This is a genomic window from Phenylobacterium sp., from assembly GCF_013911965.1.
In the GTDB taxonomy this organism is placed as follows: domain Bacteria; phylum Pseudomonadota; class Alphaproteobacteria; order Caulobacterales; family Caulobacteraceae; genus Phenylobacterium.
In genome coordinates this window covers 54,675-110,815 of sequence record NZ_JACESE010000012.1, presented here as the reverse complement: position 1 = coordinate 110,815, position 56,141 = coordinate 54,675, and the positions used below count along the sequence as shown (strand labels likewise).

Here is a 56,141-nt window from a genome sequence, read left to right as displayed (position 1 = left end):
CCACCACCGTGAAGGGCCGGCTGGGATCGTGGGCCACGTCGAAGAAGGCGCGTCCGCCCAACAACCTCACTCGCCTTGCGTCGTCCGTCAGCTTCACACGAACCCGGCTGGCGGTGTCGAGCCGCAGTTGCGATCCATCCTTCAGGCGCAGGATGCGCTGCTCTCCCACGCCGCTGGCGTAGGTCTCGCCAAAGAGGCGCGGCCAGCTCAGGGTCAGCGCCGCCACCAGAAGTAGTGCGAAGAAGGCCGCCGCCAGACTCTTGCCGCCCGGACGCCCCAGCGGCCCCGTCTTCGGCGCTTCGGCCGGACGTTCCAGCGCCGCACCCGCCGCGCGCTGGATCTCCTGATCGTTTTCGAGTTGGGCGACCCGCTTCCAAAACGCCTCGATCTCCAGATAGGCCTCGTCGTGGCGCTCGTCCGTGCGGCGCCACTCGCGGAAGGCCCGCAGAGTGTCGGTGGAGATGGTCGTATTGTTCAGCCGCGCGTACCAGCTCGCCGCCTGATCGCGGATCTGCTTCAGCTCAAAGGCCGCATCGGCCATCGCGCCGTCCCGTGATTAGTCGCGCAGCGCATCCTGGCACAGGGCGAGCGCACGCGACATGCGATACTCAATCGCTTTCGGGGTCACGCCCTGGCGAGCAGCGATCTGCTCGTAGGTGAGACCAACGAAGCGGTTCAATATAAACACGTCACGGTAGAGTGGCGGAAGTCCCAAGATCACCTGTTTGAGCAGAAGGGTGGTTTCCTGGTCCGGCGCTACGCTGGGCAGCCGGTCTTCGACCTCCTCGAGCGCCAGCGCGGCCCCGCCGCTCGCCCGCACCCGGCGGGCTTCGTCGACGGCGAGGTTGCGCAGGGTCTGAGCGAGATAGGCCCGAGGATGGCGGATCGTCGCCCCGGACCGCAGCGCCCTCTCCAACGCTGTTTGGACGGCGTCCTGGGCCTCAGGGCCAGGTTTAAAGAATTGGGCCGCTCGCTGCAGCCAAGCGACGAAAGGCTCAAGCCCCAACGGTGGGGTGGTGGTTGATGCGCCTGCGGATCGTCTTCGCTTTCTGTTGGTCACCGGATCCTCCCACCGGGTTGTGTGAAGAGGTGAATTATACACCGCAAAAGGTTCATAACAAACCTTATGGTGGTAACGGGCGCTGAGTTCTCGCGTGTTGGTCGGGATGGTCACTCCCGCCCAAATACGAGCTGCCCGCGCCCTGCTTGGCTGGTCTCAACAGGACTTGGCTGATCGCGCGATTGTCTCGCTCAACGCGGTGAACCGACTGGAGCGGGGTGCCGTCGACACCCGGCACAGCACGCTCATCGCGGTTGAGAAGGCGTTTTTCCGCGCCGGCGTCGAGTTCATTCCCGCGGGCGAACGCGGGGAAGGTGTGCGGTTTCTGCGTCCAAGCGGCGAGCAGCATCAGCGAACGTCCTAACTAAACGGCCTCCATCGGCTGCCGAGCCAGCAGACGGTCAGAATACATGGAAAATCGGCATATGGAATAGCGACATATAAATGTGTTGCCCGCTGAAGGCGAGCGGGCATGCCGAAGACCATCTTCACTGGCGCAAACAAGATTGTCGTTGACCACCTTCGTGAGGCGCGGATTGCGGCTGGCCTGACCCAGGCTGAGCTCGGCCGGCGGATTGGGCACGATCAGAGCCACATCTCTCTGATCGAAGGCTCACAGCGCAGGATCGACATCGTCGAGTTCCGGGAGATTGCGCTGGCGCTCGGGCGGCGGCCGGAAGAGCTGTTCGCCGAAATATGTCGACTCTTGAGCTGACGGATTGGACGCTTCGCTAAGCGTCTTCCTCAGCTTGGAACGGCGCGGCCATCGGTAAGTCTACGGATTCCCGAGAACCTTCAGGTGCGCGATCCTCTGCTTGGAGGTTCGCGGCATGGCGAGGGCATACAAGACGCTTCGGCTGTCCCTCAGCGAGGATGACCATCGGCGGTTCTGCGCGGCCGCAGAAGCGGCTGGCGGTGGGGCGGTCCTCGTGCGGCGGATGCTCGCCAAGCTTGAGGCGGCGCCGGCTTCCATTGCGCCCGCGCCCCCGAGCCGTAAGCCGAAGACTGTCCACGTCGCCGTTCGTCTGGATCGCGATGACGCCGCGCTGCTGGCGCGGGAGGCCGAACAAATGGGTCTTCTGCTCGGCCCCTGGGTGATCGCACTCGTCCGCGCACGCCTTCACCGGCGCCCCACCTTCGGAACCCCTGAGGATGTCGCTCTGGCCGGCGTCCAAATGGAGCTGCGCAAGATCGCCGTCGCCTTGCGGCACATGGCCCACGATCCCGCGCGCCGTGACGCGCCCCTCGAGCAGGCGGAACTTGAGCGCTTCGCCTCCGACATCCGCCGCGAGTTGGCCAAATTACGCCACGCCCTCGAGGGCAATTTGGCGAGTTGGGAGTGCGCCCCGTGAGGCGGTCCCGCGATGCGTTGGAGGAGGGGCGCGATGAGCCGAAATGGCGGACCATCCCAGAGTCAGTGCTGCGGCCGGGACGTCCCTTAAGCCCCCAACGTCGCGCCGAACTCTGGCGGCTCGTCTCGCGTCACCCCCAGGTCGTGACCCGCGCCGGCGCCGGCATCAAATCGGCAAGGGCTCTGAAGGGGCATTTCGACTATATCAGCCGCGGTGGAATCCTGCCGCTGCTCGACCGAGAGGGCATGCACCTCCAGGGACGTCCCGCGCTCGAGGAAATGGCGAAGGATTGGGCGTCTGCAGACGCCGCTGACAGCCGCCGGCGTCCAAACGCAGTGCTGGCGCGCCCGCTGATCGTCACCGCCCCGCCAGGTTCGCCGCCACGGGCTGTTTTTTCAGCCGCCTATGGATTCGCCGCCGCCCACGACGGGCTGCGTCATGACTTTGTGCTCGCCCTGCACACCGATCGTCCCCACCCCCACGCGCACATCGTCTTCCGCGCCTTGGGCGATGACGGCGTGCGCCTGATCTGGAACCCGCCCGACCTCGAGATGAACCGCAGACGGTTCGCTCAGGCCTTGCGTGACCAGGGCCTGGAGGTCGACGCCTCGTCGCGTCTGTCGCGCGGACTGGTGGGGCGCAATCCGCCCCAGCGTTACTGGCGCGCCCTGGAGCAGTACTGGGAGGGCCATGCGCCGCCGCCGCGGGCCTTTGAACGAACGCGGCGAGAGGCGCTCGATTTGGCCGAGGGACGCAAGACGCCCGACGGCCGGGAGATCGCCGTCGTTCGTACGCAGGCGCGTGTGCGCGAGGCTTTCGAGCGGCTGGCGGCTGACCTCGACCGTTCGCCCGAGACTGACGATCGGGCGCTCGCGCAGGGCTTGCGGCGCTTCGTCAACGACATGCCCGCGCCGGTGACCGATCGTGTCCGGATGGCGCGAGACATCCGGCAGAGGGCCCGTGACCAAAACCTCTCGCGGGAACGCGAGCGCAGCCGCTAGGCGCGGCGTCTGCCCGCTTATCGACCGCTCGGCGGCGGCTCGCCGAACTGCCCGAAAGTCCAACCCAGCCTTTCATCATCGCTTGCCGTGCTCGGCGGTGGCGGTGTCGAAGGCTCGGGCGGCTTGCTGAATCGCGACCGCTCCGATGCGCGCTCACGTTCGAAGGGCTGCGGCTGCGGCGCGAGGCTTGGCGCAGCATCGGCGGCCGGCGGCGGTGGTGCGGACGCCGGGAGGGGAGCGACGTCCGGCGGCGGTCGCACGCGCTCGGCGAAGACCGGCTCCTTCCAGTAGATGATCTTGCGACCGCGGACCGGCCGGGCCCCCGCCCGTAGGACGATGAGGTCGCTCTGGGGCATGCGCATCAGTTCATCGGGCAGCATCAGGGCCCGCTGTGCGACCGACTGGCTGAGACTGCGGCGTCCTTGGGCGAGACCTAACGGCCGACTGCGGCTCTCGCTTTTGATGTCGAAGTCGCCCAGGCGGAGCGAAAGCGCGCGGGCGACGTCGAGATCCTTCGGCGCAAAGACGACCTCGACGCCGCAATTGTCGATGATCTCCTGGGCGCCATCGTGCCCATAGATCGCCCGCAACTGGGCGGGGCTCTGCAGCACGGGCATCAGCCGCACCCCGTAACCGGCGATATAGGAAAACGCCTTGGCGAGCGCTTTGGCCGGTCCGAGCTGGGCGAACTCGTCCAGCAGAAGAAGAACCGGCAGCGGATCGTTTGGGCCGGCCGGGCCGGCGCGGGTCAACTGGTCGATGAGCTGTTGGAAGAGCAGGCTCATCAGCGGTGCGAGCCTCGGCACATCCTCTGGCGAGGCGGCCAGATAGAGGGAGGTGGGCTTGCGACGTAAGGATCGGAAGTCGAAGTCACTGGCGCTGGTGGCGGCGCAAACGCGGGGGTTGAGCCACAGCCCCATGCGGCTGGTGATGGTTTGCCGCACCGAGGCGAAGGTGTTGTCCGAGGCGCTGCAGAAGTCCGACAACGCGCTCTGGCAAGGCGAGGAGAGGGGGCGGCCCGCCGCCTCCCGGGCCTTGATGATCTCCCGGAGACGGCTGCGCGGATCGCCGGCGGTGAGCTGGCGATAGATTTCGCCTAGGTCGAATCCGAGCTCGGGCGTCTCGGCCACATAGGCGCCCACGGCGATGAAGCCTGTCCGGGCGGCTTCAGACCAGAAGAGATCCGCATGCTCGCCGGCGACGAACAGCATGACGGCGATCCGCTGCAGCTCGTCGATGATTACCGCGGGATCAGCCCGATCAATGTGACCCAACGGATTGAACCGCGCCGTGCGGCCCTCAGGCGATAGCGGATCGAAGAGGATGCAGGTCTGGCCGCAGGCCTGCCGGTAACCGGCGCTTGCGCCCCAGTTCTCACGCTTGAGGTCCAGCACGACGACCGAGCCTGGCCAGCTGAGCAGATTGGGGATGACGAGCCCAACGCCCTTGCCCGAGCGGGTGGGGGCGGCCAGGAGCACGTGTTCGTCGCCGCCGAAGATCAGTGGCCTCTGGCCATGGCGGCCGAGGACCAGGCCCTCGGATGCGAACAAGCCGGCTTGGGCGATTTCGCTGCGCCTCGCCCAGCGCGCGTCGCCATAGCGCGGACGGCGCCGGCTCTTGAAGACCGCCAGCGCGAACCCCCCAAAGAGGACAAGGCTGCTTGTCGCGCCAAGCTTCAGCCAACGTGCGATTTCGGGGACGGAGCGATGGGTCCAGAGCGCCTGGGCCGCCCGCCAGAGGTTGGTCTCAGCGTTCAGCGCCCCCATCCCCGCAAGCGCGATGACAATCGTGACATAGGCCATCATCCCGAGGCCGAGCAGAGCGGCGAGTCCCCCGGCGACGACCTTGCCAAGCTGAGCCCTATCGACGTCCAAACCAGATCTCGCTCACCCGGCGGCCTTGCGGCTCGCGCTCGATCTGGACGACCACGTCGATCAGGTTGCGCAGCAGGCCTTCGACCTCCGCGCGGCTGAGGCTGGCCGCTTCCGGCGCCTCCTTCACCAGCAGGCAGAGTTGCGCGAAGGCTTGGTCGACGCCGCCGGCGTGAACCGTCGTGATCGCCCCGGGATGGCCGCTGGCGACGTTGCGCAGATAGGTATAGGCCGCGCCGTCACGCAGCTCCTGCAGCAGCACCCGGTCAGGCCGCATGCGAAGCGCGCTCTCCAACAGATCCTTCGGTCCGACCTTGGCCAAGCCCTGGCCGGACTTGGCATAGAAGAGCCGCACCTGATTGGCGTGCGGCAGGTCGAATTCCGCGACGTCTTCCAGGGTGATCAGACGCTCGTCACGGGCGATTTGCGCGCCAAGCGCCTTGGCCAGAGTCGTCTTGCCTGAACCCGTCGCGCCGCTGATCAGAATGTTGCAGCGGGCTTGCACGGCCGCCGCCAGGAACCCGCGCCAGTCGCGCGCTCGGTAGAGGCTGTCGAGCTCGCTTCGCCGCGCCGTGACGCCGTCTGCAACGGTCGCACGATCGAAGAGACCTTGGCCGGCGAGATCATCGAGGGTCAGCTGCTGATCGGTCGGCCGCCGGATCGTCAGGCTCACATGCGCCGCGGCGGGCGGAAGCACGATCTGGCAGCGTTCACCGTCGGGCAGGTGGGTCGAACAGATCGGATGAGCGTCATCGACATCCTGGGCGCTCGCCGCTGCGGCGGCTCGGGCCAGCGTCTCCAGCCAGGTGGGCGTCAGTTCGGGCGCTGCGTGATGCGACCAGACATGATGGCGTTCGACCAGGAAGGCGCCGGGCTGATTGACCACCAGGTCGGTGACGCCCGCCTGACGAAGAGCCGGTGTGATCGGCGCCAAATAGCGGCGCAGGAGCACATCATCGAACGCCACGGCTACCTCAGGGCAAGCTCGTAAACATCGGTGAAATCAAGATCATGCGCCACGAAGATGGTAAGCTCCCGGCCTTGGGGCACAGTCAGTCGCGGCCCGATCTGCGTCGTTTTCTCCAGCGCCTGTGACGAGGGCCGCAGGATCGTCCGGCCCGTCTGCGGATCGAAGACCGCTTCGCCCCCTGCATCGACCAGGCTGAGCAGCAAGGCGCCGCCAAACCGCTCCCAGAAGCGGCCCTGCAAGGCGCCGCCGACGCCCGCGCGGCCCAAAGCATCGGCCGCGGGACTGCGCAAGGCGATGGCCACCCCCTTGGGGGTGACCACGCGGGTCCACAGGACAAAGAGTCGGCGCTCGCCGAAGTCCAAGCCCTCCTGGTAGGCGCCGAGGACGCGCGAGCCCTTCTCCAGGAGCACCACGGTCCCGTCTTCGGACATCACGTCACGCGCCAAGCTGCAGGTCACCAGGCCGGGTGTCGTCGACTCGATCGCCGTCAGAAGCACGCAAGGCATGGTCGCCCCAGCGAGAAGGGCGTAACGCCGATCGATGCGATGGGCGGTCAGCGTCTGCGGATGCCCAAGCTCCGCGACCTCTGCGCTGTCTTCAGACGCCGCCTCTGACAGATCTTGCTGAGGCAGGGTGGGGCTCGCCGCCGAGTAGACCAGGAGCGGACTGGCGGAGGACGTCGCCGGCGCGGGTGATGGCTCCGGCGATGGCGCGGGCGCTGTCGCGGGGCTGGCGGCGGCCGCCTGATCGGCGGGCCCGGCGCCGTCGGGCAGGGGGACCGGCCCTGCTTCTGCCGCCGCAAGATCGCCGACCTCAAGATCATCCTGCGCCAGCGCGTCCGGTCGGCTGGACATGACACGATCAAAGCGGACGACTTGCCGCGCCGGCCCTTCCTCAGGCGGCTCGGCGGGCTCCTGGCGAAAGAGAAGCGGGGCGAGCAAGATCAGGCCCGCCCCGACCCCCAAGGCTGCGAGGGTCATAAGCCTGGGGCGGGGCCGTGCGAGCGCCGCGCCGGCGATCGGCGAGACGCCTCGGCCATGATCGATGGCCGTTTCGCGCTCCTCCGCCGTCACGGCCGCGCCTCCTTAAGGATGCGCGTCACCTCCGCATCGGCGGCGCCGCTCGCGAAGGCGCGACCATAGGGATCAAAGCTCAGATTGTAGATGCACAGCACCGCATCGCCCCGACGCAGACGAAGCTCGGGCGACACGAGGTGGAGAACGACGAACTCGCCGCGCACGTCATAGTTGACGAGCTGTTCGCCGCCATCGGCCGCGACGGCATAGATGGCCGGCAACGCTTGGCCGCCCGGGAAGCGCAAGACCGTGAAGCGGCCGTTGTCGGACACCTCGGCCGGCTGCAGGGCGACCTCGCCTTGAACGGCATAGTCGAGGTTGCGCGGCCCGGCGAAAGCTGCGCCATCCAAGACGGATTCAAGGACCGAGGTCTCCGATTGCGGTGCTTTCTGCGGATAGGCGAAGCGCAACTCGTAAACGCCCGAAGCGCTCTCGCCGGCCAGGCGAAGACCTATGCGATAGCGCCGCATCTCACCTTCGGCTTGGCTGACCATCAGGAGGTTGGTGGGCGCTGCGTCCGGCCGCGCTTTCAGGAAGAGGGTCGAGCCTTGCGCCGCCACCTCCCAGTCCGCCGCCTCGCCCAGCGCCACCTGTAAGATCTCCTCTCCCGGCTCGAGGCTGATCAGCGTCGCAAATCCGGGCTGCACCGTCAGATCGACCACGCCGGTCGCCTCATAGGGCACGGTGCGCACCCGCGGCTCGCTCAGGCCCTGAGCCTGAGCGAGCGACCCGCAGAGGATCGCCGCGCTCGCGGCGAGGGCGATGGGGCGAACGATCATGGCGTCACCTCGGGATCAGCGCGGTAGCTCGACACCTGGAAGCCGAGCGGATTGCGTAGCCGGTCGGCCTCCGACATCGGCGCGCGGGTGTAGCCAAACGCCACCGTCGCCACCCAGTCGCTGAGCGTCATCTGGCCGGGCCGCCGGACGCGCCGGTGGAAGCGGACGGCGGCGACTTGGTCGTTGATGAAGCTGATCGCCCGAATCTCGATCTCCACCTGAGCCTGCGCGCCGTAGAGGTTCTGCGGGCTCTCAGGGGCGTCAGCGTCGACGAGCGCGGCCCACCTCTGCTGCTCGGCCGGCGTCGACATGATCGCCACCTGTTCGAAATCGGCGCTCGCGGCTGGGGCGAGCCAGCCTTCCCGGGCCCGGACGTACTGGGCCAGAAAGTGCTTGGTGACCGCCTCGTCATAGGTGAGCGGCCGCTCGTCCTTGAGCGCGGTCATGACGTCGACCGCCCCGGTGGCGCGGTCGACCCGCACCACGTACGGCTCGACACGTTTGAGCGGGCTGAGCGCGGCCAGCGCTCCGGCGCAGGCGACGGTCACTCCGCACGCGGCTGCGGCGACCCGCCATGCCGTACGACGGCTCGCCTCGGCCGACTTCAGGCGCTCGGCGTTCCAACTGCGCGCCTCTTGGAAATAGACCTTCAAGTCGTCGGACTTCACGCTCATGCGCAGCCTCCAGAGCCGCCGGGCATGTCAGACGCCGCCGCCGCCGCCGCCGCTGGCGCGGTGAGGATCGAGCCATAGGGATTGGCCGGGCGAAGATGGCGGCCATCGCACACAGGCAGATGGCGGGCGTCGGCGGCGCAGCTGCAAAGCGTCAGGCTCGCCGCCAGCAGGGTGAGGCGGATCATCATCTGTTCCTTCCCAGATGGCCGACATGCGGCGCGGCGGCGTGGGGCAGCCGCCCAAGGCCGGTGGCGGCGGCGAAATCGGAGAGGCCCGCATGGGCGCCGCCTGCGATGCCGGCGGCGATGGCCGGCGTCTGAAAGAAGAAGAGCGCCGCGAGCAGGCAGAGCGCGACGAAGGTGAGACCGCCGGCCACGGGATCGCCGCCCTCGATCTGTGGCCACTGATCGGCGACGACGCCAAACACCAGCTGCAGCACCGCGAGGATGAGGCCAAACAGGATGATGTAGTTCACCGCCTGGCCAAGCCAGCCGAAGAAGTAGCGGCGCGTGGCTTCGAAGAGCGCACAGGCGACGAAGAACGGGCCAAGCGCGATCAAGAGCGCCAGCGCCACCTTGGCCATGAGAACGATGCCAAAGCCGATCGCCGCCGTTAGGGCCGCGCTGCCGTAGACCAGCGCGGCCACGAGCCAGGGTCCCGGATGGGTGAGGCTCGCCGCTTCATTCAGGTCTTCGGCCAGGTACGCCGCCCGGGCGTAAAACTGGTCAAAGGCCGCCCCGATGTCGGGCGCGGTCCCTCCGCTGATCGCGCGCGCCACGGTCTGCGGCAGGATATGGAAGAGCGGTTCGGTGACGTAATCCTGGTAGGCCGGGGCGCCGGCCAAGGCGGCGATGACCGCGAGCTTTAGGCTGCGGACCACAAACTCCATCACCGGTTCAGCAATCGCCCCGCGCAGGATCGAAAACCCGTGGAGCAGGACGTAGAGCACCAGGGCCGCCCGGATCGCCGGAGCGTTCTCGGCCAGAACCGCCCCCAAGCGCTCGGCGAGCAGAGCCTCTAGCCGGCCATCCACATAGTCATAGGCCGGCGTGAAGATCTCAAAGGCGGCCGGCATGGCCATCAGCCCCTGCGCGTCTGGACATTTGGGCGCCTAGGCTTCAGGCGCGAAGGTGGCGCGGAACAAAGCCCGGCGCTCGGCGCGCGCGGCCGCGGCCGCCTCGGCCAGCCGCTGCGCCTCCTGAGCTTCCTGGGCGCGGGCCGCCCACTGCAGGGCCGCCAGCCGCAACTGATCGTTGGCGGCGCGCGCCGTGGCCGCTTGCGCCTGGGCCTGAACATCCAGCACGGCGCGCGGGCTCTCGGCGCTGGCCGCCGTCTGGGCGAGGTCCTGGAGCGCGCGATCGCGGGCCGTCAGCGCCTCGCTGACCGCTTCGGTGAGGGCGAGATCTCGGGCGACCCGGGCGCCGGAGCGTTCCAGCGCGGCGGCATGCGGGCTGGCCTCGTCGGGCGTATAGATGCGTTCGGCCCGGCGAATGGCCTTTGCGCGCGCGCCGAGCTCGCCCAAACCCTCGATCTCGGCGGCGAGGCCGCCAAGATCGGCTGCGGCCGGCAAAGCTGCGCTGACCTCTGGTGCGCTCAGGACATCGGCCACCGTCCCGAGCTCAGCCCCGTTCTCCAGGGCCGTCACCAGCTTTTCCGTCTCGGCCACCTGCCGCTTCAGGGTCTCCAGCTGGTCGATCGCCGTGCGCGCCTGTTCGACCAGCTTGGCGAAGTTGGTGGGGTCATGAACGATCATCGCCGCCGGCGCGGTGGCCGCCAGGAAGCTTCCGGCGAAGACGGCGGTGGTCACAAGATGTCGCTTCATTGCGATTGGCTCCATTCGTTGAAGGCCGGCAGCCACTGCTGCGGGTGATCGCCGAGCGTGCGGCGCAGCGGGTCGAGAATGGCCAGGCTCTCCGCACGCCCGGAGAGGACGGCGAGCTCGAGCTTCAAGCCGTCGAGCCGGAGCTCGGCGACGACGGCGTGGGCGCCCTGTTTGATGAGGAACTGTCGCTTGCCCGCCGAAAGCTCGGCGCGGACGAGGTCGTACTCGCGACGGCTCAAACCAAACCCGTCGACATAGTCGGTGAGGCTCGCCTGCGGGTTGGGCAGGTAGATCTTGGTCGCGCACTGCTCGAGAAGGGTGTGGGCGATGTCGCTCTTCAGGACGTCCGCCGGCGACTGCGTGGCTAGCACCAGGCTGGCGTTCTGCTTGCGGTAGGTCTTCAGTCCGTCTTGGGCGAAGCCCCGAAACGCCTCATCGCCCAGGGCCTTCCAGAACTCGTCGATGTCGACCACTAACCTGCGGCCATCGACCCGAGCGCTGATGCGATGAAGCAGGTACATCATCAGCGGCGCGCGGATCTTCGGGGCGTCGAGGAAGTGAGTGACGTCGATGCCCATCAGCGACGGCGAAAGCGAAAGCACATCCTCGGCGTTGTCGAACACCCAGCCGAGGGGCTCGCCCGCACACCAGGGCGCCAGCCGAGCCGCCAGCCCATCGTTCTGCGCCGGCCCGAGCAGCGTCCGCAGGGCGGCGAAGCTCCGTTGCTCCGCCGGCAGGGCCGCCATCGCCGCGACCGCAGCGGCGATGCGCCGCTCAGCCGCGCTTGCGAGCGGCGCATCGGGCGAGCGCACCAGCGTTGCGATGAGATCGGTGAGAAAGGCCTGGTTCGCCGCCGTCGGCTCCAGGCGCTTGAGCGGCGCAAGTCCGGTGGGCTCGCCAGGATCGAAGGTGAGGTAGACGCCTTCGCTGGCGCGGACAAAGATCTCGCCCCCACGATCCTTGTCGATCAGGATGGCCTGGGCCTCGGCCCCCTCGAGCTGGCTGAGCAGGAAATTCTGGACGACGGTCTTACCCGAGCCTGTGGGGCCGCAGATGAAGGTGTGACCCACATCTTCCACATGCAGGTGGAATCGATAGGGGGATCCGGCGCTGGTGCGCAGGGTCGTGATCGGAGCGCCCCAATGGCCCCTCTCAGCGCCCCGAGGGTGGGTGTGAAAGGGCGCCAGGGCCGAGAAGTTGTCCGAGGTGATCGGGGCTGGGCGCAGACGCTGTCCGAAGACGCCCGGGAATTGCGCCCAAAAGCTCGCCACAAGCCCCAGATCGTCGCGCGCGGCGACCAGCCCGCTTTCGGCCAGCAGCGCGCGCATCCGGGCCATCCGATCAGCCAAGGCGGCGGGACTATCGGCATAGACGAGAACGCTGGCGTGGTGTTCGCCCATGGCGAAGCGGTTGGAGGCCAGATCATCGGCCGCCTGGCTCAGCGCGGCCGTCTGCGAGGCCGCCGGATCGCGAGCCGAGACCATCTGGTTCTGCTTGCGCGTCAGAATTGCGAGCGCCGCAGGCTTTGAGAGAAAGGCGAAGCTCTGGGTGAGGGTCAGCGGAAAGGGCAGGGCGAGGAGGCTGTCCCACAAGCCCGGTGGGGTGCGAGCCGGATACTCCTTCAGACTGAACATCGCCCCATAGGTCGAGGCGGCGGCGTCGCGGATCTCCAGGCTTTCGCGGCCGAAGATGAGCCGAAGGCCTGGCGCGCCGCCGGCCAAGCGGCCGCGGACGAGCGGAACGGGCGTCTCCGCCCCCGAAAGCAGGCGCGCAACAAGCTCCATCGGCTCAGAGAAGATGAGCCCGCCGCGCGTGTAGAGCTTCAAGGGGCGCGGGCCATACCGCTCGAGGAGGGCGCAGAGCTCCTGTCCGGCCGTCCGCAGCTTTCGAGCCGGGGCTTCAAGATCGGCGGTCGCAGAAGCCGCTCCGCCAAGACCTGCGCCCGCCGCGTCGGCCGGCCGGAGGACCAAGGTCAGGTAGAGTTGCGTCTCGAAGAGCTGAAGGGCGTCCAGCCGCCGCCGGTAGGCCTCGTCCAATTGCGCGCCAAACGCCGATCGAGGCGCGCCGCGCGCCGGCGCCTGTGCGGGGCGCCTCAGGACGTGGTGCCATACCGCAAGACGCTCCTGTGCGAGATTGCGCCAGGCGCTATTGAGTTGGGCGACCCGCCCTTCGATGACCTCGGCCTCGCAGGCCTCGAAGCCCACGCCTTGCAGCGAAAAGCTCATCATCAGGGCTTGGCTGTCCAAGGCGACGATATCGTCGCTCAAGTGGAAGGCGTAGGGCAGCTGGTCACAGATGAGATCGGGCCGCGGGCCCGATCGCCCCAGTCTGCCGATGTTGAGGTCAAGCCGCGCCACGGAGCGCCTCCCGGGGCGTGAAGGCGCGCTTCGTCGGGCTGGGGGCGAAGCTCACACCGCCGAAGGTGCGCGAGACGCGGCCGGCCCGGGTCAGCAGGAAGAGGCGAAGGACGCGGAAGGCGTAGGGGTCCTGGCGACAGATGGATCGGAAGAGGACGTGCAGCACGACGGCAAGGCTCAGCCAGGCCGGCGAGCCGGCCAGGAGGAAGATGCTCGCCGACACGATCAGATTGAGGCCGACGGCCTCCATGGGCACGCCCGCGACCATGGCCGGACGCGTGCAGGCCAAGAAGAGCGGCCGCTCCGAAGGAGAGGGGGGCAGGCTTTGCATCGAATCAGCCGCCCGAGCCGACGATCAGGTCGACGATCGCCGCGGCGCTGAAGATCACGATGATCCCGACGATCACCGAGCCCGCGCGGCGAAGGTCGAGATGGCCGAACATCCAGGCTATGCCCGTCAAGATCACGGCGATGATCGCCAGACCGCGGATGACGCTGGAGTTCAGGAGCTCGACAATGTTGTCGATAAAGCCCCCGATCTGGCCGCCCACCGGGGCGCTTTGCGCCAGGGCCGGGCCCGCCATCATCCAGATGGCGATCGCGCCGCCGGTCGCTATAAGCGCTCGGCTCCGGCTCGGTTCAAGTTTGGCTGCTCGTCCCATCGGCGTGCCTCCCACCTCGTCTTCGCCGCAACGTGCGGCCGACCATGGGTTGTGCTGGCGCCGTTTCGCCGCGCGTGCGACTCCGCAAGGTTGCGGATAGACAGCCGCAGAATTCCCCGAAAAACCGGCCCACGAACGGGTGATGGGGCGGCTGGTGCGGGCTGGGCGGCGTCAGACGCCAGGGCGAGACGAGACGCCGTGGCGTCACCGGTCAGGATCTAAGTCAAGGAAATCGCTGATCTTCTGGAAGGGTCTGCCCAAAATGGGCGCCGATGTCGGCGCCTGGCTGGCGCCGCTGGCGCCGTTTCGAGCGTGCTAACGCCCAAAACCACCCTTGCGCCGCGAAGGTTTTTTCGCGCGACGGGCGGTGTTGGGCGCTTCCGGCCTCGACCCCAGGCGCCGCGGCCCGACGGAGCCCTTGTCGCCATGATCGCCTGGCGGGCGGGTTCGAAGACGACGCCGGTCGGGATCAGCCGAAACGCCGCCTGCACGACACATCCCCTGATCACGGACGGCTGGAGTGCGCCAGGGCGAGCGGCCTGGCCTGCACGGTCAGGTCGCGCTCGCCGACGTTGGCGAAGACGGGGACACCAGACCGACGGGGGCCCCGGTCACGGCCCGCGTCTGGTGCGAGCCTGCGTCTGCCTGGGCTTGCGCTGCGTACGCACCACGTCACACTCGCGCCGCCCTGCAAGGGCTGCGGGCGCACCATCTTCGCAGGAGTTCCGTTCGATGCCGACGGCCGATAGATCCGATCCGTTCACGCAGGGGCGGGTGACCGCCGCCGTGCTGATCATCGGGGACGAGATCCTTTCCGGCCGCACGCAGGACACCAATCTCCGGGACATCGCCAGATACCTCGGCGCCCACGGCGTCGATCTGGCTGAGGCGCGAACCGTCGCCGACGTGCAAGAGGAGATCGTCGCGGCCCTGAACGCCCTGCGGTCCCGCTACGACTATGTCATCACCACCGGCGGCATCGGACCGACCCATGACGACATCACCGCCGACGCCGTCGCCGCCGCCTTCGGGGTCGAACTCCACGAGCACCCGGACATCATCGCCATGATGGAAGCGCGGTGGGGCGACGAACTGAACGCCGCGCGGCGGCGCATGGCGCGCGTGCCGGACGGCGGGGAACTGGTGAACAACCCGGTCCAGGGCCCGCCCGGCTTCACCATCGGCAACGTCTTCGTGCTCGCCGGCGTGCCCCAGATCATGCGCGGCATGCTGCAGGACGTCGGTCCGCGCCTGAAGGGCGGGGCGGTGGTCGTTTCCCGGACGCTGCGCGTCGAGGGATCGGGCGAGGGCGCGGTGGCCGCGCCGCTGGAAGCGGTGGCCAAGGCCCATCCGGGGCTCTCGCTCGGCAGCTATCCGTTCTATGGGCAGGACGGCTTCGGCACGAACCTGGTCGTGCGGGGCCGGGACCCCGGCGAGGTGGAGGCCACTCTCACCGAACTGATCTCGGTCCTGCGCGAGGCCGGCGTCGCGAACCTGCAGGTGGTGGAGACCCCCGCCTAGGGGGAACGGCCCGTCAGGCGGCGGGGATCTCCACCGGCCGATCGTCGCGCTCGGTTGGGGGGTGGCGACGCCGGCCTTGGCGATAGGCTTGCGCCTTGGTCGTCTTGAGGCCCTCTAGGCCGTGGCGCTCGAAGAGCCGCGACCAGCCCATGATCTCCTCGGCCGACAGCCGGTAGAGGTCGACCGCCTCGCGCAGCGAGATCAGCTCGGCCCGGATCGCCAGCAGCAGTTCCGCCTTGCGGCGCGCGTTCCACCGGACGGTGTCGGGCGCCGGCAGGGTGTCGCGGGTGATCGGAAACCCCAGCGGCCCGACGACGGCCGTGAGGACTTGGCCTGGCTGGCTCATTGTGCGGGACCTTCGCTGCAGGGGCGCGGCCGGCGCCGGAACGGACGGCCGAAGAGCGGCGCCCGCTCAGGATGGCGATCTTCCTTCGGCGCAAAGGGCACGATCTGCGCCGGAGACCGCTGCTCGGCCGGCGCGCGGCGGGCCGCCTCGGCCATCGACCAGACCTCGTGCAGGCGGGCGGCGACCAGGAAGGCGGTGTGTTCGGTCTGCAGGGCCTCGCGATGGGCCTGCGCCATACGGGCGGCGGCGGCCGGCGCATGGCGGCGCAGATCATCATCCTCATAGAGCGCGTCGGCGCAGAGCACCTCGAAGGCGTCCTCGATGGCGCAGATCGGCAGGCGGCACTCCTCCTCGTCCCGCGAGGCGATCACCACGGTCTCGCCAGCCAGCGCCATGCGCAGCATGAGCAGACCGGCCAGCGCCGGGGCGTCTGGCTGCCAGCGGGAGCGCCGGCCCATCCAGTTCAGCTCCCAGTCGGCGCGGAACTTGAGCGCGATGGTCGAGAAGGCGTCGAGCAGGCAGTATTCGATCGTCCGGCGGCCGCCGGCTTCGGCCAGCAGGCCCGATCCGAAGAAGTAGGGGTGGGCCGGCGCCTTGGGGGCCGGCGGATCCTTCGGGCCCCAGGCGCCATGGAGCGCCACCACCCGATCCTCGTCCTGACCGGTCACTGGAGCGCCTCCCAGTCATAGGGCATTTCGAGCGGCGTCGCGCGCTGGACGAACTCGCGGATCGCCTCGCGGGCGAGCGTCAGCGTGTAGGCCGAGCCGGGACCCTGCCGGATCATGCCGCGCTCGGCGAGGATCTTCAGCTTCCGCCGGACCGTCTCCCGCGGAATATTCGTCATTGAGCTTACACTGAAGGCTGAAAGTGTCGCTGAGACTTCGGCGGAGGCGTCTTCCTCGCTCATCCCAACCGTCTTCACCGCCTCGGCCGCCAGGGCGAGTAGGAAGGCGGTGTATACATAGAGGGCTTCAGAATCATTGCCGCACTTGGCGCGCCAAGTCGAGGTCAGCTTGAATAGAGTGCTGGCCGCCAAGTGGAAGCGATACATGAGAGGTGTATAATTCTCTGCGTTGTAAGAATTCGATCTTTCGCCAGATCGTCCAAATGAAGTTTCCATGGCCGCCTTTGACCTCTCAGCTTCACCCTAAGGTGGTCGCCTGCGTCAAAATGGCAAGGAACTTGGTGCGCAATATGGGCACGCCTTGCCCATATTGAACTGTTAACCTTGCGGTAACCGTAACTTACTGGCCAGAACTGGTCAGCCGCCGGACAGGCCCGCAAACGGAGTTAAGGCCACCAGGGCGTAAGAAATGCAAGTCGCAAAGCACGAAAAACTCGCCCATCAGGCGAATTCCCGGTTGAGTCCATGAGGACTCCCAGGGACAGTGTGGCGCCGCTCGAAGATCAGGCGCCGGCGGTGCTGATACAATCAGCAACAAGGGCGAAACAGTCTGCAGGAAGAGTTTCACGGCGACGGGCCCAAGGCGCCTGCGGATCGGCCGGCGGGGTCTTGCCGCAACGTGATCTCGCGGTTCGGCTAGGCTCGCGCTCGTCTAGGCTGTAGACCCGCGAGGCCATGCTCGACACAACCCTTGCCGACGCCGCCGATCAGAGCCCAGCCCGCAGGGCGGCCCGGTCGGACGGTCCCTTGCGGATCGCCTTCCTCTCCTATCGGTCGGATCCGAAGGTGGGCGGCCAGGGCGTCTACCTGGCCCAGGCCGCCGCCGCCCTGGCCGCGCGCGGCCATCAGGTGGACGTGCTGTCGGGCCCGCCGTACCCGGACCTGGCGCCCGGCGTACGGCTGGTGAAGATCCCGTCGCTGGACCTCTACGCCCAGCCTCACAACGGCCATCGGGCGCTGCGCCCGCGCCATCTCCTGAGCTGGGCCGACACGGCCGAGTATTTCGGCCACCTCTCCGGCAAGTTCATGGAGCCCTACACCTTCGGCCGTCGGGCGGCGCGCTATCTGCGCCGGCGGCGGGACGACTACGACGTCGTCATCGACAACCAGTCGCTCTGCTACGGCCTGCTCGACATCCAGGCCGCCGGCTTGCCTGTGGTCGGCGTGATCCATCACCCGATCCGCCGCGACGTGGAACTGGCCCTGGCCGCCGCCCCCGACTGGAAGGCGCGGTGGCTCATTCGCCGATGGTACGGCTTCCTGCCCATGCAGGAGCGGGTCGCCCCCAGGCTCTCCAGCGTCATCGTGGTTTCGGAGACGGCCGGGCGGGACATCAGCGCCTGCCTGAAGGTCGATCCGGCGCGCATCAACGCCGTGCCCTTGGGAATCGACCAGGAGATCTTCCGTCCCCAACCGGATCTTCGTCGGCGGGAACGACGCCTGCTCACCACCGCCAGCGCCGATGTGCCGCTCAAGGGGCTCGGCGTCCTGATCGACGCCTACGCCCGATTGCTGACCGACTATCCCGATCTCGAGCTGGTGGTGATCGGCAAGCTCAAGCCCGACGGCGCCACCGCGCGCCGGCTGGAGGCCCTCGGCCTGACCGAACGGGTCAGCTTCATCAGCGGCCTCAGCAACGAAGAGATGGCCGAGCAGTACGCCCGGGCCACCATCTGCGTCACGCCTTCGCTCTACGAGGGCTTCGGCCTGCCCGCGGCGGAGGCCATGAGCTGCGCCGCGCCCGTGGTGGTGACCGACGGCGGCGCCCTGCCGGAGGTCGTCGGCGAGGCCGGCGTGGTCGTGCGCCGGGGCGATCCGGAGGCCCTGGCTGCGGCCGTGAGCCAGCTTCTCGACGATCCGGCCAAGCGGAGCGCCTTGAGCGAGGCGGGCCGCCGGCGGGCCCGGGAGGTCTTCTCCTGGGCGCGGGCGGGCGCGGCCTACGAGCAGATCCTGCGTGAGGCGGTGGCCGCCAGATGCTGACCGTAGAGATGCAGAGGCTGGGGCTGCGCCCCGGCGACTGGGTGCTCGATCTCGGCTGCGGGGAGGGCCGACACTGCCACGGCGTCCATCTGGAGGACGGCGTCAACGTCGTCGGGCTGGACATGGACGAGCCGTCCCTGGCCAAGGCCCGGGCCGGCGTGGCCGAACTGCCGAAGCCGGCGCGGCCCGGCGCCTGCAGCTTCCTGAAGGGCGACGCCTACCGGCTGCCGTTCGCCGATGGGACGTTCGACGTCGTCATCTGCTCGGAGGTGCTGGAGCACCTCGACGACTATGGCGCGGCGCTGAAGGAGATCACCCGGGTGCTGAAGCCCGGCGGCCTCTTCGCCCCGACCGTCCCGCGGGCCTGGCCGGAAGCGATCTGCTGGAAGCTCGCGCCGGGCGAAGGCGGATACGCCGACCAGCCGGGCGGCCATGTCCGCATCTTCCAGGAGGACAGCCTGCGCCGCGAGATCGGCGGGCTGGGCTACCGCTTTCTTGGCCAGCACTACGCGCATGGCCTGCACAGTCCCTATTGGTGGCTGAAGTGCGCCTTCTGGGATCGGCAGGATGATCATCCGCTGATCAAGACCTACCACAGGTTCCTGGTCTGGGACCTGATGGCGCGGCCGCCGCTCACCCGGGCCCTGGAGGCGGTCGCCGCCCCGCTCATGGGCAAGAGCGTGGCCTTCTACTTCCGCAAGGCCGCGGCATGAGCGGACCGGCGGTCCTGCGAAGGCCAAGGCTGAGCCGGCGCGATCCTCTTCAGGGCGCGCTCGCCTGCATGCTTGAGGCTCAGACGGCGGACGGCGCCATCCCGTGGTTCGAAGGCGGCCCCTGGGATCCCTGGAACCACGGCGAGTGCGTCATGGCCCTGTTCGTCGGCGGCGAGCAGGCGGCGGCCCGCCAGGGGCTGGAGGCCCTGGCCGCACGGCAGGGGCGAGACGGCGCCTGGCTCGGGGAGTACGGCAACGTCCTGCCGATGTCGGACCGCATGCATCTGGCGCGCGAACCGGCGCCGGCCTTCCGCGACACGAACTTCGCCGCCTACTGCGCCGTCGTGGTCTGGCACGCCTTCGTCATCACGGGCGAGGTCGCCCTGGCGCGCCGTTACTGGCCGATGGTGCGCGAGGCGATCGCGTTCGTGGTGCGCCTGCAGCACCCCACGGGCGACATTTCCTGGTCCGAAGAGGCCCACGGCTCCGACGCCGATGACGCGGTGCGCGCCGGCTGCGGCTCCATCTACAAGAGCCTGGAGTGCGCTCTGCGCCTGGCCGATCTGGTCGGCGAGCCGCAACCGGCCTGGGCGGCGGCCAAGGCCCGGCTGGGCGAGGCGCTCCGCGCCCGCCCCGAGCGCTTCGACCGCAGCCTGGACCGCTCGGCCTTCGCCATGGACTGGTACTATCCCGTCCTCGGCGGCGCCATCGGCGGGGCGGCCGCCCAGGCGCGTCTGGACGCCGACTGGTCGCGGTTCGTCGCGCCCGGCCTCGGGTGCCGCTGCGTCCACGACCAGCCCTGGGCCACCGTCGCGGAGTCCTGCGAGCTGGCCATCACCCTCGTCTCGGTCGGACGCCGGCAGGCGGCGGCCGATCTGCTGGCCTGGCAGGACGCCCATCGCGACGCCGAGGGCGCCTACTGGATGGGCTGGCAGTTCGAGGAGGCGATCCTGTGGCCCGAGGAACGGCCGAGCTGGACGCAGGCCGCCGCCATCCTGGCGCACGACGCCCTCTTCGAATGGTCGCCGGCGGCGAGGGTCCTTACCCAGCACCTCTGAGGCCGCGCCTCACAGGCGGCGCAACACCCGCAGGCTCTTGACCGCCTCGACCTCTTCGAAGAGGTCCGAGGCGAGCGCGCGCTGGTAGATTTCGAAGGGCGGCCGGCCCCCGTCGGCGGGGTCGGGAAACACGTCGTGAATGGCCAGCAGGCCGCCTCTCACGAGGTGGGGCGTCCAGCCCCGGTAGTCGCCCAGCGCGGCCTCCATTGTGTGGCCCCCGTCGATGAACAGGAATCCGAGCGGCGCGCCCCAGGCCCGCGCCACCGTCGCCGATCGGCCGACGATCGGTATGACCGTCTCCTCGAGGCCTGCCGCCCGCAGCGTGCGCCGCAGGAAGGGCAGGGTGTCCATGGCGCCGACCTCGTCGTCCCAGAGTTCGGCGTCGTGGTATTCCCAGCCGGGCTGGTTCTCTTCCGAGCCGCGATGATGGTCGACCGAGAAGAGCGGCGCTCCGACGCTCTGGCAGGCCGTGCCGATATAGACGGCCGACTTGCCGCAATAGGCGCCGATCTCCAGGCAGGCGCCCAGCGCCGCGCCGGCCACAGCGGCCCGCTGCAGGGCCTCGCCCTCGGCGGGGTCGAGAAAACCCTTGATCTGATCGACATCGAGCGGAAGCTTGAGCATGGCGCGCGGTCCTTCGAATCTGCCGGGCTCCGGACTTAGCCTGGACAGACGTGCGGCGCGACCGGTCAGACCGCTCGGCCGGCAGGCGAGGCGTCTTGCCATCGCTTCGAAGCAGGGTTTAGGTCCAATTTCAGACGGCGGACCAGTTTCGCGAGGGGGCGAACGCCGCATGAAGCCGATCTTCTACGACAACCCGGCCCCGCTTCACCCGGCGCGCCACGGCGGCCTGCGCCTGCGCGCGCCCCTGGACTACCGGTTCGCCGCCAAGGCGAACGCCGTCCCGCTCAATCTGGCCGAAATCCCGCTGGCCGGTCAGTGGTATCCCATCGCCTTCACGGTCGGGGAGGCGCCGCGGCCGATGGCCATTCTCGGCCTGCGCGAGGGCGAGAACGTCTTCGTCAACCGCGCCGGTGCCTGGCTTGAGGGCGCCTATGTGCCGACCTATGTGCGGCGCTTCCCGTTCATCCTCAGCCGGGACGGTGAGGCCGAGCTGCTCTGCATCGAGGAGCGGCCGGAGATCCTCAGTCCCACCGATGGCCAGCCGCTGTTCTCCGCCGACGGCCAGCCTGCCGAGCTTCTGCGGGCGGCGCTGCGCTTCTGCCGCTCGGCGCAAACCGCCGACGCAGCCACCGAGCCCTTCGGCAAGGCGCTGCGCGACCTCGATCTCCTCGACACCCGCACCGCCACCGCCAACCTCGCCAGCGGCGCCCGGCTCTCCCTGTCGGGCTTCCTCACCGTGGAGGAGACGCGGTTCCGCGCCTTGAACGACGAGGCCTTCCTCGAACTGCGGCGCAAGGGCTGGCTTTCGGCCATCTATGCGCAGATCCAGTCCACCCTGAACTGGACCCGCCTGGCCGACCTCGCCGAAGCCGCGGGCGCCGCCGCCGCCTAGGTCCGGCCGGGGCTGACGCCCGCGCCCGGCTGCTTCAGGAAGCGGCGTTCGGCCACGGCCCGGGCCACGTCCCGCAAGGCAGGCCGCAGCAGGAACAGCGGCTCCACGCCGTAGCGATGAGCCAGCCGCCGGGGATCGGCGCACAGTCGGAACAGCCACTCGATCCCGGCCCGCCCCATCCAGCGCGGAGCGGCGCGCTGCACGCCCGCCTCGTAGTCGAACGCGGCGCCGACGGAGAAGACGGCGCAGGCGGGTAGGGCCTGGCGGTTTTCGGCGATCCACTGCTCCTGGCGCGGCATGCCCATGCCGACGAAGAGGACGTGCGGCGCAAAGCGCTCGATCTGGGCGAGGATGTCGAGGTTCGCCGCCGAGCCCGGCGACATGTCGAAATAGCCGTCCCGCGTTCCGAACTGCACGTCGGGATAGCGCGCCGACAGCCGCCTCGCCGCCTCGTCCGCCACGCCGGGTGCGCCGCCGAGATAGAAGACGCGCCATCCCTTCCGGTTGGCCAGGCTCCAGAAATGCTCGCGCCAGTCCAGATAGGTGCAGCGATGGAACGGACGGCTGTGGAGGCCCAGCAGCCGCGCAAAGGCGATGACCGGCGTGGAGTCGACCTCGACGATGTCCGCGGCCGCGAAGAAGGCCCTCAACTCGGGCTGGCGTCGGATGAGATAGAGGCTGTGGGCGTTGTGGTTGGCGACCAGGAAGGGCCGTCCCTCGTCGATCGCCGCCTCCACATGGTGCATGACCTCCTCCGGCCGGACGAGGTCCACCCCGGCGCCCAGGACCTCGATACGCTCCAGCGCCCGCCGGCTGCGGCGGAACGGTCGACGCGGCGCACGGCGGCGGTCGGGCGGGGGCGCGGCGGCGGTGTCGAGGGGTGCGGCGGACATCGCGCCGACACTAGGCTTCGGCGGTTAAGTCCTGCTTTCCGCCGACGATGCGGCTTCCTCTCGCATCCGCTCCCATCCTGTGGCACGAGCCCCCCATGCGGACGTGGCGAAATCGGTAGACGCAGCAGACTTAAAATCTGTTTTCCGGAAGGAAGTGCGGGTTCGAGTCCCGCCGTCCGCACCAACGGTCCTTACAGCCCGAACGGCCAGGTTTCGTCCTCGCCCGAGCCGCTGGCGGCGTCCAGCGGGGTGACCGCCGTCGTCGCGTCGAACCAGACGTAGCCGTCGAACTGCTCAGGCAGGGCGCATTCGGCATAGTGGCTCCAGCGCTCGGTCTCCGGCCGATAGATGACGCCGATGAAGCGTTCGAGACGCGGCCTGAGCAGGGCCTGACGCAGCTGCGTATCCGCCTGTTCGCGCAGATCGAGGAGAAAGCGGTCGCGCCCGGATTCGTGCGCCAGCCGCTCATAGGAGCCGGGAAGCGACGGTTTGACCGGTTTCACCTCCATGGGGGCGTCCCAGTCGCTGGCGCAGGCGACGGTCCCGGCATGGGTCCCGAAGCCGATCAGGGCCGCCTGCGGCCCGAACCGCTCCCGGCAGAGCTGGCCGAGATTCAGTTCCCCGCGGACCTGGCCCATCTCGGTCCGGGAGGCGTCGCCGATGTGGGAATTGTGGGCCCAGACCACCGCCTTGGCGTCGGGCCAGGCCGAAAGCAGCGTCTCCAGCGTCTCGAACATGTGCGTGTCGCGGAGGTTCCAGCTTTCGGCGGCGCCGTAATACATGGCCCGGTAGTAGCGCTCGGCGTTGCGGACGAGGCGGGCGTTCTGGCTGGCGTCGAGGAACTGTTCCCCGTCGGCGGCCGCGTAGTCGAGCTTTCTGCAGAGCAGGTCGCGAAGCGTCCGCACCACGGCGTCCTCGCAGGGTGCGTAGCCGGCGCTGAGCGCCATGCGGCCGTAGGTCTGCGGCGCCTCCGACCAGGGCGTGAGGCAGCCATAGCGCTCGCGCGCCACCGCGGCGGCTTCCGGATCGACGCGATCGAGGTAGTCCAGAACCGCACCGATGGAGGCGTTCAGATTGTAGAGGTCGAGGCCGTAGAAGCCGACCTGGGCGCCGGGCGGCCAGCTGGCGTTCCAGTCCCGCAACCAGCCGAGGAACTCGGCCACTTCCGCATTGCGCCACATCCAGGTGGGAAACCGCTGGAAGGCGGTCTCCGCGTGCGCGCCTGGCGGCAGGCCGCGGACGAAGCGATTGACCACTGAAGCGTCGGGCCAGTCGGCCTCCACCGCCACGATGTTGAACCCGTGGCGCTCGATGAGTCGGCGCGTGATCGCCGCCCGCGCGCGGTAGAATTCGGAGGTCCCGTGGCTCGCCTCGCCCAGGAGGACGACGCGGGCGGAGGCGAAGCGGTCGAAGGGCTCGGCGAACCGGGCGTCGTCCAGGGCGGGCAGGGGAAGGGCGGCGCGCGCGATGGCCTGGGCGATGTCGGCTTCGTCGAGGGGCTCACGGAAGCTGCGCGGCTCCGGGGTCGGGGCCCGGCCGGCGGCCTCGGCGCTCGCGCGCCAGCCGTGCGCCCCGATCAGAGGGACGAACATCACCTCGCCCAGGTCCTCGCTGACCCAACGTCCGGCTTCCACGCGTGTCATCTTCAGCAGGCGCTGCCGGTCGCGGGTCTCGCCCACCGGGATGACCAGCCGCCCGCCGACCGCCACCTGGTCGGCCAAGGCCTGGGGAACGTCCGGCCCGCCGGCCGAGACGATGATGGCGTCGAACGGGGCGGCCTCTGGCCATCCCAGGGTTCCGTCGCCCTGGCGGATCTCGACGTTTTCGACCTCGAGCTGGGCGAGGCGCGTCGCCGCCGTCCGGGCCAGACCCGCATCGCGTTCGATGGCGAAGACGCAGTCCGCCAGGCGGGCGGCGACGGCCGCGGCGTAGCCCGTGCCGGCGCCGACCTCCAGCACGCGATCCCCGGCCTGGAGCCCCGCGGCCGCCAGCATGAGCCCGACGATATAGGGCTGGGAAATGGTCTGTCCGGCCTCCACAGGAAGCGCCGAGTCCTCGTAGGCGAACTCCTCCATCTCGCGTGGAACGAAGGCCTCCCGGGGCACGGCCCGTAGGGCCTCGAGAACCCGCTCGTCCTCGACCCCGCGCCGCCTCACCTGGCGCTCGACCATCCAGTAGCGGGTTTCGGCCAGATCCGGCATGGGGCGCTCCTTCATGGCGGTTGCGGGAGGTCTGAACTCAACCCGTCGGATCGGTCCCAGGTTGCCGGCGTGGGGAACTGTCGCGGCGAGGCGGTGTTGTCGAGCACAGGAGAAAGGAGCCGCCCATGCCCGCCAAATCCGCAGCCCAGCAAAAGGCCGCCGGCGCCGCCTTGTCCGCCAAGCGCGGCGACACGCCGAAGAAGGACCTCCAGGGCGCCTCGCGCTCGATGGAGGAATCCATGACCGAGACGGAGCTCGAGGAGATGGCCTCGACCTCCCGGAAGGATAAGCCCGAGCACAAGAGCGACGACTGAGGGCGCTCTTCACCGCCGGGGTGTTTCATGCGAAGCCTGACTTGCGCCCGATGGCTCTGTCGTCGGGCGTCTCTGTTTGGGAGCGTGAGGACCGGGCATGATCGCCCCCGTCATCGTAACCGGCGCGGCCGGCTTCATCGGCATGCACGTGGCCGAGCGCCTGCTCGACCGCGGCGAGGCGGTGGTCGGCGTGGATGTGTTCAACGACTATTACGATCCGGCCCTGAAGGCCGCGCGGGCCGCACGGCTGGAGGCGCGCGACCGGTTCCGCATGGTGCGGATGGACATCGCCGAGGCCGAGGCCTTCGCCGAACTGCTGCGCGAGACCGGGGCGGTGCGGGTGGTCCACCTGGCCGCCCAGGCCGGCGTCCGCTACTCGATCGAGAATCCGTTCGCCTACGAGCGGTCCAACCTCGCCGGCCACCTGTCGGTGATGGAGGCCTGCCGCCACCAGGCGGGCTTCCAGCATCTCGTCTACGCCTCGTCCAGTTCGGTCTATGGCGACCGTCCGGGCGAGGGGGCGGGCTTCAAGGAGAGCGACGCGGCCGCCGAGCCGGTCTCGCTCTACGCCGCCACCAAGCGCGCCTGCGAACTGATGAGCTTCGCCTATGCGAAGCTCTACGGCTTTCCGCAGACCGGCCTGCGGTTCTTCACCGTCTACGGACCGTGGGGGCGGCCGGACATGGCCTACTTCTCCTTCACCCGCAAAATCCTCGCTGGGGAACCGATCGAGGTTTACGGCCAGGGGAAGATGGCGCGGGACTTCACCTATATCGACGATATCGTCGATGGGGTGGTGGGCGCGCTGGATCATCTGCCGGAGAGCGGCATGAACCGCGTGCTGAACATCGGCGACAGCCGGCCCGTGGGCCTGATGGACATGATCGGCACGCTTGAGGCGGCGCTGGGCCGAAAGGCGGAAAAGGTCTTCCGCCCCATGCAGCCGGGCGACGTCACCGAGACCTATGCGGACATCAGCCGGCTGGCGGCGCTGACGGGCTACGCGCCGAAGGTCCCGATTGAGGAGGGGTTGCCGAGGTTCGTCGAGTGGTATCGAAGATTCTACGGCTGAGCCCCACGACTTCGCCCGGCTGGCGGGCGCTGCTGTGATGTGGGCGCAATAAAAGCCGCCCATAAGCGCCTTCCGCGCAAATTGAGCGACAGGACGCTTGGCGGGCGCGAGGTTTGCACGCTAACCGAGAAGTCGTCGTCTGTGCGCCGCGGATGTTCCATCGTGGCGCCAGCGGCCCGGCGTCGGGGAAAGAGAGTTCAGGTGGCGGTCTATCCCGTGATCATGTGCGGCGGATCGGGCACGCGCCTGTGGCCGGAGTCGACGCCGACCCGTCCCAAGCAGTTCCTCCCCCTCGTCGGCGAACGGTCCATGTTCCAGGACACGGTGCTGCGCGTGGCCGGCCTGGCCGAAGGGGGGCAGGTCGTGGTGGTGGCCGGCGCCGCCCACGCCGATCTTATCGCAAGCCAGCTGAGCGCGACCGGCGTCGAGGCGGCCGTCCTCCTTGAGCCCGAGCCGCGAGACTCCGCGCCGGCCATGGCCGCGGCCTGCGCCTGGATCGAGGCGCGCGACGCCAGCGGCGTGGCCGTCGTCGTCGCCGCCGACCACCACATTCCGGACGGCGAAGCGTTCCGCGCCGCCGCCGGCCTGGCCATAGAGGCCGCCCGGGACGGACGCATCGTGACGCTCGGCGTCTCTCCCACGGCGCCATCGACCGCCTACGGCTACATCTCGCCAGGCGCCGAGCTCGGCCCGGTGCGGCAGGTGGCGGCGTTCGTCGAAAAGCCCGACGCCGCGACGGCCGAACGCTACATCGCCGAAGGCTACCTCTGGAACAGCGGCAACTTCGTCGTCGCCGCCGGCGTGCTGATGGCCGAGCTCGACCGCTTCGCCCCCGAAATCGCCGCCGCGGCGCGCGACTCCATCGAGTCGTCGTCCGTGGCGGGCTGCGGGCGTCCGGCGACGGAGCTCGCGCCGGCCTTTCGGAACGCGCCGAAGATCTCGATCGACTATGCCGTCATGGAGAAGACGGACCGGGCCGCTGTCCTGCCGGTGTCTTTCGCCTGGTCCGACCTGGGCGCCTGGGACGCCGTCTGGTCGGTCGGGGCGCAGGACGCCTCGGGCAATGTCGTGTCAGGCGACGGTCTTCTCGTCGATGTGGAGGGCAGTCTCGTCCGGGCCGGGGATGGTATGGGCGTGGCGGTGATCGGCCTGTCGAACATCGCCGTCATCGCCGACCGGGGGCGGGTTCTGGTCAGCAGCCTCGGCGCGACGCAGAAGGTGAAGGCGGCGGCCGAACGGTTCGGCGTGCGGGCCACGGACGCCAAGACCCCGTTCGCCACAGTCGAAGAGGCTGCGGCCTGGTTCGACACCTGGCTGAGGACGAGCGCCCTGCCGCTCTGGTGGACCGTGGGCGCCGACCACGTTGCGGGCGGCTTCCGTGAAGCCCTGACACCGGACGGACGACCCGTCAGCGCACCGCGCCGGTCACGGGTCCAGACGCGCCAGACCTTCGTCTATGCCACGGCCGGCATGATGGGGTGGGAAGGCCCGTGGCGGCAGGCGGCCTGGCACGGCATGGACTACTTCCTGAATCGCTATCGCCGCCCCGACGGACTCTTCCGGGCGCTGGTGAGCGAAACGGGCGAACCGCTGGACGAGACCGCCGCCCTCTATGATCAAGCCTTCGCCCTGCTGGCCATGGCCACACTGCATCGGGCCGACCCGGGCCATGCCGATCTGGCCGGCGAGGCCCAGCGTCTGCTGGGCGCGATCGAGCGACTGCGCCATCCGGCCGGCGGCTTCCGCGAGGTCGAGCCTCACCCGTTCCAGGCCAACGCCCACATGCACCTCCTCGAGGCCGCCATGGCCTGGATGGAGGCCGGCGGCGGGTCGGAATGGGAAGCGCTGGCGGCCGAGATCGTCGACCTCGCGCTCGCCCGCTTCATCGACCCCGAAGGCGGCTTTCTTCGCGAGTTCTTTGACGAAGCCTGGGCCCCCGCGCCGGGCGAGGACGGCCGCCGGGTCGAACCGGGCCACCAGTTCGAATGGGCCTGGTTGCTGGCCCGCTGGGGCGAGAAGACTGGAGAGCCCCGCGCCGGCCCGGCTGCCGAACGGCTCTATGCCGCCGGCCTGCGCGGCGTGGACCCCGCGCGCGGCGTGGCCATGAACGCACTTCACGACGACTTCACCGTCCGTGACACCGCCGCCCGCCTCTGGCCGCAGACCGAATGGCTGAAGGCGTCCCTGGCCCTGGGGCAAAACCCCCTGCCGGCCGCCAGCGGCCTGGCCGCCTATCTGGCGCCTGCGGCCTGGTGGGACCTGATGGCCCCGGACGAAACCTTCCGTCTCGAGCCCGCGCCGGGGAGCTCGTTCTATCACTTGATCGGGGCGGTCCAGGCCCTCTCGCACGCCCGCGCGCTATGAGCAAACTCGCGCGACGCTCTGCGATCAGCGCAGCCTGGCTGTTCGCCCGCTTCGGTGGCCGCCAGTTCGCAAATGCGGTCGCCTTTTTCGCCCTGGCCGGGCTGATGTCCCCGATGGAATTCGGCATCGCCTCCATCCCGGTCGCACTGGTGGTGATCCTTCGGACGCTGCTCGCTCGCGGCTTTCGAGATGTGGTGATACAGCGCGAGACCGTGAGCGATGTAGTCACCGACACGGCATGGTGGTTGAACTTCGGTTTGGGATGCCTTCTGGCGGGCTTGGTCGCCCTGTCGGCACCGCTATTGGCGCAGGTCTACGGAGAAGCGCGGCTGGTCAAGCTGACGATCGCCGCCTCGCTTGTGCTGGTTTTCACCGGTGCCGCAGCGATACAGGAAGCGAGGATTGAGCGCGAGTTCCGTCACCGCCTGCTCACCCTGTCTCAGGTGTTCGCCTCCCTCGCCGCCGCGGCGGCGGCGATCTGGCTGGCGACCCGAGGCTGGGGCGCCTGGGCGGTGGTCGCTTTTAACCTGATCGAAGCGCTCGGCCTGCTTATCGTCACCTGGGTGCTTGCGCGCTGGACCCCGGGCCGCCAGATCAGCCTGAGCGAGGCCAGGCGCCAGATCGCATTCGGCTGGCAGCTGGCGCTTAGCGCCGTCCTGACGACTGGCAGCCTTCGGTTCGTGCAACTGGGGCTGGGCCTCATGCTCGGCCCGCAGACGGTCGCGCACTTCCGAGTGGCTTCGCAGATCAACCAGTTGCTGACGCAGGTGTTCGCTGCTCCGCTCGTGAGCGTCTTGCTTCCGGCATTCTCCCGCGCCAGCGGCGACCGATCGGTCTCCTACTTGCGCGCCCTCTCGGCGGTGGCCGCGATATCAGTCCCCGCGTTCGTGGGCGCGGCCGCCACCGCCCCAACGCTCCTGGTGCTGGTGCTCGGCGAAACATGGCGACCTGCCGCCGAGGCGTCCGGGATGCTTTGCTTCGCGATCTTCCCGGCGCTCGCGCTGCAGGTCATGAACCCCATGCTGATCGCCATCGGCCGCCCCAACATCGCTGCGCGTATGAGTCTCGGCAGCGCCATCGTCGCTGTTGCTGCCGCTCTGGTCGGCGGTGTCTGGGGCGTGACCGGTGCCGCCATCGGCGTCGTGGCGCGCGGGCTGGTCACCATACCGGCCGGCATGGAGACGACCCGCCGACTGATCGGCTTGGGTGTAGCTGCGCAGGTCCGTACCCTTGCCGCCTTCGCGATCCCCAGTTTTGTCATGTACCTGATCGTGAGAGCCATCCTGCTGATCGCGCCGGTCGCCGCCGCCGCGGCATGGATCGTGCTTGCCGCCGCCGTTGTGGTCGGTGCACTGTGCTATGTTGCAATGGTGCGCTTTGGTGTATCGCGGTTGGCGCCGGACGCCTACGAACCGTTGGTCGTCGCTGCCCCAAAGCGGCTGCGTCCTTTCCTGGCTTAGGTCATTCTAATGGACCGCGGGCGCTTGAATGAGGACCGTCAATGAAGCGCGTGGATTGGCCGCTGCTGCTGGTCTTCGCCCTTGGACCGATCCAATGGGTGACGCTGCTGAATGTGGGACTGGCGCTTAAGCTGGTCCACCTCGTCATGTTCCCGATGGCGGCGTACGGATTTGCCCAGGTGCTGGGCGGCCCGCGCATCGTCGATCTCCCGAAGGGCACATTGGTGTTCTGGGGCGCCTTCTTCGCCTATCTCTTTTCCCTGGTGGTCAGCCTGCTGCATTCCATCAGTCCGACAGAGGGCTTCAGCCAGATCGCCAAGATGCTCATCTATGGTGTGATGGGCTTGGGCATCGCCCTTTATGTCGGCACGCGGCCTAGAGACATGATCCTGCGGACCCTCTGCCTGGCACCTCTCGTGTCGGCCGGGACATTCCTGATCGTGGCCAACTTCGTGCTGGCGGCCCGTGGCATATCGATGATGGGCCTAGTGGTGCGAGCGCTGGAGTCGGGTAACCCGACGGTGCTGCAATTCGCCCTCTTCCTAAATCTTTTCAATACGCCTGATCAGATCGCAAGCGGCGATATTGTATCGACAGCGCTCCGGCACACAGCGCTTTCATTCATATGGTTAGGCGGGCTGGCTGCGGCCGTAACTGCGATGTCGTGGACGGGGGCCACGGCATCCATGCGTGTCTCCGCCGTGGCCGGTGTAGCACTGGCGGCAACTGTTGTGATTCTCAGCGTGAGCCGCAGCCTGATCGTGGCCACCATTGCTGCAAGTCTGGTGCTCGCGATCGCTTGGTTAAGCTCTGGACGAAAGATAACGCTCTTTGGTGTGCTTGCGTCGTCCTTAGCTATAGCTGTGGTTGCGCTTATCGCCGTTCAGGGGTCCGGCGTAACCAACATTGTAGGTCAACGACTAGGTTCGATCAGTGAGGATGGTAGACTCGGCATGTATGCCGAAGCGCTTGATGCGATCGCACAAGCCCCGGTGCTTGGTCGTGGAACCGGTGCGGAAGTCGCTGCCTCGACACGCGTCGGTCGAGGCGTCGTCTACCACCAAGTTCACAACCTCTTTCTGGCTGCCTGGCTTCAGGGCGGCATTCTTAGCCTAAGTTGTGCGGCGACATACTTGTTCGCCTTGCTAGCGATGCTTGGATCCGCGGTCCTTCGAGCGCGAACCGTGCCGGTTGTAGGCTTCATGGCGGCTATTCTGACGCTCCCGATCCTGAGATCGCAGCTTTCAGGAGACGGCGGAAGCTTCACTATCGGTGAATGGCTTTGTATCGCGCTCTTCCTCGGTCTTAGCTCAAGCGCGCTGAACTCCCCACGAAGGCGTCAAACCCAGGGGTCAACCCCGCCCAGCACATCGCCCAGCCGCACCGCTCCTACTGTCTGAGAAATAAGCTGATTTGGTACGGAGAGCCGTTCCATGAAGCGATCGCGAAGATGGGGATCGGGGAGCGATCTGGCTGGGGGAGTTCCTGTTCGTAGAAGGAACCGTTTTCCAAATCCTCGCACATCCTCGCTGAGAAGAGGCTTGACCCGCCTCTGAAACGTGTCGCTAGCAAGAACCCGCTCAACCAACCCCTTGCTCACCCTAATGTCGTCGGTCACGTTGAAGCGTTCAGAGGTGTTCAAGCTAAACCCAGCATCTACGCCTAGAAACCTCGAGACATCCGAGAATATGCGCTCGCGATCCTGGACATAGTCTTCGAACTTGACAATCAGAATAGACGAGAGATCAAACGTCTGAGCCCAAGGCTTCAGTTGGAACGCGTAGTCAGAAACGTGCGCGTATTCCGGATTCTTTTCTAAATCGACTTCAAGTTTTTCGCGAGTCCTGCCGCGAGTGTATGCATACCTGTAATGGCTGACGGCCCTCTCGAAGGGGTCGCGTACGATGTAGATAAGTTTTAGATCTGGCCCGCACACATGGCGAGCGCGTTGCGCAACTCCACTGAATCTGGGCGCCCGCGTATAAGCCGTAGAGGCTTCCCCGCACAACTGGTCTCTTCTCGCGAGAGAGAAAAGCGCGCGATACGATCGTATCCCGGCGGGCGTAAATACCCTGTCGCTAGTAAGGTCGTTTGGCTCCTTTGGGTCCGACAAAAAGATCTTAGGGTGTTGTGATAGATCGCGATAAAGCGTCGTGGTGCCGGCCTTCATGGCGCCAATGATCAAAAAATCAGGAACCCGGTCGGTATCCATTTCAACGCTCCCCAAAAGCATCTCGGAAGATACTGACGAGTCTGCCTCTGTTCTCAAGAATGCGCTTTGAGATCGTATCGATCTTCGCTTTATTCTCGACGGCCAACAAATTCATATCGCCGTATCCGCTGCTATCATCTATGGAGCGAAGGTCATAAGATGCCGAGAAGTCGCGAACTTTCTCGCTTATCGATATGGGCACCACGCTTGATCCACAAATCAGCCCTATTATAAGCGGGTGCATACGCGAAGACACCACGAGTGCTGCCTTTGAGTAGAGCTCTACCGCCATCTCCGCCGTTCGAAGGGCAACGGTTTCGACGCCGCGTACTTCTGATGCGATTACGCTCAGTAGGCCGTGATCAAATGCCGATCTAACATCATGCGCAACGACTATAATCTTATGCTGTGGGTATCGGCTCGCCACTGCTATAGTTAGATCGATTGTTTCCTTTGGTGAAAGGTGTTGTTCGGTCGGGTGGTGATGAATAGCTACGACCACCCGATCTCTCTCTATTTGCGATCGACCGATTACGCCCGAGAGTACAACATCGGGAGCTATTGAGATTTCTTCCTCTCTGCACCCAATTGCCAATAGATCGCGCTTTGAATGTGCGTCTCTAACATAAACGGAGTTGCAAATCCGGACCAAAATATTCGCGAAGAGAGAGGATAGAAAGTACTTATGGACACGATTTGTCCCGACCCCGATCATCAATACTCTGCCTCCCGTGACCCGCGCTAGCGCCGCGCAAGATGTCATGAACATCAAATACAAGGGTACACGAGAGCCGTTTATTATTTGTCCTCCGCCTATGATGAGGTCGCGCGAAATGCAAAGCGCGGCGGAGGAAACTATATTTCTCGCTGTCGAAAACGAAGAGAATTCGCTCCGATAAATTTCGACAGCGTCGGGAGTAATATTTGACGACAGGGAAATAACATTTTTGTCTCGGCCGGTATCGGCGATATCAATTAGCTTGGATATCGAGGAAAGGATTGCCTCGTCTCCGGCGTTATTTCCGCCAAAAGCCCCGATTATGGTTGTCGAGCGTCGACGCATCAGAGTTCACCAATCAATTCATCAATTTCCCGAGACGAATGATTGAGCAAGTAATCGAATCTCTCGCGCGCGAGCGCTCGCTTCTCTCTCATTGTTGACATGGCATCGGATATAAAGGCGGCGGCAGCCTCAACATAGTCGTCTGTTGGTGGGATGGCTAGTCCGCCACCCCCTTCTGCGTCGCTACCGATGCAGCATCTGTCAAAGGCAATTACAGGCACACCGAACGACATCGCTTCGAGGTTAACAATGCCTTGGGTCTCGTTATGGTATCGGGTTGGAAACAGGAAGAAGTCGATTTCCCTAAAGAACGAGTCCTTTTCGGCGCCGGATACAAACCCGTGAAGGATGATCTTTTCACCATGCTTTTTTATCGCTGCTTCAATGTGTTTTCTAGCATCGGGTTCGATTGAACCGGCAAGGTGAAGATGTGCGGTAAAGCCTTCTTTCTGCAATCGCTCCAGTAGGGTAATGCATTCGATGATGCCCTTCGCCTCGCTCAAGCGAGACATGTGGCCGAGACGTATTATTTGCTGGCTCGCTCGCGAGAGCATTAACTCTTCGATCGGCGGAGGCTTCACGAACCTGATGTTGGATAGAGCAGTCGTCCGTTTTACATTTGGATACTGGTTACGTAGAGCATCGCCCATACGCGGGCATATACAGATGTGGTTGGCTGAAGCGCCTGCTAGCAATGCCAGTGAGCGGCCTAGGATGTTGGGCGATGATATGTGCCCGTAGGTGTGATGGTGTAGATGAATGCGCCCACCACGTAGCCGGGCCGCGGCTACATAGACGCACGTGATTGCCATGCCCCTATTGGCGTCAACTGAGATATAGTAGGACCGTCCGCGACGCCCTAAGAGTATCTTTGTGATCGCGAAAGCAGCGCGGCGTGCTCGAACCAAAACGTTAGTTGATGTTGAGGCGGTGGATCCCCGGATGGTGTTGAGCACCACAAGGGGGAGTCCAGAGTCTCTACAAGCGTCAAGCAGCAACTTGGTGGCAAACGATTGTCCACTTGTAGGTGGGGGGAGAGGGCCAATAAAATAGACAGGAGCTTCGTCGCGTTCTCGGCCGATCATATGTGTTTCCTCAGCCAGGCCACTTCCTTCTGGCGCTCTTCCTCCAGCCAAGCGAGATCGATAGAGATGGGCCGCGTGCGGATGTCATGCGCGCCAACGCGGCCGAACAGGGCTTGGCGGGGCGAGGGGGTGAAGAGCATCGCCTCGCGCCCGTAGGCGAGCGCCGCCACGCAGGCATGAACGCGGTCGGCCAGGACAAGGTCGGCGTTGGCGTAGATATTGAAATAGGTCCAGGGCTCATCTGACGCCACAGCGTTCGGGTGCTGATAAATCTTGTACGTCATGTGCGGATTGACCCGGTGCTCCGGCCGAATGACCATCAGGCCATCTATCTCCGTGGGCAGCTTCCGCCTGTCGAGCAGGTGCCCGAGATAGGCCTGCACCTTACTGCGGTGGGCCAACTTGGAAGGAAGGGCGGGTATTTCCAGGCTCCAGACCTTGCCGTTCCGCTCGAAGCTGAAGTCCGCGCCAGCCTTGGCGCTGGCAGCTATCGTGATCGTCGGCTCGATGTAGCGGTCGAAGTTGAGCGCGACGTACGGAGGGGCTGTAAAGCCGAAAGGAGTGTAGGCCTTTGGCGCAAAGAAGGCGGAGTCCATTCCGTCAAAGAGCGGGATTTTGAGTCCCCAACTCCTAATCTGCTCATAGCTGCGCGTGTCACGCGTGCTGATCAGAGCCGGCGGAAATTCCTCGAGAAAGGCTTTGGCGGCTGCATACTCTTCATCGCGGAACTTGAAGAACGCCGCGCCGATCAGGAGGATTTTCGTGCCACGCGCGGCGAGCGCCTGAAAGGTCGGCCGCCAGAGTTTGGCGTAGCCGGTCGTCAGCAGCGGGCCCTGTAGGACGATGTAGTCCACATCAAGGAATCGAAGGAGCTCGATATCATTGTCCGGGTTGCCCTTCGATTGATCATGGAAGGTCCGGTAGCCCGGCTGATCTTGGATGAAGGCGACGTTTCCCGCTCCAAAGACCTGCTCCAGGATCCACTTCCCGCCGATGTTGAAGAAGGCGTTACCGATATTCTGTCCCCAGAAACCTGATACGAGGGCGACGCGGGGCTTAGGAACGAGTGTGGCGGAGGTCATCGGTTCTGGTGCTCGCGAGGGAGGAAGATCGATCGGCGGCGGCCTCTGGCCGGCGAAGGAGTGTGCTGAGTTTCGCCATGACGACTGATGTGTCGGCATGGGCCTCCACATAGGCCCGGCCCGCGGTGGCCGCCCTCTGACGCTGCGCTGGATCCGCCAGCAGAGTCTCGACGGCGTCGGCGAAGGCGGCCGCATCGTCTGGCGGGGCGCAGACGAACGCGCCCGTCTCGGCGGCAAGCTGGGCGAGAGTGGATCCCGGCTGTGCGGTGGCGACGAAGGTGCGCCCCGCCGCCATGATCGAAAATATCTTGCTGGGCACTGCGAAATCGCCGCCGCTGGCGATCTGGGGCACCAGATGCAGATGAGCCTCCGCCAGGGACCTGCCGATCTGGTCGCGCGGAACGAGATCCTGGATGTCCAGATTGTCCAGCCGCCGTTCGGCGGCCTCGGCGATCAACTCGTCTCGCATAGCCCCGCCGCCGCGAACGATGATCCGGGCGGGGCTGCCCCGCCGCTTCAGCTCGGCGGCGAGATCCAGCACCTGGCCCAGGCCCTGCTTGCGCCCCAGATTGCCGCTGTACATCAACGTGGGCACGCCGCCTGGTTCCTGCGCTGGGCGGATGAACTGGGCATTGACCATCGGGGGCTGGATCTCAATGGGCCGCCGAACGCCCATGGCGCGCAGGTGCCGCTTCATCTCCTCCGAAAGGACGATGATCGCGTCGGGACGGTTAAGGGTCCAGCGCTCCAGGGCGCGCAGGATCGGCATGAGGGCGCGGGTCAGGCCGCCTCCCAAGGCCGAGCCGAGGCCCGACTGGATGTCATGGACCACGGCCACGTGCCGGCCGCCGCCCGCCTTAAGTGGTAGAGCGCCGAAAACGGTGAAGATCGACGGGCTTAGCGAGATGAGGGCTGGTCTGGCGCTGAGGCGCCCGGCTATGCGCGCGGCCACCAAGCGGAACATGAAGGCCAACTCGGGTCCCATTCGCGCCAAAAGGCCGCCGCCGCGAACCGGCGCGGTTGGGAAGCGCCGCACCTGCACGCCGGCCTCAACAGCCTGATCGTGCTGGCCCTGCTCATAGCCGGGGAAGATCCGCTCCCCCGGATAGTTGGGGCGGACGGTGACCACCTCTGTGGCGAAGCCGTTGGCAGCGAACCATTCAGCCATTTCCTGCATTGGCGGCGCGCTGCCGGTCGGCTCGGGCGCATAGTGCCGCGTCACAATCAGCAGGGTGGGGGCGGGGGCGCTCAATTCAAGCGCCCTTCACCACGCCGTCCTGAGACAGGAACCAAGCGTAGGTCTCCGCCAGGCCGGACTCCAGGGTGATGCTTGGAGCCCACCCGCTGGCCCGCAGCTTGTCGGCGAGCATCAGCTTTCGGGGTGTCCCATCAGGCTTCGAGAGGTCGTGGACGATCTTGCCCTTAAACCCGACGATGTCGCAGACCAGCTGGGTCAGCTCCAGGATGGTGACGTCTTCACCCGAGCCGACATTCACATGCTCGTCTCCCGAATAGACCTGCATGAGGTGGACCAGGGCGTCGGCGCAGTCGTCGACGTGCAGGAACTCGCGGCGCACCTGACCGGTCCCCCACATCACGATCTCCTGCCGCCCCTCCTGCTTCGCGTCGTGCGCTTTACGCAACAGCGCCGGAACCACGTGGCTGCTCTGCAGATCGAAGTTGTCGCCGGGCCCATAGAGGTTCGTCGGCATGGCGGAGATGTAGTCCCGCCCATACTGGCGCCGGTAGGCCTGGGCCAGCTTAATCCCTGCGATCTTCGCAATCGCGTACCACTCGTTGGTGGGCTCCAGCGGCCCGGTCAGCAGCGCTGTCTCGGGGATCGGCTGGGGGGCGAGCTTCGGATAGATGCAACTGGAGCCGAGAAAGAGCAGCTTCTCTACATCTGCCCGATGCGCCGCCTCTGTGACGTTCGCCGCAATCATCAGGTTGTCGTAGAGAAAGTCGGCGGGATAGGTGTCGTTCGCGAGGATTCCGCCGACCTTGGCGGCCGCCATGAACACACAGTCTGGCCGCTGGGCGGCGACCCACTGACGAGTGCTCACCTGATCCATGAGGTCGAGTTCGTCGCGGCGCGCTGTGAGAACTTCGCAGTCCTCACGCGCCAGTCGCCGGACAATCGCCCCGCCAACCATTCCGCGATGGCCAGCGACCCAGACCCGCTTGCCCTTCAGGCTGTAGCCCCGATCAGTCGGCATTGCGGCGACGCTCAGCGGCGACGGTGACGAGGTCCTGCTGGACCATTTCGGCGCAAAGGTCGGCCCAGTTGGTCTCATGAGACCAGCCGAGCTTCTCTCGCGCCTTCGTGGGATCGCCGATCAGCAGTTCGACCTCCGTCGGTCGGAAGTAGCGTGGATCGACCTCGACAAGCACGCGGCCGGTCTTGGCGTCCCGCCCCCGTTCCTCCACACCGGATCCCTCCCAGGCGATCTGGATTCCGATCTGTGAAAAGGCGTGGGTGACGAAGTCACGAACAAGCGTGGTTTCGCCGGTGGCCAGTACGTAGTCGTCGGGTTCGTCCTGCTGCATCATGAGCCACATGCCTCGGACGTATTCCCGAGCATGTCCCCAGTCGCGCTTGGCATCCAGATTTCCGAGGTAGAGCTTGTCCTGGAAGCCGTGATGGATCGCAGCCACGGCGCGCGTGATCTTCCGCGTCACAAAGGTTTCGCCGCGGAGCGGACTTTCGTGATTGAACAGGATGCCGTTCGAGGCGTGCATCCCATAGGCCTCTCGGTAGTTCACGACGATCCAGTAGGCGTAGAGCTTTGCGGCTGCATATGGGCTGCGCGGATAGAAGGGCGTGGTCTCGCTTTGCGGGACCTCCTGCACCTTGCCGTAGAGCTCAGAAGTCGACGCCTGGTAGAAGCGTGTTGTCTTCTCCATGCCAAGAATGCGGATCGCCTCGAGCAAACGCAACGCACCTGTGGCGTCGGCGTTCGAGGTGTACTCTGGCGTTTCAAAGCTAACCTGGACGTGGCTCTGAGCCGCCAGGTTGTAAATCTCGTCAGGCTGCGTCTGCTGAACAATCCGGATCAAGTTCGTTGAGTCCGTCATGTCGCCGTAGTGCAAAATGAACCGCTGCTCCGGCTCATGCGGATCCTGATACAAGTGTTCGATGCGCCCCGTGTTAAACGAAGAGGATCGACGCTTGATACCGTGGACGATGTAGCCCTTCTCCAGAAGCAGTTCTGCGAGATATGTTCCGTCCTGCCCCGTGATGCCGGTGACGAGAGCGACTTTCTTTTTCGACGCCATTCTTGGACTTCCAACTGGAGCGTTGAGGGCTATGCGCGCAGCACCGCCATCAGGCGGTCCTTGATTTCGGGCCGGCAGACGACGAGGTCGGGCATATAGGTGTCGCGCTGATTGTAGATCATAGGCGAGCCGTCCAGGCGCGAGACGTGGAGGCCCGCGGCCTGGGCGACGGCGACGGGTGCGGCGGAGTCCCACTCGTATTGGCCGCCGGCATGGACGTAGGCATGGGCCTCGCCGCGGACGACGGCCATAGTCTTGGCGCCGGCAGAGCCCATGGGGACGAGCTCGGCGCCCAGAGACTCCGCCGCTCGAGTCGCGACCTCAGGGGGGCGGCTGCGGCTGACCAGGATCTTCAGAGGACCCGGGATTTCAGGCAGTTGCGGCGGCGCCGCTGTGTCGAGGACCAGACCCAGAGCGGGCAGGGCGACGGCGCCGACGACGGCGGTTCCATCGACAGCGAGAGCGACGTGGATCGCCCAGTCTGCGCGCCCCTCCGAGTACTCCCGCGTGCCGTCCAGCGGGTCGATGATCCAGACCCGCGAACGTTCCAGCCGGGCGACATCGTCAGCGGCTTCTTCCGAGAGGACCGCGTCGTACGGCCGTAAGGCGGCCAGCGAGCCGGCGAGGAACTGCTGGCCGACCGCATCGCCCAGGCTCCCAAGCGGCTTGCCGGTGATCTCTGTCAGTTCACGGGCCTTCAGCAGGAGTTCGCCAGCCTGGTGCGCCAGCCGGCTGGCCAGCTGGGCGTCCTCGTCAAGATCGTAAGCTTGAGACATCGAAAACCAGGCCCCCGCCCTGGCGACTTAGAACTGGCCTCGTATAGGGCGGCCAAAATGGAGTGGGTGTATCGCCCTGCCGGCGCTCAGTAGGACCCGCTGCGTAGCAGGACCGCCGGAATGGTCGCGCTCATGATCTGGAGATAGCGGCGCACACCGTTGGTCCGGGCAAAGAGCACATCCAGCGCCACTCGCCGACGGTAAGAGACGTCGTTACGTCCGTTCACCTGCCAAAGACCCGTCACGCCCGGCTTCACCGAGCAGTAGTAGGGGAACCAGCGACCGTAGCGGACGATCTCGGCGGTGACGATCGGGCGAGGCCCGACCAGGCTCATCTCGCCCTTCAGCACGTTGAAGAGCTGCGGCAGTTCATCGAGGCTCGACTTACGCAGGAAGGCGCCGAGCGCGGTGATCCGCGGATCCTTGCGCAGCTTGTGATCGGCTTCCCATTCCCGGCGGGCTTCCGGATCACGGGCCAGCAGGGCGTTGAGACGCGCCTCGGCGTCCACGACCATGCTGCGGAACTTCAGGCACTTGAAGGATCGGCCGCCCTGGCCGATGCGCGAGTGGCCGAAGAGTGCGGGGCCGCCGTCCTGCATCTTGATGAGGCCCGCAATGACCAGCATCAACGGCGCGACGAAGATCAGCACGGCGAGCGCAATCATCACGTCGAGGACTCGGCAGAGGTCAAGGCTCAGCTTCTTGCCGCCCCTCATCCGCCCACGGTGGAAATGCCGCGTCTCCCCGGCAAGGCCCCCTAGAGCCGTGCTTTCGAGTGTGATGTCCTTCGTCCCGGAAAGATACACGCTGCAGCCCCTTACGGTTGTCGCGGTCTTTACCCTGCGAATTTACTGCCATCCAGCAGTTTCATCGCATGGTTGAGAGAAGTTATTGCGTCAGTGGCCATGGGCGCCACCCCGCTAGGCGCCCGAACTGTGCACTGCAACAACAATTCAGCAGCCTCAGGCGGTCTGAAGCGGCTTGTCGGCGATCAGGCCGGAGCTGTGCCACCGCCAGGCGCTCTCAAGAATCGCTTCCAGCCCATATTGGGGCCGCCAGCCGAGGACCCGGCCGGCCTTGCCGTTGTCGGCCACCAGCGCCGGAGCGTCGCCCTCCCGCCGTGCGACCCGTTCGACCTCGAAGGGCCGGCCGGACACATCTGCGATCGCCTTGATGAGTTCCGCCACCGTCGAGCCCGTGCCTGTGCCCAGGTTGAAGACGTCCGAGCCGCCGCCGGCGAGGAGGCGCCGAAGCGCAAGAACGTGCGCATCGGCTAGGTCCAGGACGTGGATATAGTCGCGCACGGCGGTTCCATCGCGGGTGGGATAGTCGGTTCCGAAGAGCTTGAATCCGCCCTGGCCCCCCATGGCCGCGCGAATGGCGAGGGGGATGGCGTGGGTCTCGGGGTCGTGCCACTCACCGATCCGGCCCTCGAAATCGGCGCCCGCGGCGTTGAAGTAGCGCAGAACGATCGAGCGGAATCCCAGATGGCGGTCGAAGTCCTGCAGGATCTGCTCCACCATCAGCTTGCTGCGGCCATAGGGGTTGAGCGGCGCCTGCGGATGGGTTTCGTCCATCGGGATCTGGCGCGGTTCGCCGTAGGTGGCGCAGGTCGAGGAGAAAACCAGCTTATCGACCCCGGCGCGCCGGGCGGCCTCGATCAGGCAAAGGGCGCCGGCGACATTGTTGTCGTAGAAGCGGTCCGGATGCTTCACCGACTCGCCCACCTCGATCAGGGCGGCGAAGTGAAGGACCGCGGCGGGTTGATGACGAGCGAAGACGTCGTCGAGCCGCTTGGCGTCGCGAATATCGCCCTTTTCGAACGGGCCCCAGCGCACGAAGGCTTCGTGGCCGTTGCTCAAATTATCATAGACGACCGGCTCGAAGCCGGCCTCTGAAAGCCTAAGGCAGGTGTGCGAGCCGACATAGCCGGCGCCGCCGGTGACCAGGATCTTCTGCATGGGCGGGAGCCTCTTGAGCAAACCGGTGGACTCTACTGGCAGACTCGTCAGCCGATCTTGTCGGGCACAAGACGAAAACAAGACAGGAGCCCATCGGCGCGCCGCGTGAGCTGACGTGTTCGAGTCGGCGATCTGCGGAGACGGTTTGTTAGGCGCCGCCTGATATCACCCACCGGACTGTCGGGAGGATCCGGACATGGGCGCGAAGCCGAAACTCGAAGCCGCAGAAGCGAGCGATCGTCTTCTTTCACCTCAACCTGCTCCAAAGGCGCCCGCGCGTCTCGCGGCCGACGGCGATCCCGCCAGCGAGAGCCCCGCGCGCCGCCTGCAGGAACAACTGGAATGGTCGCTTCTCGACGAGGCGGGCGTTCCGGACCGATGGTCCGGGCGCCGGACCGCCGCCTTCGTGGTCGTCACCTGCGGGTCCTTCTGGATCGCCGCGGCCCTGCTCGTCCGGCTGACCGCCCGCGCCTTGGGTTAGGGCGCGGGCCTCAGGCTCAGCTGACGTAGTACTTCTTGTACTCCGCATAGTAGTAGCCCGGGTCGCCGTAGCCGTACTTCGACTGCTGCTTCATGTCGACCTGGGTGAGCGCCACGCCGCCCAGATGGGCGCCCGTTCCGAGCAGCTGCCGGAAGGCGGCTTCGATCGCGTGCTGAGGCGTCTTGCGCCAGCGCGCCAGGAACACCACGGCGTCGGCCTTGGGCGCCAGCACCCGGGTATCGGCCACGGGCAGGACCGGCGCGGTGTCCAGCACCACCAGATCGTAGTTGCGGCGCAGCTCGTCGAGCAGCCGGTCCATGGCCGGCGAGCCGAACACGTCCCTCGCGGTGACACTGGTGTTGGCCAGCGGCAGCAGGCGCATGCCCGTCGCCGGGTCGGTGGCCACCACCTGGTCGAGAGAGGCCTCGCCCGCCAGCACTTCGATCAGGCCGATGGACGGATCCTTGCCCATCAGGCGATTGACCGAGCGACGCCGAAGATCGCAGTCGACCACGATCACGCGGTGGCCCTGCAGCGCGGCCGACCGGGCGAGGCAGACCGACGTCGTCGTCTTGCCTTCGCCGGGCAGGGCGGAGGTCACCGCCACCACGTTCACCGGCTCGCCGAGGCGCGAATAGATCACCGAGGCGCGCAAGTTCCGGAAGGCTTCGGCGAAACTCGAGAGCGGTTTCTCGACCACATAGTCGACTGGCGATCCTGCGCGACCTTCGGCCACGGAGGAGAGCAGGGGGATGGCGCCGAGATAGGAGACATCCAGGCGCTGCTCGACATCCTCAGCCGTCGCCAGGCCGGCATCCAGCATCTCGGCGAGCACGACGGCGCCGACGCCGGCGCCCAGGGCCAGGACGAGGCCCAGCGCGAGGTTCAGCGGAACCTTCGGCGAGCTCTGTCCCGTCGGGATGGTCGCGTTGGAGACCACGCGGGCGTCAGACTGTTCGATGCCCTGCTGCGTGCTCGTCTCCTTGTAGCGGTTCAGATAGCTCTCATAGAGGGTGCGGGAGGCCTCGGCCGTCCGTTCGAGTTCGTTGAGGCGCACCATGGCCTGGTTGTTGCCGGCGAGCGTGCCGCGGGCATTCGATAGGCTGCCGGCGATGGCGGCGGCGCGCTGGCGCGAGACCTGAACCTGAGCCTCGAGATTGGAGATGATGCGCTGAATCTCGGCCTGGATCTGAGCGTCGATGTCGGTCAGCTGCCGCCGGGCGGTCAGCATTTCCGGGTGGCGCTCACCATAGCGGCCCTGGAGGTCCGCGACCTTTGAGCTCACCTCGGCGCGTTGTTGCCGAAGTTGTTGGATCACCGGCGAGCTGAGCGCCTCGCCCACGTCGTCGCCCGTCGACCCGCTGGCGAGTTGACGGCGTGCGGTGGCGAGCCGCGCCTCATCTTCGGCCACTTGGGCCCGGGCGTCGGCCAAACTTTGATTGTAGCTCGAAATCTCCTGTTCGGTGAGGGTCGCGCCCTCCGCGCTCAGGAGGTTGTTGGCGATCTTGTACTGCTGGACGGCCGCCTCGTCGGCCAGCACCTGGTCGCGCAGGCTGTCCAGGCGCGTATTCAACCATTCGGTCGCCTGCTGCGTGGCCTCGAACTTCGCCTCCAGCTGCTCAAGCAGGTAGAGTTCGGCGAACTTGTTGGCGATCGTCGCCGCCTTCGTCGGGCTCTCGGACTCGAACGAGACATTGATCACATAGGTCAGGCCGGAGCGGCGGACGGACAGGTGCGAAAGCACGTTGTCGACGACGCGCTCCTGCGCCTTCTGCTCGGCGACGGCGCCGTCCTGCGCCTCTTCAGGCGTCAGGGCCGAAAGGGCGCCGGAAATGGCGCCCTTGATCGCGCCGATCGGGCCGGTGGTCCGCAGGGCGGGATTGAACTCGGGGTCCTTGTCCAGCTGCAGGGCGTGGACCACGCGTTCGGCCAGGCGTCGGGACTTGAGGATCTCCACCTCGGTGTCGACGACGCTGGAGTCGGCCGGGAGCCCGGAGAGCACGGCCTCGACGTTCACCACCTGCTCTTGGCGGGTGTCGAGCATGACATTGGCCGTCGCCGTGTACATCGGCGTCGCGGTCAGCGTCACGAGGACCACGGCCACAAAGACGACCAGCGCCACGGCGCCGAAGAGGCGCATGCGGCGGCGGAACATGTTCGCCAGACGCCGCAGGTCGAACTGCTCGGCCAGGCCCCCGCCCATGCGGCGCTGCGCCCCCAGACCGCCATCGTCATCCGTCATCGGATCAGCGGCCGGTGGATTGTGTACGTTCATCGAACTGATGTCCCGAAACTGGCTTTGGACTCATTTGGTGCAAAGCCGAGGCCACGAATAGGCCGATCTACGCCGGGAAGATGGCGGCCGCACGCGAGCGCGGCCGCCGTGGGATCAGAATTGCAGGGTCAGGGTCGCGCCGACCTTGTTGACCTTGAAGTCCTGCCCACCGCCAGCGCCGGCGGAGTCCTGGTCGAAATAGCTGTAGCCGACCGTCACGCCCACGTGGCGATTGAGCAGATAGGTGCCGCTCAGGCCGGCGGTGAGGCGATCATCCTCGCGATCGATGCCCTCGTAGTCGTCGTTCCCGTAGGCCACCTGGCCGGTGAGGATGACGTTGCGCATCAGCTCGTGGTCCACCTGGGCGCCGACATTGGTCGACAGGTAGCCGGACGAGCCCACGATGCCGCTGTCTTCCACCGTCCGCGAGCCCGTCAGCGTGACGGTCGTCAGCTGCGTCGGGAACCACTCGACCTGGGCGCGGGCGCCGAGGCCGTCGATGTCGTTGAACGCCGGGTCATCGAACTCTTGGCTGATGTAGCCGACCCCGATTTCGCCGCGGGTCAGGGCGCCAAGCTCGAAGTTGGCGCCGACCAGGGCTTGCACGCCCTCGGAGTCCCGCGTCAGCGTCACCGCCGGCGGGGCGAGGTCATACTCGCGCCAGTTCTTGCTCAGTTCCAGGAACAAAGCGGTCGCCGGGCTGACGGCATAATCGGCCCGAGCCGTGATCGCCTGAACGTCGCGGTCGCGATCGTCCTGCTCCACGACAACGCCGCCGGCGGTGCGACCATCCTCGTAGTCGTACTTGCGGTAGTCGTAGCGGGCCGAGAGCTTGAGGCGGTTGAACTCGCGCACGCCGGCCAGGCTCGCCGAGGTGAGATCGTACTGGATCGGCGATTCCGAGGCGATCGGCGAGCTCGACGAGGTCCGGGGCTCGGTCAGCTGAGCCCAGTCCACGCCGGCCGAGACGGTGGCTGAACGCAGGACGTCGAGGCGGCCAGCGGCGCCGAGGGCGTAGTCCTCGGTGTCTTCGGAATCGAAGTCCTGAAAGCGATTGATGGTGGCCCGTCCGTAGGCGGACAGAAGATGGCGGGACCAGTTGGAGGTGATGTTCACCTCCGGCTGCACGCGCCAGATCATGTCGTCGATCTCGCCGGTGCTGGTCGCGTAAATGTTGTCGTTGTGCTCGGCTGTCAGCGACAGCTTCGGATACGCCATGAAGGCGCCGAGCGGCACTCCGATCGCCTCATAGCCTTCGCGCGGCCGCTGCCGAACGCTGATGTTACGGTCCCGCGCAAAGCTGCTGTCGGCGCCCTGGTTGAGCGCGCTCCGCACCGTTTGCGCTTCAGCCGCCTGGGAGAAGCCGGCCACGGCAATCACAGCTGCGCTGGCCGCAAGAACTCGCTTGTCCGCCGTCACGTCGACACCTCGGTCAGAAGGGCGCGCCGGTGCGGCGCGCAGATATGGGATGGGAGACGGGCGAGGCGCGGCGCCTCGCCCGAAGTGGCATTACGGATAGACGACGCCGCCGCCGCCGCCGCCGCCGCCCGCCGCCGGCGGGGCGCCGGTCGCCGTGCCGCCGGCCGGACCGCCGGTGGCGCCAGGGGCGGCGCCAGGCGTGTTCATCGCCAGTTGGACGGCCTGTTGCGTCGAGGCGAAGGCCGCCGAAACCGCCGGCGAAGCAATGCCGGCTTGGGCGAGGCTCGCCTGGGCCTGGGTCAGGGCCACGGCGGCCACTTCCGGCGCGACGCCGCTCTCGGCGATCGCAGCCTCCATGGCGGCTTCGACCGCGGCTTCCTGAGCTTCCGCCGGCTGACCCGCGGTGGCCGCGAGCGCTTGCTGCACCGCAGCGGCGATGGACTCGGCCAGGGCGGCGGCTTGCGCTTCCTGGGTCGCGCTCAACTGGGCCGCGGCCGTCGTGGCGGTGAAGGCGACGGCGCCGATGGCGGCGGTCGACGCGAGAGCGCGCGCAACGGCGCTGATGCCGATCATCTTGAGGCTCATGGCGCCTCTCCTCAAATGTTCTTCGGGCGACATTGCCCTTGTGACTTAAAGTCACAGACATCGCCGTTTCTCAAGGGGATTCTATAGAAGGTTTAGTAACGTGTCGTTTCTGCACGCTCACTTCGCGCCCAGATTGAGCCGAGCCGCCCGTTCTTCGCGCATCCGCTGCGCCCAAAGCACCCCGGGCAGCCGCCCAACTGGATTCGTCACCCCCAGAAGAGTAGTTCGCATCTCGCGATACCGGCTTGTGCGCGCGAATGCTAGAGCTTCGGCTCTGACGCGGGCACGGGTCTCGGGCGTCAGCGACTGCCAGTTCTCCAGGGCGAAGCCGACACGCCAAACCGCCACATACTGATCGAACGGCAGGAGTTCGTAGGAGCGGGTGAACGCCGCTGCGCCGTCCTTATCCAGTCGCCCGTCTTCGGCGGCGTCGATATAGGCGAGCCGCAGCCAGGCCGAGGGGTCGTAGGGCGATTGGCGCAAGGCGCGCCAGGTGGCGGAGCGGGCCGCGGCAAAGTCCGGCGGCGTGAGGCCGAGCGCGCGGTTGGCCGCGGTGTTTTCCGCCACAGCCAGGCGAATGGGCGCCTCACCCCTGCGGGAAGGCGCCTGCGAAATGAGCAGGGCGACGCACAGCGCCACCGTCGTCGTCGCCAGAAGGCCCGCCAAGGCCAGGACCGTCACGCGCGCCCGGCTCATCTCTGCGATCCTTGCGAAAGACCGAACTGCAGCCCGAGCAGATAGCTCCACATCATCGCCATCGATGGCGTCTGCAAGGCGAAGTCCGACAGGCCATGAACGATGAAGACCATGTCGGCTGCGATGAGGGCGAAAAGGATCTGCGTCATGCGGCTTCGCCGCAGACCGCGGACGCTCGCCGTCAAGATGATCAAGCCGATACAGGCGAACATGGCCGCGGCCATGAACACGCCGGTCTCCTCAAGCCATTGAATATAGACGTTGTGCGTCGCTCGAACCCGCCAGAGCGCCTCTACCGAGCTGCTGTCGAGCAGGGTCCGATGGATGGTGTCGAACGTACCGAGCCCGTAGCCAGACCACGGCGAGGCGAGGAAGGCGTTCCAGTGCAGCCGGAAAAGGTCCGCCCGCGAGAGGGCGTCTTCTTCGACGCGCGTGAAGCGTGCCATCAGCGTTTCGCCGAAGAGGGCGACGGCGAGCGCCAGGGCGACGGCGCCGGCGAGGAGGACCAGGCTCGCACGCGTCCATTTGAGGCGTCCGGCCCAGGCGAGAAGCACGAACAGAGCGGCGACGGCGGCGGCGCTGGCGAGCGCCGCGCCGCGCGAGGCGGTCATCAGAAGGCACGCCAGAAGTATGAGGAGTGCGGCCCAGTAGCCCGGCGCGGCCTGCAGGGCCGTTGCGGCCGAGCGCCCTCTGAGGCGGCGCAGCAGCGGACCCAGCACCACCACCGAGGCGAGCGCGAAAAACGTCCCGGCGGTGTTCGGGCTCATCAGCGTCCCCTCAAGCCGGCCGTTCTGGCTCTGATGGATGCTCCCGGTTACGAACCCGATGAAGGCGTAGGCCCCGAAGGCGGCGGCCGCCAGTATGAAGAGGTTGACCGCCGTACGGGCGCGTTCATCCGACGCCCCGGTGGTGACGCCGACAAGGAACAGGCAAGCAAGGCCGAGCAGCTTGGCCAGCTCGAGCAGGGTCGCTGACCGGTCGATGGTGGCCGCCCCAGGTCGGACGCCCACGAAGTCCCAGACCGGGTGCGCTCCCCCGGGGGCGTAAGGGGTGAGCGAGAGGCCCCCCAGGACCATCACGATCAGGAACAGGCCCCCCGGCGCGAGCAGGCCCCGGATGCGCAGCAGGTCGCGGCGCAGCGCCGGCGTCGCCAGGCAGACCAGCAGCAGGGCCGCCGACGCCGTTGCGCCGATCAGGGCCGGGATGGCGAGCAGGGCGCCAAAGGCGAGATGGCCGGCGAAGACGAGGGCGATGGCGGCGAGCGCAAGGCCAAAGCCTTGCGGCGGCGGCCAAAGGCGAGCGCGCTCGCTCTCGGTCTCGGCGTCCCCGCTTCGCCTTCTCGCCGCCAACGCCGTGTCTCCGTCGAATCTCTGCTGCGGCACTAAGACTTAGCGACCGCCGCCCGGCAAGGACCGGCTGGCCAGGGTGAGAGGAAGGCCGTCCTCCACATTGGCCCAGCGGAAGGCGCTGCCCGCGACCTGCCGCTCGTGCCAACGCAGATTGGCCTTGCGCCACGGCACGATCCAAGGGGTCGTGTTGTCGAGGACGTACTCGCCTTGGTCGGTGGCGACGAGCAGGACGGCGTGGGCTTCGCCCCAGCTCGTCGTCACGACCGCGATGGAAAGGGCGCTGGCCGGCAGGCCGGACTCTATCAGGGCGCGCTTCTTCTCCAGCACATAGTCTTCGCAGTCGCCGGCGGCGACGCCTTCCGCCAACGGCGTGGTCCAGAAGTCGATGCGGCCGTAGTGGGCGATGTCGGTCTTTCGCGCGATGGCCCGGTTCACCTTGTCATTCACCCGATTGAGGGTGGACCAAAGGCTCGGCGTCATGGCCGGCGCCGGGGCGACCTCCGACGGCGAGGTGAGGGGCAGGACCGCGTTCTGGAAGGTCGCCGGCGCGACTTTCCCGCTCCACGCCAGGGTCTCTCCGCCTTCCAACCCTGACGCAGACCGATCAGCTTTCAGGGCGACGGCGTCGGACTTCTCGGCGCGGGCCGCGGCGAAGTGGGCCGACCAGTCATAGCGGGCCGCCGGCAGCGGCGCGGCCAGGGCTTCGCGCCGGCGTCGCGCCTCCTCGAAGGCGTGCGACCAGGAGACGCTCTGGACGCCCACAGCGGCCGTCGCCACCGGGTTGTTGCGCTTCCGGCCTTGGACGAAGCGCGCCTCGGCGGCGTTGCGTTGAGCAAGCTCGGTCGTAGCGACCGTTCGCACGACCTCGGCGGGCGCTCCGCCGCACTCGGACGGAAGGCGTTGGCAGAATTCCAGGAACGCTGTCGGCGGGGCCGCCGCTTCTCCGAGGCGCATCGGAGCGCTCGGCTCCGGCATGGTCGCGCAGGCTGATAGAGTAAACGCGGCAATAACTGTAATGCCGCTGGTAAATAGAGTCTTTCTAGACGCCACCACATCACCCCCTTCTGGAGTTATTGTGGTGCTCGTTTACGATGAAGCCGATTAAGTCTTGCTGTAGTTTCTTGGTGTAATTTCTACAACCAAACGTGCTTTCGCTGAGTTTAACCTTGAGACAGCGTGAATTCAGATTTTACTGTTTGTAAGTGTTGTGTTTCGAGTTTGTTATCCATGCCGCCAGGCTTGGGAGTTTCCAGTTTGGTTGCGCTGCGGTAGAAAGCGTCCCTGAGGGACACGGATAAATTTCGGAGCTTGGAGTAGATGCGGAGAGTTATGTCCCTGCTGGCCCTGGCGGCTGTGACGCTGTGGGCGGTGGCCGCGCCTGGAGGCGTCGCGGCGCAAGATGTGAGCGCCGCCGAGGTTCGTGTCGTGCCGGATTACCGGATGGGCTCGGGCGACAAGATCCGCGTGATCACCTTTGGCGAAGAGGCGCTGACCGGGGAGTTTTTCGTCGGCGGCTCGGGAAATGTCTCGCTGCCGCTCGTGGGAGAGGTGAAGGCCGCCGGGCTCACCATTCCTGAATTCCAGACCGCCATCGAGACGGTGCTGAAGGACGGCTATCTGAAGGACCCGCGCGTAAGCGTCGAGGTCCTGAACTACCGGCCCTTCTATATCCTCGGCGAGGTGGAGACCCCGGGCGAGTACCCGTACACCAACGGGCTTTCGGTGCTGAACGCCGTCGCCACCGCCGGCGGCTTCACCTATCGCGCCAACACCCGCCGAGTGTTCATCAAGCGGGCGGACTCTTCGCTTGAGCGGGAATATCCGCTCACCCCCCAAACGCCCGTGGCGCCCGGCGACACCATCCGCATCACCGAACGGTTCTTCTGATCCGACCGATCGGCGGGCCCGTGATCATTCGCGGGTCCGACTGTGGTCGGCGTTGAACCGAGTCCGCCGGTCAAGGCTTCACCTTGCCAGGGGGCGCAACCCAGACCAAAGGGAGCGCCGAGATGGCCATGATCGGCCGGTGAAGGAGGGGTGCGTCGATGCAAGTTGCGATGATCGGCACCGGTTATGTGGGCCTCGTGAGCGGGGCCTGCTTTGCCGATTTTGGCCATGTGGTGACGTGCATCGACAAGGATGCGGGCAAGATCGAGCGGCTGCGCTCGGGCGGCATCCCGATCTACGAGCCGGGGCTGGACGTGCTGGTGGCGCGCAATGTGGCGGCGGGGCGGCTGTTCTTCGAGACCGAGGCGGCCAAGGCGGTGCGCGAGGCCGATGCGGTGTTCATCGCGGTGGGCACGCCCTCGCGGCGCGGCGACGGGCACGCGGACCTCTCCTATGTCTATGCGGCGGCCGAGGAGATCGCCGACCTGATGGACGGCTTCACCGTGGTGGTCACCAAGTCCACCGTCCCGGTGGGCACGGGCGATGAGATCGAGAAGATCATCAAGGCCCGCCGGCCCGATGCGCAGTTCGCGGTGGTCTCCAACCCGGAGTTCCTGCGCGAAGGCGCGGCCATCGAGGACTTCAAGCGGCCCGACCGGGTGGTGGTGGGGCTGGAGGACGAGCGGGCCCGCCCGGTGATGAGCGAGCTCTACCGGCCGCTCTTTCTGAACGAGACGCCGATCGTCTTCACCGGCCGCCGGACGAGCGAACTGATCAAGTATGCGGCCAACGCCTTCCTGGCCATGAAGATCACCTTCATCAACGAGATGGCCGACCTCTGCGAAGCGGTGGGCGCCGACGTGCAGCACGTGGCCCGCGGCATCGGACTGGACGGCCGCATCGGCGGCAAGTTCCTGAACGCCGGCCCGGGCTATGGCGGCTCGTGCTTCCCCAAGGACACGCTGGCCCTGGTGCGCACCGCCACCGACTTCGGCGCGCCGGTGGAGTTGATCGAGACCACCGTCCGCGTCAACGACCAGCGCAAGAAGGCCATGGCCCGCAAGGTGGTCCAGGCCATGGGCGGGGATGTGAAGGGCAAGAAGATCGGCGTGCTGGGCCTGACCTTCAAACCCAATACCGACGACATGCGCGATGCGCCGAGCCTCGACATCATCCCGGCCCTTCAGGCCCTGGGCGCCCAGGTCACCGCCTTCGACCCCGAAGGCGACAAGGAGGCCCGCCACCTGCTGCCCGGCGTCGACTTCGCTGCCGATCCCTACGCCGTGGCCAAGGACGCCGAGGCCGTGGTCATCATCACCGAATGGGACCAGTTCCGGGCGCTCGACCTCGACCGCCTCAAGGCCGACATGACCACCCCGCTGCTGGTCGACCTCCGGAATATCTACAAGCCTGCCGACATGCGTCAGGAAGGCTTCCAGTATGTCAGCATCGGGCGTCCCTAGGGGACGAAGGTTGGGCAGGCGCCCAGTCTGGCCAGGTTTACGCCCGATCTGAGAACGCCCAGCCTTGAGCTTGGCCGTGTCTTCACCCTTTCCTGGGGCTGGAAGTCATCTCGGGCGGCAGGCGATCAAAACATGGCCCACCTTGCGATGCGGCGGTCCCACCCTGCAGGGCGCGTCCTCGCCCTGGGGCGACTCATGGGCCTCGGACTTGTCTGGCTGGCGAGCCTTCCCCTCATCACCGTGGCCGCCGGCGCAGGCTCTTTGCTGTCGGCTGTCCGGAAGCGGTCGTAGCGGTCGCCATGCGGGCGACCAACTGGGGAGGGCGCCGCGGCGTAAGGTCCGAATTCCCTTCAGCTTCGTCCTGCGGGCGCCGCATCTGCGCCGTCTCTGCAGGAAATGAACTTTCGCTGCGGCGCATGGTTTGCACTTGGCCTCGCACGCATTATGGACTTGTTCATATTCGGACATCTGCGGCGGCTCGCCGCGCGTGCTGACGGCCAGGTGATGGAGACCCTCATGACGGAAGCGACCAAGACGCCGGGTTTGGACGACGCGCCCACGGGCCATGCGCAGCTGAAATCCTGGGTTGCGGACATCGCCGCCCTCACCAAGCCCGACCGCGTCTACTGGTGCGACGGCTCGCAAGCCGAATGGAGCCGCCTGACCGAGGAACTGGTCGCCGCCGGCACGCTCAAGCGGCTCAACCCTGAGAAGCGTCCCAATTCCTTCTACGCCGCCTCCGACCCGCGCGACGTCGCCCGTGTCGAGAGCCGCACCTTCATCTGCTCGGCCAAGGAGATCGACGCCGGCCCGACCAACAACTGGGCCGAGCCGGGCGAGATGCGCGCCAAGCTTGAGGGCCTGTTCGACGGCTGCATGCGGGGCCGGACGATGTACGTCGTACCCTTCTGCATGGGCCCGCTCGGTTCGAAGATCAGCGCCATCGGCGTGGAGATCACCGACAGCGCCTATGTCGCCATCTCGATGCGCGTCATGACCCGGATGGGCAAGTCCGCCCTCGACCAGCTCGGCGAGGACGGCTTTTTTGTGCCGGCCGTCCACACGCTCGGCGCGCCGCTGGCGCCCGGCGAGCAGGATGTCGCCTGGCCCTGCAACGACGAGAAGTACATCGTCCACTTCCCCGAGACGCGCGAGATCTGGTCCTACGGCTCGGGCTACGGCGGCAACGCCCTCTTGGGCAAAAAGTGCTTCGCCCTGCGCATCGCCTCGGTCATGGCCCGCGACGAGGGCTGGCTGGCCGAGCACATGCTCATCCTGAAGCTGACCTCGCCGCAGAACGAGGTCCGCTACATCGCCGCGGCCTTCCCCAGCGCCTGCGGCAAGACCAACATGGCCATGCTCCAGCCGACGCTCGCCGGCTGGAAGGCCGAGACCATCGGCGACGATATCTGCTGGATGCGCTTCGGCGAAGACGGCCGCCTCTATGCGGTCAATCCCGAAGCCGGCTTCTTCGGCGTGGCTCCCGGCACGGGCGTCGAGACCAACAAGAACGCCATCGACGCCCTGCACGCCAACTGCGTCTTCACCAATGTGGCTCTGACTCCCGACGGCGACGTGTGGTGGGAGGGCCTGACCGCCGAGCCGCCGCCGGAACTGACCGACTGGCGCGGCAATCCCTGGACGCCGGCGTCCGAGACGCCCGCCGCCCATCCCAACGCCCGCTTCACGGTGCCGGCCGACCAGTGCCCGGTGATCGCCCCGGAGTGGGAAGATCCCGCCGGCGTGCCGATCTCGGCCATCCTGTTCGGCGGCCGCCGGGCCAGCGCCGTGCCGCTGATCACCGAGGCCTTCGACTGGCGTCACGGCGTCTTCATGGCTTCCAACGTCGCCTCCGAAGGCACGGCCGCGGCCGAGAACGCCATCGGCGAGCTGCGCCGCGATCCCTTCGCCATGCTGCCCTTCTGCGGCTACAACATGGGCGACTACTTCCAGCACTGGCTCGACGTCGGCGCCAAGGCCGATCCGGCCAAGCTGCCGCGCATCTACTTCGTCAACTGGTTCCGCAAGGACGAGAAGGGCAAGTTCGTCTGGCCGGGCTTTGGCGAAAACAGCCGTGTGCTGAAGTGGATCATCGACCGCCTGGCCGGCCGCGCCGAAGCCGTAGACGCCCCCATCGGCCGGCTGCCGACGGCGGAGAGCCTCGACCTCTCCGGCCTGTCCCTGAGCGAGGCGCAGCTTCAGCTGCTGCTCACGGTCGATCCCGAAATCTGGATGCAGGAGGCCGAACTCATCGGCCCGGCCTACGAGAAGTTCGGCGAGCGGCTGCCCAAGGCGCTGTGGGACGAGCAGAAGGCGCTGCTGGCCCGGCTGGAGCGCGAGCTGCGCGGCCAAGCCGTGGCGGCGGCGGAGTAGGCGCGTGGTGAACGGCGCAGCAATCACGGCATTGTTGCGGCGCGAGCGGGATCGTTTGTTGACACAGACCGTTCCTGAGCGGTGTGATGTCGGATAATGTTGCAATGCAGCAAGGGAGTCTGGGAATGACCGAGCCGCTGCTCGCCTACTCCATGAGCCACGATGAAAAGGGCTGGGCCTGGCGCGTCTATGACGAGGCCGGCGAAATCGTAGCCTCAGGCCTGGATGCGTGTCAGGACACCGCCAAGGCCGCCGTGGACCGGGTTATGCGACACGTGGCCTGGATCGGCCTTTCCGGCCCGGGCCGCCGGCTGGCCGCGGCGGGGCAGGCCTGAACCGCCGTCCGGTCCGCCGGACCCGCAGGGTGTGAAACAAGAAAAGGGCGGCCGCGGTGTGGTCGCCCTTTTTCGTCGCGCAGGCGGCGTGATCGGTCGTCCCTCAGGCTTTAGCCGCCTGCGACGACCTTGAGCTTGGGCGCGCCGCCCGGGCGCTGACCGCGGATCTGGCCGACCAGTTCGAAGAGCGCCGTGCGCACGCCCTCCGCGTCGGCCTGCTCGGCCAGGGCTTCGAGCGTCTGCAGGTGACCCGGCGTGATGCGCAGGGCCGAGTTGGAGATCACCTGCATCACCTTGGGCGCGCACGGGGTCGCCGTCTCCGTCTCGTCGAGGAGGGTCTCGGTGAGCTTCTCGCCGGGCCGCAGGCCGGTGACCTCGATCTCAATGTCCTTGCCGAGCGTGCAGCCCGAAAGGGCGATCATCTGCCGGGCCAGGTCCATGATCCGCACCGGCTCGCCCATCTCCAGCAGGAAGAGGCGCGTCTGGGCGGCGTCCTCCGCGCTCGCCGCCGTCGCGTGAAGAACCAGTTGCGCGGCCTCCGGGATGGTCATGAAGAAGCGGGTCATGTCCGGATGCGTGATGGTCACCGGGCCGCCGCGTTCGATTTGCGACTTGAAGATCGGCACCACAGAACCGGCCGAGGCCAGCACATTGCCAAAGCGCACCGCGGCGAACCGGGTGCCGGCGCCGCTCGACTGCTGGGCCTGGATCACCGCCTCGGCCAGCCGCTTGGTCGCGCCCATGACGTTGGAGGGATCGACCGCCTTGTCGGTGGAAATCAGCACCATCTGCGCCGCCCCGCAGGCGCGCGCGGCCTCGGCCACGTTCCATGTGCCGATGACGTTGGTCAGCACGCCTTCGCACGGATGGCGCTCGACCATGGCCACATGCTTGAGCGCCGCGGCATGGAAGACGAGATCCGGCTTCTGGGCGGCGAAGGCGGCGTCCAGCCGGCCGGCGTGACGGACGTCGCAGAGGACGGCGGTGCGCGACATGCCCGGCCGCGTCTCAGCCAGTTCGCGGTCGATCTCGAAGAGGGCGGTCTCCGAACAGTCGAGAAGCGACAGGTGTCCGCAGCCGAAGCCGGCCACCTGGCGGGCCAGTTCGCTGCCGATGCTGCCGCCGGCGCCGGTGATCAGGACGCGACGGCCGCGGATCAGGTCGGCGACCGGACCGCAGTCCAGCTCGATCGGGGCGCGGGCCAGCAGCTCCTCGACGCTGATGTCGCGGATGGGCATCAGCGGCACGCGCTCGGCCTGGGTCAGGTCGACGATGCTCGGCAGGCGCAGCATGCGCACGCCGTCGGCCTTGAAGTGGCCGAGGTGATCGGCCGTCAGACCTTTGAGCTTGGCCGGCTCCTCGAGGAACAGCACCGCACGCGGATAGCGGTTCCAGCGCCGCAGATCGGCGAGCGCGTCGTCGAGCTTTTCCAGGCTCTCGATGATGCAGACGCCGCGCACCTGCTGCCCGACATCGCGTGGGTTGACCCCGACAATGCCGACGGCGGTGTAGCGCCGGTCGTGGGCGCGGGCGCTGTCGCGCAGATAGGTGTCGGCCAGCGCCGGCGGACCGATCAGCAGCAGCGGCGTGGCCTGGGCGCGTTCGCGCGCGGCGCGGAACGGCGCCATGGTCGAGACCAGGGCGTGCTCGTGGACGGCCCGGCGAAGGACGCGCAGGCCCAGACAGCCCGTGGCCTGGAAGACGGCGGCGAGCGCCAGAGCCGAGCGGGGCAGGGTGCTGGCCCGATCGAGCGCCCAGACGGTCAGCAGGAAGACGATCGCCGTCAGCGCGGCGATGCGCGCAATGACGAGCGCGTCGGGAATGGAAGCATAGCGCCAGGGGGACAGTTCGCGGCGG

55 protein-coding genes and 1 tRNA gene (2 of these 56 cut by a window edge) are annotated in these 56,141 nt (G+C 66.9%); 20 read left to right on the top strand and 36 right to left on the bottom strand.

Annotation, left to right across the window (positions count from 1 at the left end; all coding sequences use genetic code 11):
- Both H2041_RS13475 and H2041_RS13470 read right to left on the bottom strand, forming a co-directional pair.
- Positions 1-541 carry the 5' portion of a FecR family protein gene (locus H2041_RS13475; protein ID WP_293413412.1) on the bottom strand. Its footprint begins 443 nt before the window's first position, so 541 of the gene's 984 nt are visible here — the first part of the coding sequence; its start codon is at positions 539-541; its stop codon lies off the left edge, out of view.
- A 15-nt stretch (positions 542-556) separates the two neighbouring features.
- Positions 557-1,060: a sigma-70 family RNA polymerase sigma factor gene (locus tag H2041_RS13470; protein ID WP_293413410.1), complete on the bottom strand. Its 504-nt coding sequence runs from the start codon at positions 1,058-1,060 to the stop codon at positions 557-559.
- A gap of 94 nt (positions 1,061-1,154) precedes the next feature.
- Between H2041_RS13470 and H2041_RS13465 the strand changes: the two genes are divergently transcribed.
- From H2041_RS13465 to H2041_RS13450, 4 genes are all read left to right on the top strand, one after another.
- Positions 1,155-1,424 carry a helix-turn-helix transcriptional regulator gene (locus H2041_RS13465; RefSeq protein WP_293413408.1) on the top strand — a complete coding sequence of 90 codons (270 nt, stop codon included), beginning with the start codon at positions 1,155-1,157 and terminating at the stop codon, positions 1,422-1,424.
- 108 nt (positions 1,425-1,532) lie between these two features.
- Positions 1,533-1,775, top strand: coding sequence for a helix-turn-helix transcriptional regulator (locus H2041_RS13460; protein ID WP_293413406.1), 243 nt, complete (start codon positions 1,533-1,535; stop codon positions 1,773-1,775).
- A gap of 115 nt (positions 1,776-1,890) precedes the next feature.
- Positions 1,891-2,412 (top strand): hypothetical protein, encoded by a 522-nt coding sequence (locus tag H2041_RS13455; protein WP_293413404.1) that lies wholly within the window; start codon positions 1,891-1,893, stop codon positions 2,410-2,412.
- Complete coding sequence (locus tag H2041_RS13450; protein WP_293413403.1) at positions 2,409-3,413, top strand: relaxase/mobilization nuclease domain-containing protein; 1,005 nt, start codon at positions 2,409-2,411, stop codon at positions 3,411-3,413. The genes H2041_RS13455 and H2041_RS13450 overlap by 4 nt, the downstream gene beginning before the upstream one ends.
- Positions 3,414-3,430: 17 nt before the next feature.
- Here H2041_RS13450 and H2041_RS13445 read toward each other — a convergent pair whose 3' ends face one another.
- The 11 genes from H2041_RS13445 to H2041_RS13395 are packed head-to-tail and all read right to left on the bottom strand — an operon-like array spanning position 3,431 to position 13,624.
- Positions 3,431-5,287, bottom strand: a complete 1,857-nt coding sequence (locus tag H2041_RS13445) for a type IV secretory system conjugative DNA transfer family protein (RefSeq protein WP_293413401.1) — start codon at positions 5,285-5,287, stop codon at positions 3,431-3,433.
- The gene (gene virB11 / locus H2041_RS13440; RefSeq protein WP_293413399.1) at positions 5,274-6,251 is read right to left on the bottom strand and encodes a P-type DNA transfer ATPase VirB11; all 978 of its coding nucleotides are present in this window, start codon (positions 6,249-6,251) and stop codon (positions 5,274-5,276) included. The genes H2041_RS13445 and virB11 overlap by 14 nt, the downstream gene beginning before the upstream one ends.
- A 2-nt stretch (positions 6,252-6,253) precedes the next feature.
- Positions 6,254-7,327 (bottom strand): TrbI/VirB10 family protein, encoded by a 1,074-nt coding sequence (locus H2041_RS13435; RefSeq protein WP_293413398.1) that lies wholly within the window; start codon positions 7,325-7,327, stop codon positions 6,254-6,256.
- The gene (locus H2041_RS13430; protein WP_293413396.1) at positions 7,324-8,109 is read right to left on the bottom strand and encodes a TrbG/VirB9 family P-type conjugative transfer protein; all 786 of its coding nucleotides are present in this window, start codon (positions 8,107-8,109) and stop codon (positions 7,324-7,326) included. Before H2041_RS13430 ends, H2041_RS13435 begins: the two co-directional genes overlap by 4 nt.
- On the bottom strand, positions 8,106-8,783 hold the full coding sequence (locus H2041_RS13425) for a virB8 family protein (protein ID WP_293413394.1): 678 nt from the start codon (positions 8,781-8,783) through the stop codon (positions 8,106-8,108). Before H2041_RS13425 ends, H2041_RS13430 begins: the two co-directional genes overlap by 4 nt.
- Positions 8,780-8,968, bottom strand: a complete 189-nt coding sequence (locus H2041_RS13420; RefSeq protein ID WP_293413392.1) for a hypothetical protein — start codon at positions 8,966-8,968, stop codon at positions 8,780-8,782. Before H2041_RS13420 ends, H2041_RS13425 begins: the two co-directional genes overlap by 4 nt.
- Positions 8,968-9,864 (bottom strand): type IV secretion system protein, encoded by an 897-nt coding sequence (locus tag H2041_RS13415; protein WP_293413390.1) that lies wholly within the window; start codon positions 9,862-9,864, stop codon positions 8,968-8,970. The genes H2041_RS13420 and H2041_RS13415 overlap by 1 nt, the downstream gene beginning before the upstream one ends.
- A gap of 30 nt (positions 9,865-9,894) precedes the next feature.
- Positions 9,895-10,605 (bottom strand): type IV secretion system protein, encoded by a 711-nt coding sequence (locus H2041_RS13410; protein ID WP_293413388.1) that lies wholly within the window; start codon positions 10,603-10,605, stop codon positions 9,895-9,897.
- Complete coding sequence (locus tag H2041_RS13405; RefSeq protein WP_293413386.1) at positions 10,602-12,962, bottom strand: VirB4 family type IV secretion/conjugal transfer ATPase; 2,361 nt, start codon at positions 12,960-12,962, stop codon at positions 10,602-10,604. The genes H2041_RS13410 and H2041_RS13405 overlap by 4 nt, the downstream gene beginning before the upstream one ends.
- Positions 12,949-13,293, bottom strand: a complete 345-nt coding sequence (locus H2041_RS13400; RefSeq protein ID WP_293413384.1) for a VirB3 family type IV secretion system protein — start codon at positions 13,291-13,293, stop codon at positions 12,949-12,951. The genes H2041_RS13405 and H2041_RS13400 overlap by 14 nt, the downstream gene beginning before the upstream one ends.
- A gap of 4 nt (positions 13,294-13,297) precedes the next feature.
- Positions 13,298-13,624, bottom strand: a complete 327-nt coding sequence (locus tag H2041_RS13395) for a TrbC/VirB2 family protein (protein ID WP_293413382.1) — start codon at positions 13,622-13,624, stop codon at positions 13,298-13,300.
- 732 nt (positions 13,625-14,356) lie between these two features.
- Between H2041_RS13395 and H2041_RS13390 the strand changes: the two genes are divergently transcribed.
- On the top strand, positions 14,357-15,145 hold the full coding sequence (locus H2041_RS13390) for a competence/damage-inducible protein A (RefSeq protein ID WP_293413380.1): 789 nt from the start codon (positions 14,357-14,359) through the stop codon (positions 15,143-15,145).
- A 13-nt stretch (positions 15,146-15,158) separates the two neighbouring features.
- Here H2041_RS13390 and H2041_RS13385 read toward each other — a convergent pair whose 3' ends face one another.
- The 3 genes from H2041_RS13385 to H2041_RS13375 are packed head-to-tail and all read right to left on the bottom strand — an operon-like array spanning position 15,159 to position 16,542.
- Positions 15,159-15,491: a DUF1153 domain-containing protein gene (locus H2041_RS13385; RefSeq protein ID WP_293413378.1), complete on the bottom strand. Its 333-nt coding sequence runs from the start codon at positions 15,489-15,491 to the stop codon at positions 15,159-15,161.
- Positions 15,488-16,159: a hypothetical protein gene (locus H2041_RS13380; RefSeq protein WP_293413376.1), complete on the bottom strand. Its 672-nt coding sequence runs from the start codon at positions 16,157-16,159 to the stop codon at positions 15,488-15,490. The genes H2041_RS13385 and H2041_RS13380 overlap by 4 nt, the downstream gene beginning before the upstream one ends.
- Positions 16,156-16,542, bottom strand: a complete 387-nt coding sequence (locus tag H2041_RS13375) for a hypothetical protein (RefSeq protein WP_293413374.1) — start codon at positions 16,540-16,542, stop codon at positions 16,156-16,158. The genes H2041_RS13380 and H2041_RS13375 overlap by 4 nt, the downstream gene beginning before the upstream one ends.
- 528 nt (positions 16,543-17,070) lie before the next feature.
- On the opposite strand from H2041_RS13375, the gene H2041_RS13370 reads away from it, so the two are divergent.
- The 3 genes from H2041_RS13370 (at position 17,071) to H2041_RS13360 (ending at position 20,146) form a co-directional block, all read left to right on the top strand.
- The gene (locus H2041_RS13370; RefSeq protein ID WP_293413372.1) at positions 17,071-18,375 is read left to right on the top strand and encodes a glycosyltransferase family 4 protein; all 1,305 of its coding nucleotides are present in this window, start codon (positions 17,071-17,073) and stop codon (positions 18,373-18,375) included.
- Positions 18,369-19,088, top strand: coding sequence for a class I SAM-dependent methyltransferase (locus H2041_RS13365; protein WP_293413370.1), 720 nt, complete (start codon positions 18,369-18,371; stop codon positions 19,086-19,088). Before H2041_RS13370 ends, H2041_RS13365 begins: the two co-directional genes overlap by 7 nt.
- A 68-nt stretch (positions 19,089-19,156) precedes the next feature.
- Positions 19,157-20,146 (top strand): hypothetical protein, encoded by a 990-nt coding sequence (locus tag H2041_RS13360; RefSeq protein WP_293413368.1) that lies wholly within the window; start codon positions 19,157-19,159, stop codon positions 20,144-20,146.
- A gap of 9 nt (positions 20,147-20,155) precedes the next feature.
- Here the strand turns inward: H2041_RS13360 and H2041_RS13355 are convergent, their stop codons facing one another.
- Positions 20,156-20,770, bottom strand: coding sequence for a class I SAM-dependent methyltransferase (locus tag H2041_RS13355; RefSeq protein ID WP_293413366.1), 615 nt, complete (start codon positions 20,768-20,770; stop codon positions 20,156-20,158).
- Positions 20,771-20,939: 169 nt separating this feature from the next.
- On the opposite strand from H2041_RS13355, the gene H2041_RS13350 reads away from it, so the two are divergent.
- Positions 20,940-21,662, top strand: a complete 723-nt coding sequence (locus H2041_RS13350; RefSeq protein WP_293413364.1) for a SapC family protein — start codon at positions 20,940-20,942, stop codon at positions 21,660-21,662.
- On the opposite strand, the gene H2041_RS13345 is transcribed toward H2041_RS13350, so the two are convergent.
- A complete protein-coding gene (locus tag H2041_RS13345) occupies positions 21,659-22,555 on the bottom strand; it encodes a WecB/TagA/CpsF family glycosyltransferase (RefSeq protein WP_293413362.1) in 897 nt (298 codons plus the stop codon). The two genes, H2041_RS13350 and H2041_RS13345, sit on opposite strands and share 4 nt — an antisense overlap.
- A gap of 97 nt (positions 22,556-22,652) precedes the next feature.
- Between H2041_RS13345 and H2041_RS13340 the strand changes: the two genes are divergently transcribed.
- Positions 22,653-22,739 (top strand) — tRNA-Leu (locus H2041_RS13340).
- A gap of 7 nt (positions 22,740-22,746) precedes the next feature.
- Here the strand turns inward: H2041_RS13340 and H2041_RS13335 are convergent.
- Positions 22,747-24,756, bottom strand: a complete 2,010-nt coding sequence (locus tag H2041_RS13335) for a protein-L-isoaspartate(D-aspartate) O-methyltransferase (protein ID WP_293413360.1) — start codon at positions 24,754-24,756, stop codon at positions 22,747-22,749.
- Between the two features lie 125 nt (positions 24,757-24,881).
- On the opposite strand from H2041_RS13335, the gene H2041_RS13330 reads away from it, so the two are divergent.
- The 5 genes from H2041_RS13330 (at position 24,882) to H2041_RS13310 (ending at position 31,366) form a co-directional block, all read left to right on the top strand.
- Positions 24,882-25,070, top strand: coding sequence for a DUF3008 family protein (locus tag H2041_RS13330; RefSeq protein WP_293413358.1), 189 nt, complete (start codon positions 24,882-24,884; stop codon positions 25,068-25,070).
- Positions 25,071-25,167: 97 nt separating this feature from the next.
- Positions 25,168-26,142 (top strand): NAD-dependent epimerase/dehydratase family protein, encoded by a 975-nt coding sequence (locus tag H2041_RS13325; RefSeq protein ID WP_293413356.1) that lies wholly within the window; start codon positions 25,168-25,170, stop codon positions 26,140-26,142.
- 201 nt (positions 26,143-26,343) lie between these two features.
- Entirely contained in the window at positions 26,344-28,506 is a 2,163-nt protein-coding gene (locus H2041_RS13320; protein WP_293413355.1) for an AGE family epimerase/isomerase, read from the top strand.
- A complete protein-coding gene (locus H2041_RS13315) occupies positions 28,503-29,966 on the top strand; it encodes an oligosaccharide flippase family protein (RefSeq protein WP_293413354.1) in 1,464 nt (487 codons plus the stop codon). The genes H2041_RS13320 and H2041_RS13315 overlap by 4 nt, the downstream gene beginning before the upstream one ends.
- 41 nt (positions 29,967-30,007) lie before the next feature.
- Positions 30,008-31,366, top strand: a complete 1,359-nt coding sequence (locus H2041_RS13310) for an O-antigen ligase (RefSeq protein ID WP_293413353.1) — start codon at positions 30,008-30,010, stop codon at positions 31,364-31,366.
- Here H2041_RS13310 and H2041_RS13305 read toward each other — a convergent pair.
- From H2041_RS13305 to galE, 10 genes are all read right to left on the bottom strand, one after another.
- Positions 31,306-32,178, bottom strand: coding sequence for a sulfotransferase (locus H2041_RS13305; RefSeq protein ID WP_293413351.1), 873 nt, complete (start codon positions 32,176-32,178; stop codon positions 31,306-31,308). The two genes, H2041_RS13310 and H2041_RS13305, sit on opposite strands and share 61 nt — an antisense overlap.
- 1 nt (position 32,179) lies before the next feature.
- The gene (locus H2041_RS13300) at positions 32,180-33,241 is read right to left on the bottom strand and encodes a polysaccharide pyruvyl transferase family protein (protein WP_293413349.1); all 1,062 of its coding nucleotides are present in this window, start codon (positions 33,239-33,241) and stop codon (positions 32,180-32,182) included.
- Positions 33,241-33,753, bottom strand: coding sequence for a glycosyltransferase family 4 protein (locus H2041_RS13295; protein ID WP_293413438.1), 513 nt, complete (start codon positions 33,751-33,753; stop codon positions 33,241-33,243). The genes H2041_RS13300 and H2041_RS13295 overlap by 1 nt, the downstream gene beginning before the upstream one ends.
- 569 nt (positions 33,754-34,322) lie before the next feature.
- Entirely contained in the window at positions 34,323-35,408 is a 1,086-nt protein-coding gene (locus tag H2041_RS13290) for a polysaccharide pyruvyl transferase family protein (protein ID WP_293413347.1), read from the bottom strand.
- Complete coding sequence (locus H2041_RS13285) at positions 35,383-36,660, bottom strand: glycosyltransferase family 4 protein (protein ID WP_293413346.1); 1,278 nt, start codon at positions 36,658-36,660, stop codon at positions 35,383-35,385. The genes H2041_RS13290 and H2041_RS13285 overlap by 26 nt, the downstream gene beginning before the upstream one ends.
- A 1-nt stretch (position 36,661) precedes the next feature.
- The gene (locus tag H2041_RS13280) at positions 36,662-37,624 is read right to left on the bottom strand and encodes a GDP-L-fucose synthase (protein WP_293413345.1); all 963 of its coding nucleotides are present in this window, start codon (positions 37,622-37,624) and stop codon (positions 36,662-36,664) included.
- A complete protein-coding gene (gmd, locus tag H2041_RS13275; protein ID WP_293413344.1) occupies positions 37,614-38,684 on the bottom strand; it encodes a GDP-mannose 4,6-dehydratase in 1,071 nt (356 codons plus the stop codon). The genes H2041_RS13280 and gmd overlap by 11 nt, the downstream gene beginning before the upstream one ends.
- A gap of 29 nt (positions 38,685-38,713) precedes the next feature.
- A complete protein-coding gene (locus H2041_RS13270; protein WP_293413342.1) occupies positions 38,714-39,460 on the bottom strand; it encodes a 3'(2'),5'-bisphosphate nucleotidase CysQ in 747 nt (248 codons plus the stop codon).
- Between the two features lie 86 nt (positions 39,461-39,546).
- Positions 39,547-40,176 (bottom strand): sugar transferase, encoded by a 630-nt coding sequence (locus H2041_RS13265; protein ID WP_293413341.1) that lies wholly within the window; start codon positions 40,174-40,176, stop codon positions 39,547-39,549.
- Between the two features lie 246 nt (positions 40,177-40,422).
- On the bottom strand, positions 40,423-41,421 hold the full coding sequence (gene galE, locus H2041_RS13260; RefSeq protein ID WP_293413339.1) for a UDP-glucose 4-epimerase GalE: 999 nt from the start codon (positions 41,419-41,421) through the stop codon (positions 40,423-40,425).
- Positions 41,422-41,617: 196 nt separating this feature from the next.
- On the opposite strand from galE, the gene H2041_RS13255 reads away from it, so the two are divergent.
- The gene (locus H2041_RS13255) at positions 41,618-41,902 is read left to right on the top strand and encodes a hypothetical protein (RefSeq protein ID WP_293413337.1); all 285 of its coding nucleotides are present in this window, start codon (positions 41,618-41,620) and stop codon (positions 41,900-41,902) included.
- A gap of 16 nt (positions 41,903-41,918) precedes the next feature.
- Here the strand turns inward: H2041_RS13255 and H2041_RS13250 are convergent, their stop codons facing one another.
- The 6 genes from H2041_RS13250 to H2041_RS13225 form a co-directional block, all read right to left on the bottom strand.
- Positions 41,919-44,144, bottom strand: a complete 2,226-nt coding sequence (locus tag H2041_RS13250; RefSeq protein ID WP_293413335.1) for a Wzz/FepE/Etk N-terminal domain-containing protein — start codon at positions 44,142-44,144, stop codon at positions 41,919-41,921.
- Positions 44,145-44,291: 147 nt separating this feature from the next.
- Positions 44,292-45,548, bottom strand: a complete 1,257-nt coding sequence (locus tag H2041_RS13245; protein WP_293413333.1) for an outer membrane beta-barrel protein — start codon at positions 45,546-45,548, stop codon at positions 44,292-44,294.
- Between the two features lie 138 nt (positions 45,549-45,686).
- Positions 45,687-46,181, bottom strand: coding sequence for a hypothetical protein (locus tag H2041_RS13240; RefSeq protein WP_293413331.1), 495 nt, complete (start codon positions 46,179-46,181; stop codon positions 45,687-45,689).
- 117 nt (positions 46,182-46,298) lie between these two features.
- Positions 46,299-46,877 (bottom strand): hypothetical protein, encoded by a 579-nt coding sequence (locus H2041_RS13235; protein WP_293413329.1) that lies wholly within the window; start codon positions 46,875-46,877, stop codon positions 46,299-46,301.
- Entirely contained in the window at positions 46,874-48,226 is a 1,353-nt protein-coding gene (locus H2041_RS13230) for an O-antigen ligase (RefSeq protein WP_293413327.1), read from the bottom strand. The genes H2041_RS13235 and H2041_RS13230 overlap by 4 nt, the downstream gene beginning before the upstream one ends.
- Positions 48,227-48,265: 39 nt before the next feature.
- Positions 48,266-49,087: a transglutaminase-like cysteine peptidase gene (locus tag H2041_RS13225; RefSeq protein ID WP_293413325.1), complete on the bottom strand. Its 822-nt coding sequence runs from the start codon at positions 49,085-49,087 to the stop codon at positions 48,266-48,268.
- 468 nt (positions 49,088-49,555) lie between these two features.
- On the opposite strand from H2041_RS13225, the gene H2041_RS13220 reads away from it, so the two are divergent.
- The 4 genes from H2041_RS13220 (at position 49,556) to H2041_RS13205 (ending at position 54,284) form a co-directional block, all read left to right on the top strand.
- Positions 49,556-50,113 (top strand): polysaccharide biosynthesis/export family protein, encoded by a 558-nt coding sequence (locus H2041_RS13220; RefSeq protein ID WP_293413324.1) that lies wholly within the window; start codon positions 49,556-49,558, stop codon positions 50,111-50,113.
- A 158-nt stretch (positions 50,114-50,271) separates the two neighbouring features.
- Complete coding sequence (locus H2041_RS13215) at positions 50,272-51,576, top strand: UDP-glucose/GDP-mannose dehydrogenase family protein (protein WP_293413323.1); 1,305 nt, start codon at positions 50,272-50,274, stop codon at positions 51,574-51,576.
- 516 nt (positions 51,577-52,092) lie between these two features.
- On the top strand, positions 52,093-53,949 hold the full coding sequence (locus tag H2041_RS13210) for a phosphoenolpyruvate carboxykinase (GTP) (protein ID WP_293413322.1): 1,857 nt from the start codon (positions 52,093-52,095) through the stop codon (positions 53,947-53,949).
- Between the two features lie 125 nt (positions 53,950-54,074).
- Entirely contained in the window at positions 54,075-54,284 is a 210-nt protein-coding gene (locus tag H2041_RS13205) for a hypothetical protein (protein WP_293413320.1), read from the top strand.
- Between the two features lie 110 nt (positions 54,285-54,394).
- Here the strand turns inward: H2041_RS13205 and H2041_RS13200 are convergent, their stop codons facing one another.
- Positions 54,395-56,141, bottom strand: partial view of a polysaccharide biosynthesis protein gene (locus H2041_RS13200; RefSeq protein WP_293413318.1) — the 3' portion only. It continues 191 nt past the right edge of the window; 1,747 of the gene's 1,938 nt are visible here — the last part of the coding sequence; its start codon lies beyond the right edge, outside the window — the gene reads right to left on this strand; its stop codon occupies positions 54,395-54,397.

Coding starts and splice junctions, on each gene's coding strand:
- H2041_RS13330 (WP_293413358.1), top strand. CDS start 24,882: ATGCCCGCCAAATCCGCAGCCCAGCAAAAGGCCGCCGGCGCCGCCTTG.
- H2041_RS13335 (WP_293413360.1), bottom strand. CDS start 24,756: ATGCCGGATCTGGCCGAAACCCGCTACTGGATGGTCGAGCGCCAGGTG.
- gmd (WP_293413344.1), bottom strand. CDS start 38,684: ATGGCGTCGAAAAAGAAAGTCGCTCTCGTCACCGGCATCACGGGGCAG.
- H2041_RS13400 (WP_293413384.1), bottom strand. CDS start 13,293: ATGCAAAGCCTGCCCCCCTCTCCTTCGGAGCGGCCGCTCTTCTTGGCC.
- H2041_RS13375 (WP_293413374.1), bottom strand. CDS start 16,542: ATGTATCGCTTCCACTTGGCGGCCAGCACTCTATTCAAGCTGACCTCG.
- H2041_RS13460 (WP_293413406.1), top strand. CDS start 1,533: ATGCCGAAGACCATCTTCACTGGCGCAAACAAGATTGTCGTTGACCAC.
- H2041_RS13295 (WP_293413438.1), bottom strand. CDS start 33,753: ATGTCTCGCTTGAGCGAGGCGAAGGGCATCATCGAATGCATTACCCTA.
- H2041_RS13280 (WP_293413345.1), bottom strand. CDS start 37,624: ATGCCGACTGATCGGGGCTACAGCCTGAAGGGCAAGCGGGTCTGGGTC.
- H2041_RS13350 (WP_293413364.1), top strand. CDS start 20,940: ATGAAGCCGATCTTCTACGACAACCCGGCCCCGCTTCACCCGGCGCGC.
- H2041_RS13355 (WP_293413366.1), bottom strand. CDS start 20,770: ATGCTCAAGCTTCCGCTCGATGTCGATCAGATCAAGGGTTTTCTCGAC.
- H2041_RS13220 (WP_293413324.1), top strand. CDS start 49,556: ATGTCCCTGCTGGCCCTGGCGGCTGTGACGCTGTGGGCGGTGGCCGCG.
- H2041_RS13420 (WP_293413392.1), bottom strand. CDS start 8,968: ATGATCCGCCTCACCCTGCTGGCGGCGAGCCTGACGCTTTGCAGCTGC.
- H2041_RS13395 (WP_293413382.1), bottom strand. CDS start 13,624: ATGGGACGAGCAGCCAAACTTGAACCGAGCCGGAGCCGAGCGCTTATA.
- H2041_RS13430 (WP_293413396.1), bottom strand. CDS start 8,109: ATGATCGTTCGCCCCATCGCCCTCGCCGCGAGCGCGGCGATCCTCTGC.
- H2041_RS13210 (WP_293413322.1), top strand. CDS start 52,093: ATGACGGAAGCGACCAAGACGCCGGGTTTGGACGACGCGCCCACGGGC.
- H2041_RS13215 (WP_293413323.1), top strand. CDS start 50,272: ATGCAAGTTGCGATGATCGGCACCGGTTATGTGGGCCTCGTGAGCGGG.
- H2041_RS13315 (WP_293413354.1), top strand. CDS start 28,503: ATGAGCAAACTCGCGCGACGCTCTGCGATCAGCGCAGCCTGGCTGTTC.
- H2041_RS13365 (WP_293413370.1), top strand. CDS start 18,369: ATGCTGACCGTAGAGATGCAGAGGCTGGGGCTGCGCCCCGGCGACTGG.
- H2041_RS13300 (WP_293413349.1), bottom strand. CDS start 33,241: ATGCGTCGACGCTCGACAACCATAATCGGGGCTTTTGGCGGAAATAAC.
- H2041_RS13240 (WP_293413331.1), bottom strand. CDS start 46,181: ATGAGCCTCAAGATGATCGGCATCAGCGCCGTTGCGCGCGCTCTCGCG.
- H2041_RS13425 (WP_293413394.1), bottom strand. CDS start 8,783: ATGAGCGTGAAGTCCGACGACTTGAAGGTCTATTTCCAAGAGGCGCGC.
- H2041_RS13265 (WP_293413341.1), bottom strand. CDS start 40,176: ATGAGGGGCGGCAAGAAGCTGAGCCTTGACCTCTGCCGAGTCCTCGAC.
- H2041_RS13310 (WP_293413353.1), top strand. CDS start 30,008: ATGAAGCGCGTGGATTGGCCGCTGCTGCTGGTCTTCGCCCTTGGACCG.
- H2041_RS13250 (WP_293413335.1), bottom strand. CDS start 44,144: ATGACGGATGACGATGGCGGTCTGGGGGCGCAGCGCCGCATGGGCGGG.
- H2041_RS13235 (WP_293413329.1), bottom strand. CDS start 46,877: ATGAGCCGGGCGCGCGTGACGGTCCTGGCCTTGGCGGGCCTTCTGGCG.
- H2041_RS13305 (WP_293413351.1), bottom strand. CDS start 32,178: ATGGATACCGACCGGGTTCCTGATTTTTTGATCATTGGCGCCATGAAG.
- H2041_RS13385 (WP_293413378.1), bottom strand. CDS start 15,491: ATGAGCCAGCCAGGCCAAGTCCTCACGGCCGTCGTCGGGCCGCTGGGG.
- H2041_RS13360 (WP_293413368.1), top strand. CDS start 19,157: ATGCTTGAGGCTCAGACGGCGGACGGCGCCATCCCGTGGTTCGAAGGC.
- H2041_RS13325 (WP_293413356.1), top strand. CDS start 25,168: ATGATCGCCCCCGTCATCGTAACCGGCGCGGCCGGCTTCATCGGCATG.
- H2041_RS13415 (WP_293413390.1), bottom strand. CDS start 9,864: ATGGCCATGCCGGCCGCCTTTGAGATCTTCACGCCGGCCTATGACTAT.
- H2041_RS13205 (WP_293413320.1), top strand. CDS start 54,075: ATGACCGAGCCGCTGCTCGCCTACTCCATGAGCCACGATGAAAAGGGC.
- H2041_RS13390 (WP_293413380.1), top strand. CDS start 14,357: ATGCCGACGGCCGATAGATCCGATCCGTTCACGCAGGGGCGGGTGACC.
- H2041_RS13455 (WP_293413404.1), top strand. CDS start 1,891: ATGGCGAGGGCATACAAGACGCTTCGGCTGTCCCTCAGCGAGGATGAC.
- H2041_RS13345 (WP_293413362.1), bottom strand. CDS start 22,555: ATGTCCGCCGCACCCCTCGACACCGCCGCCGCGCCCCCGCCCGACCGC.
- H2041_RS13290 (WP_293413347.1), bottom strand. CDS start 35,408: ATGACCTCCGCCACACTCGTTCCTAAGCCCCGCGTCGCCCTCGTATCA.
- H2041_RS13270 (WP_293413342.1), bottom strand. CDS start 39,460: ATGTCTCAAGCTTACGATCTTGACGAGGACGCCCAGCTGGCCAGCCGG.
- galE (WP_293413339.1), bottom strand. CDS start 41,421: ATGCAGAAGATCCTGGTCACCGGCGGCGCCGGCTATGTCGGCTCGCAC.
- H2041_RS13370 (WP_293413372.1), top strand. CDS start 17,071: ATGCTCGACACAACCCTTGCCGACGCCGCCGATCAGAGCCCAGCCCGC.
- H2041_RS13410 (WP_293413388.1), bottom strand. CDS start 10,605: ATGAAGCGACATCTTGTGACCACCGCCGTCTTCGCCGGAAGCTTCCTG.
- H2041_RS13255 (WP_293413337.1), top strand. CDS start 41,618: ATGGGCGCGAAGCCGAAACTCGAAGCCGCAGAAGCGAGCGATCGTCTT.